At 65.7% G+C, this 57,671-nt stretch carries 38 protein-coding genes (2 of these 38 cut by a window edge); 16 read left to right on the forward strand and 22 right to left on the reverse strand.

The window, feature by feature from the left end; genetic code table 11:
* The 8 genes from AC59GX_RS16315 to AC59GX_RS16350 all read left to right on the forward strand — a co-directional run.
* Positions 1-285: the end of an SDR family NAD(P)-dependent oxidoreductase gene (locus AC59GX_RS16315; protein ID WP_426282326.1), read on the forward strand. 477 nt of this gene lie to the left of the window's left edge; only the last 285 of its 762 coding nucleotides appear in the window; its start codon lies beyond the left edge, outside the window; its stop codon occupies positions 283-285.
* Positions 286-414: 129 nt separating this feature from the next.
* The gene (locus tag AC59GX_RS16320) at positions 415-2,574 is read left to right on the forward strand and encodes a TonB-dependent receptor (RefSeq protein WP_426282325.1); all 2,160 of its coding nucleotides are present in this window, start codon (positions 415-417) and stop codon (positions 2,572-2,574) included.
* Position 2,575: 1 nt separating this feature from the next.
* Complete coding sequence (locus tag AC59GX_RS16325) at positions 2,576-3,979, forward strand: FAD-binding oxidoreductase (protein WP_426282324.1); 1,404 nt, start codon at positions 2,576-2,578, stop codon at positions 3,977-3,979.
* Between the two features lie 125 nt (positions 3,980-4,104).
* Entirely contained in the window at positions 4,105-5,040 is a 936-nt protein-coding gene (locus AC59GX_RS16330) for an alpha/beta hydrolase (protein ID WP_426282323.1), read from the forward strand.
* A gap of 9 nt (positions 5,041-5,049) precedes the next feature.
* Positions 5,050-6,345, forward strand: coding sequence for an MFS transporter (locus AC59GX_RS16335; RefSeq protein WP_426282322.1), 1,296 nt, complete (start codon positions 5,050-5,052; stop codon positions 6,343-6,345).
* Positions 6,346-6,441: 96 nt separating this feature from the next.
* Positions 6,442-7,194, forward strand: a complete 753-nt coding sequence (locus AC59GX_RS16340; protein WP_497302077.1) for a helix-turn-helix transcriptional regulator — start codon at positions 6,442-6,444, stop codon at positions 7,192-7,194.
* Positions 7,191-7,901 carry a FadR/GntR family transcriptional regulator gene (locus AC59GX_RS16345; RefSeq protein WP_426282320.1) on the forward strand — a complete coding sequence of 237 codons (711 nt, stop codon included), beginning with the start codon at positions 7,191-7,193 and terminating at the stop codon, positions 7,899-7,901. The genes AC59GX_RS16340 and AC59GX_RS16345 overlap by 4 nt, the downstream gene beginning before the upstream one ends.
* A gap of 290 nt (positions 7,902-8,191) precedes the next feature.
* The gene (locus AC59GX_RS16350) at positions 8,192-9,049 is read left to right on the forward strand and encodes a serine hydrolase (protein ID WP_497302078.1); all 858 of its coding nucleotides are present in this window, start codon (positions 8,192-8,194) and stop codon (positions 9,047-9,049) included.
* A 103-nt stretch (positions 9,050-9,152) separates the two neighbouring features.
* Here AC59GX_RS16350 and AC59GX_RS16355 read toward each other — a convergent pair whose 3' ends face one another.
* The 13 genes from AC59GX_RS16355 to AC59GX_RS16415 all read right to left on the reverse strand — a co-directional run bounded on the left by AC59GX_RS16355 (position 9,153) and on the right by AC59GX_RS16415 (position 34,025).
* The gene (locus AC59GX_RS16355; protein ID WP_426282317.1) at positions 9,153-10,490 is read right to left on the reverse strand and encodes an MFS transporter; all 1,338 of its coding nucleotides are present in this window, start codon (positions 10,488-10,490) and stop codon (positions 9,153-9,155) included.
* A 181-nt stretch (positions 10,491-10,671) separates the two neighbouring features.
* Complete coding sequence (locus tag AC59GX_RS16360) at positions 10,672-12,468, reverse strand: alpha-amylase family glycosyl hydrolase (RefSeq protein WP_426282450.1); 1,797 nt, start codon at positions 12,466-12,468, stop codon at positions 10,672-10,674.
* 20 nt (positions 12,469-12,488) lie between these two features.
* Entirely contained in the window at positions 12,489-14,999 is a 2,511-nt protein-coding gene (locus AC59GX_RS16365) for a TonB-dependent receptor domain-containing protein (RefSeq protein ID WP_497302079.1), read from the reverse strand.
* Positions 15,000-15,098: 99 nt separating this feature from the next.
* Entirely contained in the window at positions 15,099-16,082 is a 984-nt protein-coding gene (locus AC59GX_RS16370; RefSeq protein WP_426282314.1) for a LacI family DNA-binding transcriptional regulator, read from the reverse strand.
* A gap of 216 nt (positions 16,083-16,298) precedes the next feature.
* Positions 16,299-17,804, reverse strand: a complete 1,506-nt coding sequence (locus tag AC59GX_RS16375) for a tryptophan halogenase family protein (RefSeq protein WP_426282312.1) — start codon at positions 17,802-17,804, stop codon at positions 16,299-16,301.
* A 9-nt stretch (positions 17,805-17,813) separates the two neighbouring features.
* Positions 17,814-18,851, reverse strand: a complete 1,038-nt coding sequence (locus AC59GX_RS16380) for a cupin-like domain-containing protein (RefSeq protein ID WP_497302141.1) — start codon at positions 18,849-18,851, stop codon at positions 17,814-17,816.
* The gene (locus AC59GX_RS16385; protein ID WP_426282311.1) at positions 18,851-19,570 is read right to left on the reverse strand and encodes a SapC family protein; all 720 of its coding nucleotides are present in this window, start codon (positions 19,568-19,570) and stop codon (positions 18,851-18,853) included. Before AC59GX_RS16385 ends, AC59GX_RS16380 begins: the two co-directional genes overlap by 1 nt.
* A 131-nt stretch (positions 19,571-19,701) precedes the next feature.
* Complete coding sequence (locus AC59GX_RS16390; protein ID WP_426282309.1) at positions 19,702-22,893, reverse strand: TonB-dependent receptor; 3,192 nt, start codon at positions 22,891-22,893, stop codon at positions 19,702-19,704.
* Between the two features lie 665 nt (positions 22,894-23,558).
* Positions 23,559-26,351 (reverse strand): TonB-dependent receptor, encoded by a 2,793-nt coding sequence (locus tag AC59GX_RS16395; protein WP_426282308.1) that lies wholly within the window; start codon positions 26,349-26,351, stop codon positions 23,559-23,561.
* A gap of 735 nt (positions 26,352-27,086) precedes the next feature.
* Positions 27,087-30,416 carry an autotransporter family protein gene (locus AC59GX_RS16400; RefSeq protein ID WP_497302080.1) on the reverse strand — a complete coding sequence of 1,110 codons (3,330 nt, stop codon included), beginning with the start codon at positions 30,414-30,416 and terminating at the stop codon, positions 27,087-27,089.
* Between the two features lie 397 nt (positions 30,417-30,813).
* Positions 30,814-32,097 carry a DEAD/DEAH box helicase gene (locus tag AC59GX_RS16405; RefSeq protein WP_107953091.1) on the reverse strand — a complete coding sequence of 428 codons (1,284 nt, stop codon included), beginning with the start codon at positions 32,095-32,097 and terminating at the stop codon, positions 30,814-30,816.
* A 153-nt stretch (positions 32,098-32,250) separates the two neighbouring features.
* Positions 32,251-33,201, reverse strand: a complete 951-nt coding sequence (locus AC59GX_RS16410) for an alpha/beta hydrolase (protein ID WP_497302081.1) — start codon at positions 33,199-33,201, stop codon at positions 32,251-32,253.
* Positions 33,202-33,398: 197 nt separating this feature from the next.
* Positions 33,399-34,025 (reverse strand): TetR/AcrR family transcriptional regulator, encoded by a 627-nt coding sequence (locus AC59GX_RS16415; RefSeq protein WP_426282304.1) that lies wholly within the window; start codon positions 34,023-34,025, stop codon positions 33,399-33,401.
* Positions 34,026-34,130: 105 nt separating this feature from the next.
* Between AC59GX_RS16415 and AC59GX_RS16420 the strand changes: the two genes are divergently transcribed.
* Genes AC59GX_RS16420 through AC59GX_RS16430 form a run of 3 tightly spaced genes read left to right on the forward strand, consistent with a single transcriptional unit; the run spans position 34,131 to position 36,380 of the window.
* On the forward strand, positions 34,131-34,985 hold the full coding sequence (locus tag AC59GX_RS16420) for an MFS transporter (protein ID WP_426282303.1): 855 nt from the start codon (positions 34,131-34,133) through the stop codon (positions 34,983-34,985).
* Entirely contained in the window at positions 34,958-35,332 is a 375-nt protein-coding gene (locus AC59GX_RS16425; RefSeq protein WP_426282301.1) for an MFS transporter, read from the forward strand. The genes AC59GX_RS16420 and AC59GX_RS16425 overlap by 28 nt, the downstream gene beginning before the upstream one ends.
* A 34-nt stretch (positions 35,333-35,366) precedes the next feature.
* A complete protein-coding gene (locus tag AC59GX_RS16430; protein WP_426282299.1) occupies positions 35,367-36,380 on the forward strand; it encodes a zinc-dependent alcohol dehydrogenase family protein in 1,014 nt (337 codons plus the stop codon).
* A gap of 19 nt (positions 36,381-36,399) precedes the next feature.
* Here AC59GX_RS16430 and AC59GX_RS16435 read toward each other — a convergent pair whose 3' ends face one another.
* The 3 genes from AC59GX_RS16435 to AC59GX_RS16445 form a co-directional block, all read right to left on the reverse strand.
* Entirely contained in the window at positions 36,400-37,359 is a 960-nt protein-coding gene (locus AC59GX_RS16435) for a glycoside hydrolase family 43 protein (RefSeq protein ID WP_497302082.1), read from the reverse strand.
* 120 nt (positions 37,360-37,479) lie between these two features.
* Positions 37,480-38,673: a DUF2252 family protein gene (locus AC59GX_RS16440; protein ID WP_497302083.1), complete on the reverse strand. Its 1,194-nt coding sequence runs from the start codon at positions 38,671-38,673 to the stop codon at positions 37,480-37,482.
* Positions 38,674-38,776: 103 nt separating this feature from the next.
* Positions 38,777-39,757, reverse strand: coding sequence for an aldo/keto reductase (locus tag AC59GX_RS16445; protein ID WP_426282294.1), 981 nt, complete (start codon positions 39,755-39,757; stop codon positions 38,777-38,779).
* Between the two features lie 185 nt (positions 39,758-39,942).
* Here AC59GX_RS16445 and AC59GX_RS16450 point away from each other — a divergent pair, with 185 nt between their 5' ends.
* Together AC59GX_RS16450 and AC59GX_RS16455 are read left to right on the forward strand one after the other, a co-directional pair.
* Positions 39,943-41,058, forward strand: coding sequence for a Gfo/Idh/MocA family protein (locus AC59GX_RS16450; protein WP_497302084.1), 1,116 nt, complete (start codon positions 39,943-39,945; stop codon positions 41,056-41,058).
* Between the two features lie 97 nt (positions 41,059-41,155).
* Positions 41,156-41,911: a DUF72 domain-containing protein gene (locus AC59GX_RS16455; RefSeq protein ID WP_426282291.1), complete on the forward strand. Its 756-nt coding sequence runs from the start codon at positions 41,156-41,158 to the stop codon at positions 41,909-41,911.
* Here the strand turns inward: AC59GX_RS16455 and AC59GX_RS16460 are convergent.
* The 3 genes from AC59GX_RS16460 to AC59GX_RS16470 form a co-directional block, all read right to left on the reverse strand.
* Positions 41,908-42,165, reverse strand: a complete 258-nt coding sequence (locus AC59GX_RS16460; protein WP_426282290.1) for a hypothetical protein — start codon at positions 42,163-42,165, stop codon at positions 41,908-41,910. The genes AC59GX_RS16455 and AC59GX_RS16460 overlap by 4 nt on opposite strands.
* A gap of 92 nt (positions 42,166-42,257) precedes the next feature.
* Complete coding sequence (locus AC59GX_RS16465; RefSeq protein ID WP_497302085.1) at positions 42,258-45,068, reverse strand: DUF3857 domain-containing protein; 2,811 nt, start codon at positions 45,066-45,068, stop codon at positions 42,258-42,260.
* Positions 45,069-45,223: 155 nt separating this feature from the next.
* Positions 45,224-46,189: a LysR family transcriptional regulator gene (locus tag AC59GX_RS16470; protein ID WP_426282287.1), complete on the reverse strand. Its 966-nt coding sequence runs from the start codon at positions 46,187-46,189 to the stop codon at positions 45,224-45,226.
* Positions 46,190-46,320: 131 nt separating this feature from the next.
* On the opposite strand from AC59GX_RS16470, the gene AC59GX_RS16475 reads away from it, so the two are divergent.
* Positions 46,321-47,277 (forward strand): alpha/beta fold hydrolase, encoded by a 957-nt coding sequence (locus AC59GX_RS16475; RefSeq protein ID WP_497302086.1) that lies wholly within the window; start codon positions 46,321-46,323, stop codon positions 47,275-47,277.
* 26 nt (positions 47,278-47,303) lie between these two features.
* On the opposite strand, the gene AC59GX_RS16480 is transcribed toward AC59GX_RS16475, so the two are convergent.
* Positions 47,304-49,079, reverse strand: a complete 1,776-nt coding sequence (locus AC59GX_RS16480; protein WP_497302087.1) for a sensor domain-containing phosphodiesterase — start codon at positions 49,077-49,079, stop codon at positions 47,304-47,306.
* Positions 49,080-49,242: 163 nt separating this feature from the next.
* Here AC59GX_RS16480 and AC59GX_RS16485 point away from each other — a divergent pair, with 163 nt between their 5' ends.
* Positions 49,243-55,005 (forward strand): alpha-2-macroglobulin family protein, encoded by a 5,763-nt coding sequence (locus tag AC59GX_RS16485; protein ID WP_497302088.1) that lies wholly within the window; start codon positions 49,243-49,245, stop codon positions 55,003-55,005.
* Entirely contained in the window at positions 55,002-57,107 is a 2,106-nt protein-coding gene (gene pbpC, locus AC59GX_RS16490; protein ID WP_426282283.1) for a penicillin-binding protein 1C, read from the forward strand. Before AC59GX_RS16485 ends, pbpC begins: the two co-directional genes overlap by 4 nt.
* On the opposite strand, the gene AC59GX_RS16495 is transcribed toward pbpC, so the two are convergent.
* Together AC59GX_RS16495 and AC59GX_RS16500 are read right to left on the reverse strand one after the other, a co-directional pair.
* Positions 57,094-57,417, reverse strand: coding sequence for a GCN5-related N-acetyltransferase (locus tag AC59GX_RS16495; RefSeq protein WP_426282281.1), 324 nt, complete (start codon positions 57,415-57,417; stop codon positions 57,094-57,096). The two genes, pbpC and AC59GX_RS16495, sit on opposite strands and share 14 nt — an antisense overlap.
* Before the next feature lie 57 nt (positions 57,418-57,474).
* Positions 57,475-57,671: the final stretch of a glycoside hydrolase family 84 protein gene (locus AC59GX_RS16500; RefSeq protein ID WP_426282280.1), read on the reverse strand. Its footprint extends 1,786 nt past the window's final position; only the last 197 of its 1,983 coding nucleotides appear in the window; its start codon lies off the right edge, out of view; the stop codon is at positions 57,475-57,477.

Raw genomic sequence — 57,671 nt, forward strand, 5'->3', positions numbered from 1 at the left:
GCATCGAAAGCCGCGGTGCACCAGCTTACCAAGAGCCTCGCTGCCGAATGGGCGCCACGCGGCGTCCGCGTCAACGCGGTCGCGCCGACCTATATCAACACCGTTCTCAACAGCTTCGCGGATCGCGAGGGCAAGATGTACAAGCGCTGGATCGACGGCACGCCGCAGGGCCGTCTCGGCGAACCCGAAGAAGTCGCATCGATCGTCGCGTTCCTAGCGTCGGATGCGGCGAGCCTGATGACCGGCAGCATCGTCCTCGCGGACGGCGGCTATAGCTGTTGGTAGCGCACCGATCGGCGAAGCCCGCGAGCCGGACGGCATAGCCCGAGACCTTTCATACAGGTAAGCTATCGGATAGCTCTGACTGTAGAAGTAGCCGGCAATGGATCGGCGCTCTAAAGGGATGAGGATCCAATGCGCTTTAAGACATTGCTCGCCGCAGGATGCGCCGCCGCCGCCTTCACGACCGTACCGGCCTTTGCACAGGACGCCGCCGATACGGCCAAGACCGCAACGTCCGTCAGCTCCGATGACATCGTCGTCACCGCCCGCCAGCGCCAGGAGTCGCTGAAGGACGTGCCCATCGCGGTGACCGCGATCACCGGCGATCGGCTGAAGGAGCTGCAGGTCAACACCGTCAAGGACGTCGCGTCCTACACGCCGGGCCTCAACATCAATTCGGACAGCGTGGGCCGCGCGTTTGTCTCGATCCGTGGCATCGGTACGACACTGATCGACACCGTGCAGCCAGGCGTCGGCATCTTCATCGACGGCGTCTATCAGCCGAACACGTCGTACCTCAACTCGCCGATCGTCGACGTCGCGCGGATCGAAGTGCTGCGCGGGCCGCAGGGGACGCTGTTCGGCAACAACACGCTGGGTGGCGCGATCAACGTCATTACACGCCAGCCGGGCAACGAGTGGGAAGGGCGGTTCGATGCCGCGGTCGCCGGCACGGACAATTACGCTTCGGTCTCGGGCTCGGTCAGCGGCCCTATCGTGCGCGACCTGCTGCAGTTCCGGATTGGTGCGTCCTATCATGAGCAGGACGGCTTCATGCGCAACACGCTGACGATCGGCGACATGAACCCGCTGAAGCAGCAGAGCGTCGGCGGCACGCTGCGCTTCACGCCGGCCGACTGGGCGGTGTTCACCGTCAACGGCAATTACGATCAGACCGCAGGCGGCAGCACATCGTATATCCATGTCGCCGGGCCGACCGATTACCGCCTCGACGGCGCGACCAACGTCCTGAACCGCGCGGTGATCGACTATTACGGCGCGAACGTGAAGGGCGAGTTCGATGCCGCCTCGCTGAAAACCAAGATCACCGCGATCGGCGCCTACAACCAGAAGAATGTCGCCGGAATCAACGACGGCGATTTCGGCCCCGTCGACCTGCTCCGCACCCGCGGCGGTTCGACCTTGAAGACCAAGACCGCCGAGCTGCGCTTCGATACGCAGTGGAGCGATGCGTTCTCGACGTTGATCGGGCTGTACGGTAACCGCTACACGCAGACGAGCGACCAGCTGACGACGATCGATTTCCGTGCGCTGCTGGGGCCGACTTTCCCGGCGCCGGCCTCGACCACGCCGTCGTCGACCTATGTCCGCAACGACACCCGCGCGATCTTCGCCACCGCGTTCCTGAAAGTCGGCACGCTCGATCTCGCCGTAGGCGGCCGGTACGATCACCAGAAGCTGGTTGCGAGCCAGGTCAACGGCATCACGCCGTATACGGCGCCCGAGTACAAGAAGGACCAGTTCCAGCCGCGTGTCACGCTGACGCAGCACTGGACACCGGCGGTGATGAGCTACGCCTCGGTCGCCAAGGGTATCCGCGGCGGTGGCCAGAACGGTCCGGGTACGCGGCCGGAGGATGCGACCTACAAGGGCGACAATGTCTGGACCTACGAACTCGGCACCAAGTTCGACGCGTTCGACCGCCGCCTGACGATCAACGCCGACGTGTTCTACAACGACTACAAGGATTTCATCGGCCAGAACTCGCTCGCGCCCAACACCAGCGGGGGCTTCGTCGCGATCAACCTCAACACCGGCACCGTCGAAAGCTACGGCGCCGAAGTGGAGGCGCATCTGCGCGTGACGAACCAGTGGCGGATCGACGCCGGCGCATCCTATCTCCATGCCCGGATCACCGACGACAGCCAGTATTTCGCGACCACCGGCGTCCACGTATCGAGCGACCGGATCATCTTCACGCCCGATTACAACTTCAACTTCAATACGACCTACACCGTGCCGGTCGGCGACAACGCAGTGCTGCTCGATGCCGGGATCTTCGGGAAGGGCAGCCGCATCGGCTCCTCGCTCGATCCCAATGTGGCGCCGAAACTATCGGCCTATGCGATCACCAACGCCTCGCTCGGCTTCCGTTTCTCGAGTGGCCTTACGGTCACCGCGTTCGGCACCAACCTGTTCAACACCAAGTTCATCGAGAGCTATATCGACAAGTCGGCGCTGGTTCGCGCCGGGCTCGCGCCGCTGGCGTCGAACCTCGCAATCCAGGGCGATCGCCGCCGCTACGGCGTACGCGCGAGCTTCCGGTTCTAGGATGACCATGCATTTCGACCCCATAGAGCGCGCGCCGCTCGACCCGGCGTTCGTCGCGGCGCTCAAGCAGCGGTTCGGCGATGCGCTCCAGATGAGCGACGCGATGCGGCTCCACCACGGCAGCAGCGAGGCGCATTTCGCACCGATGCTGCCCGACGCGGTCGTCTTCGCGCGATCAACCGAGGAGGTGGTCGATCTCGTCAAGCTGTGCACCGCCGCCAAGGTTCCGATCGTGGCGTTCGGTGCTGGCACCTCGATCGAGGGCAATACGCTGGCGGTGCAGGGTGGCGTTTCGGTCGACCTGTCCGAGATGACGCAGATCGTGTCGATCAACGCCGAGGATTTCGACTGCACGGTGCAGGCGGGGGTCCGCCGCGAGCAGCTGAACGAGCATATCCGCGACCTGGGATTGTTCTTCCCGATCGATCCCGGCGCCAATGCGACGATCGGCGGGATGGCCGCGACGCGGGCGAGCGGGACCAACGCGGTGCGCTACGGCACGATGCGTGAGGCAGTCTTGAGCCTGCGCGTGGTGACGCCGGACGGGCGCGAGATCCGCACCAGCCGCCGCGCGCGCAAGTCGGCGGCGGGGTATGACCTGACGCGGCTGTTCGTCGGCTCCGAGGGGACGCTCGGCATCATCACCGAGGTGACGCTTCGGCTGCACGGCATTCCCGAGGCGATCTCGTCCGCGGTGTGCAGCTTCGACACGCTGAACGGCGCCGTCGACACGGTGGTGCAGGCGATCCAGATCGGCGTGCCGCTCGCCCGCGTCGAAATTCTCGACGACATGCAGATGAAGGCGGTCAACGCCTGGTCGAAGCTCGACTATCCCGAACTGACGACGCTGTTCTTCGAATTCCACGGCTCGCCGCGCTATGTCGACGAACAGGCGGAGACGGTCCGCGAACTGGCGGCGGCAAACGGCGGCGGCGACTTCCGCTGGTCCAACCTGCCCGAGGAACGCTCGAAGCTTTGGAAGGCGCGGCACGAGGCGTATTACGCGGCGGTCAACCTGCGCCCCGGCGCTGTCGGTTGGGCGACCGACGTGTGCGTGCCGATCAGCCGCCTGGCGGAGTGCATCGGCGAGACCAAGGCCGACCTCCAGGCCTCGTCGGTCCCGGCGACCATTCTCGGCCATGTCGGCGACGGCAATTTCCACGTCGTCTTCTCTATCGATCCGGAGTCCGAGGCGGAACTGGCCGAGGTGTCGGCGATCAACGCACGGATGGTCGAGCGCGCGCTGGCGATGGACGGCACCTGCACCGGGGAGCACGGCATCGGCATCGGCAAGCAGGACTGGCTGGTCGCCGAACTCGGCGATGCGGTCGATCTGATGCGGACGCTGAAGCATGCGTTGGACCCGCACAACCTGTTCAATCCGGGCAAGATCTTTGCGTTCTGAACTACTCCCCTCCCTTGAAGGGAGGGGCTGGGGGTGGGTCGGCTTATTGGCAGGCGCTAGAGTGCGCCCCGCGCCGACCCACCCCCGACCCCTCCCTTCCAGGGAGGGGGGAAGAAGGATTTGATATGGACAGCCTGCACCTCGTCGACCCTACGCTCCGCCCACTGCTGGATATGTTGCCGCGGATATCGCTCACGGACGACATCCTGCCGGCGATGCGCGACCGGCCCTCGATGTTTCCCCCGGCCGACAAGTCGCTGGCGACGCTGGAGATCCATACGGTTCCAGGGCCTGCCGGAGCCCCGGATATCGACCTGCACGTCTTCCGCCCGGTGGGCGCCACCGGCGTCCTGCCCTGCATCTATCACATCCACGGCGGCGGCTATGTGATGGGCAAGGTCAGCGATTACGATCCGCTGGTCCGTCCGCTGATCGCCGACCTGCAATGCATCATGGTGTCGGTCGAGTATCGCCTCGCGCCCGAGACGAACTTTCCGGGTCCGATCGAGGATTGCTATGCCGGGCTTGCCTGGACGATCGCCCATGCCGAGGAACTCGGCATCGATCCGGCGCGGCTCGGCGTGATGGGGCAGAGTGCCGGCGGCGGGTATGCCGCGGCGCTGGCGCTGATGGTGCGCGACCGTAGGCAGTATGCGCTCGCGTTCCAGCACCTGATCTACCCGATGCTCGACGATCGTACCTGCACAGCACCGCCGCATCCGTACGCTGGCGAGTTTATCTGGACTGCGCAGAGCAATCGCTTCGGCTGGAGTTCGTTGCTCGGCCACGCGCCCGGTGGCGACGACGTGTCGCCCTACGCCGCGCCTGCGCGTGCAACCGATCTCCGCAACCTGCCGCGTACCTATATCGCGACCGGTGCGCTCGATCTCTTCGTCGATGAGGACATCGATTACGCGACGCGGCTGATCCGCGCGGGCGTGCCGGTCGAGCTTCACGTCTACCCCGGCGGCTATCACGCCTTCGATGTCTTCGCCGACGGTCCGGTCTCGCAACAGGCGCGCCGCGACAGCCACGAGGCACTGCGCCGTGCGCTTGCATAAGGAGCTCCCATGACCGATTTCGCCCGACCGGCCTCTCCGCAGTTCGCAAGGACGCTGCTGCCGTTGCTCGCGCTCGCGCTGGCGATGGCGGTCGGCTTCACGATGATGGGCTCGTTCGGGACGGTGCAGGAGGGCGCGAAGGCCGAACTCCACCTCAGCGACTATACGCTGAGCCTGATCCAGGGACTGTCGGCGGCACTGCCGCTCGCGGTGTTCTCGATCCCGATCGGCATCCTGGTCGATCGCTACAACCGCGTGCGGATGATGATCGCGCTCGCGCTCGTGTGGACGCTGGGCACGGTACTCACCGGGTTCGCGCAGAGCGTGCCGCTGCTGTTCGTTGCGCGCATGCTGACCGGGATCGGCACGACCGGCGCGCTGACCGCGGCGCTGTCGCTGTGCGCCGACTTCTGCGTCCCGACGCAGCGGGGCAGGGCGATGCTGGTCGTCAATCTCGGCAAATCGCTCGGTATTGCGCTCGCCCTGGGCTTGTCAGGCGCGCTGTTCGGCCTTTTCGCGCATGGCGGCGCGCCGACGTGGTTCGCAGGCATGATGCCGTGGCGCAGCGTCCATCTCGGCCTTGCGGTCATCAGCGTGTTTGCCATCCTGCCGCTGTTGCTGTTGCGCGAGCCGGCACGACAGGAGGTTGCGGCGGGCACGCATGCCCCGTTCAAGGTCGTGGCCGGTGAGCTATGGGCACGACGCGTGTTCTTGGTCCCGTTGTTCATCGGACAGATCAGCGTTGTGATGGCCGATGCCGCCGCCGGGATCTGGGTCTCGCCGGTCCTGTCACGCAATTTCCACCTGCAGCCTGACCAGTTCGCCGGCTGGATGGGCACGCTGCTCTTTGGCTCGGGCGTCGTCGGTGCGATCGTCGGTGGCCTGTCCGCCGACCGGGGGCAGAAGAGCGGGCGGCGTGGCGGCCTGCTGATCGGTGCGATCGTTGCCGCGGCGGTTGGCGTGCCCGCGGCGTTGTTCCCGATCATGCCCTCGGTTCCGCTGTTCGGGGTCGCCGTCGGCTTGCTCGTGACGTGTGGCGCGGTGACGGGCGTGGTGACTTCGGTGGCATTGACCGTGCTCATTCCCAACGAACTTAGGGGTTTGTGCATCGGCGCGTTCATCGCGATCGCCGGGCTGATCGGCTACGGTCTCGCACCAACGCTGGTCGCGGCGGCAAGCGGCATGCTGGGCGGCGAGGCGCATCTCGCACAGGGTCTCGCGATCGTCGGCGTAGTGACCAGCGCGATCTCCGTCATCGCCTTCACGATGGCAATGCGTCGTGCGCCGGTATCCGCAATTGCCTAACCTGTAAGATAGCTCTTGCGTGAGCTATCCGATAGCTGCATGATCGACCCAATCCCGGCAATCGGGAACAGGAGATCGGTATTGGGCGAGGGTAGCATGCAGAAGGAACGGGTCACGGTGTCGCCCGAGATGGCGGCCTTCATCGGCGAGGGCCTGGTCGACCCGGCGGCTGTTTCCGCCGACGCGGTGGTCCTCTGCTTCGCGCTCGGCGAGGACGCGCCAGCGCAGGTTACCGTCACCACCGGCACGGTTCCCTCGGAGGAGCGCGCGATCCTCGTCCTTGCGGTCGAACGTGGCGCCTGCCTGCGGGTCTTCGATTATGCGCCCGACGCGAACATCGCGTGCCATCTGCCGAGCGAGTTGCGGATGATGGTCGCCGCGATCCTCGATTGCACGCTGCCCGAACCCTGGCGCAGCACGCATCGTTCGGCGAAATGCATCGAGCTCCTGTCCAGTACGTTCCAGCGGATCGTCGAGGACGACCTCGTACCTCTCGCGGGTGCCGGGCAATTGTCCGCCCGCGACAGCCAGCGGATTGTCGCGGCGAAGCGGATGATCGACGAGCGCTGGGGTGAGAAGATGACGCTCGACTCGATCGCGCGGGCCTGTGGCCTTAACCGGGCAAAGCTCACGCGCGGCTTCCGCGACATGTTCGCCTGCACGGTCGCCGACGCGCTGCTCGACCGACGACTTGGGGCGGCCCGTCAGCTGCTGATCGCGACCGACCTGCCGGTATCGTCGATCGGGTACCAGTGCGGCTATCTCAACAACGCCAGTTTCACGCGCGCCTTCTCGCGGCAGTTCGGCACGACCCCGTCCTCGCTGCGCGCACCGCGGCTCGCGGCATGAGCGCGGCGAGCCTGCGACTGGTCGAGGGCGGTTCGCTCGTCGACCAGGCGGTCCACGCGGTCCGCACGCATATCCGCACGAACGACATGAAGGTCGGCGACACGCTGCCGTCCGAAGGCCATTTCGCGACCGAGCTGGGCGTCAGCCGGCCGGTGTTGCGCGAGGCGTTCGGCGCGCTGGCGGCGCTGCGGCTGATCGACGTGGGCAATGGCAGGCGCGCGCGGGTCGCTGCGATCGACGGATCGGTGATGGCGACCTCGCTCGATCACGCGGTGGCGACGGCGCAGATCTCGATGGTGCAGATCTGGGACGTGCGCCGCACGCTGGAACTGCGCACCGCCGAACTCGCCGCGATCGAGCGCACCGACGACGAGGCGCGGACGATCATTGGTTTAGCCGAGGCGATGGAAGCGGCGGGCACCGATGTCGATGCGCTGACCCGCCACGACATCGCGTTTCACCAGGCGATCGCACAGGCGGGGCGCAACATGCTGTTCCTGCAGATCGTCCGCTCGTTCGCTCCGATGATGGTCCACGCGGTGCCTGCCGCCTGGGCGACGCGAACCACCGCGCGGCAGCGTACCGCCGTGCTGGCGCACCATCACGACCTGGCGAGAGCGATCGCCGGCCGCGATCCCAAAGCGGCGATCGCGGCCATGAGCACGCATTTCGTCGCTTCCATCGGCGATCTGTTCGCGCGTCTTTGAGGTGCGAACAGCCCGCATCATTTTCTCCGGGGTCGGTAACTTTTGAATCTTTCGACTTCGGCGCATGCGCGCGGGCGTTGGCATCATTTACCGCATGGGACGTGGTCGCAGCGGCCGCTGCCATGTCAAAAGCGACGGGCGGAAGAGCAAGATATCGGACATGGCTGGCTTCGCTACCCGTCGCATGCCATTCGCCGTTGTTCGTTCCTCAGCGGCATGCAACATGATGCGTTCATGTTTTTCGGTCTAGCATCTCCACTTCGACGACGGACGACATTCAAGGACGACTGATGCGCGCACCTCGGCTTTCCTGCCTGTTTCTATCGAGCATCGCCGCTAGCCTCCTCGTTGCGACACCGGCGACTGCAGACTCGATTGGGCCTACCGGGCTCGAACGCGTGTTGAGTTTGCTGGTCGCGGAACGCTCCGGTGACTACGGCATCGCTGCCCTGGACCTTCGCGATGGCTCGACCGCGTCCGTCAGGGGGGACACGCCGTTTCCGATGGCGAGCACGGTCAAGATCGCGATCGCCGCCGCCTACCTTGCCGACGTCGACCAAGGTCGCCGCACCCTCGGCGATATGATCGTCGGTCGTCCCGCCGCGAAGGTCATGGAATTGATGATCGTCCATAGCGACAACCAGGCGACCGACCAGTTGCTTGCCGCTCTCGGGGGCCCCGTCGCTATCCAGCAGTGGCTGTCGTCGCACAGGATTACCGGCATCCGAATGGACAGGACCATCGCCCAGTTGCTGAGGGAGCGTGGCCACCTTGCCGACAGCAAGGATGTTGCCACGCCGATCGCGATGGTTACGCTGTTGAACAAGCTCGACAACGGCACCGTCCTGGCGGCCCAAAGCCGTCAATTTCTGCTCGAATTGATGAGCCGCTGCCAGACGGGCACGCGCCGTATCCGCGCCCTGCTTCCCGCGGGTACCAGGGTGGAGGACAAGACCGGTACGCTCGACGGTATCACCTATGACGTCGGGTTCATCACCATGCCGGACGGCCGCCGCGTCGCGATCGTGGTGTTCGCGCGAGGGGGACGCGACCGCCAGCCGGTTATCGCCGAAGTCTCACGCGCGATTTACGACTATTTTGCCGATAGCGCCCGCAACGCGCTCGCTCTCTTCATGCAGATGCGGTAATCCAGGTTCAGTTTCCGGCCTGCTGCGAACTGTGGGCGGCACGGTTTTCGCCAAACCGCAAAGCATGTCGCTGGCCGGATACCTGCCCTCCTCTGTCTCCGGCCTAGGCGGAGGTTTCAGAGGGCGACACCGATGCGCGCATGGTTACGCGCGTCGTAGCGATCGCGCCCAGCACCATCAGCGCGCCGCCTAGATACAGGATGTTGCGCGGTTCGCCGCCCATCAGCGAGTGGTAGAATAGCGGCACGGTCAGGCTCTCGATGATCATCGGGATGACGATGAACATGTTGAAGATGCCCATGTAGACGCCGTTGCGCTCGGGGGGAATCATGTCGATCAGCATGATGTACGGATTGCCCATCATGCTCGCCCAGCCGATGCCGATGCCGAGCATCGCCACGAACAGCGCAGGTTCGGTTCGCAGGCCGGGGATCGCCAGCATCGCCACGCCCGACGCGAGCAGGCACGCGGCATGCGCGTTCTTTGCTCCCCAGCGACGCGCGACCGGCACCAGCGCGATCGCCGCGACGAACGCCACGGCGTTGTAGAAGGCGCCGAGCTGGCCGACGGTGAGCACGGTGTCGCGAAACGCTTCGCTCTTGGCGTCCGACGTGCCGTGCAGCGACCGTGCGACCGCGAAGGTGATGAACTGCCAATAGGCGAACATCGCATACCATTGGCACAGCATCGCAATCGCCAGCTGTCGCATCGGCCGTGGCATCTCGACCAGCGCGGTCTTGAGATCGCGCAGCGTGCCGCCGAGCGTCAGCGGCTCCTTCGCCAGCCGTGCTTTCTCTTCTTCGGGTAGCGGCAGTTCGGGCACGCGGACAACCGACCAGACGATCGTCGCCAGCGACAGCACTGCGCCGATCAGGAACGCGATCCGCGTGATGTCGGGGATGCCGTTGCCGTCGATGGCATCCTTGTTGAAGCCGATCCATACCAGCAGCGACGGCGCCAGATAGGAGAGCGTCTGCGCGAGGCCGGTGAACGCGGATTGCGTCAGGAAGCCGGCGGCGCGCTGGTCGTCGGGGAGGCGGTCACCGACATAGGCGCGGTACGGCTCCATCGTCACGTTGTTGGCGGCGTCGAGCACCCACAACAGGCTGGCGGCGACCCACAGCGTCGGGCTGTACGGCATCGCCAGCAGGCACAGGCTGCACAGTATCGCGCCGACCAGGAAATAGGGGGTGCGGCGGCCGATCCGGGTCGAGGTCCGGTCGCTCATCGCGCCGATCAGCGGCTGGATCAGCAGCCCGGTCATCGGTCCGGCGAGCCACAGCAGCGGCAGGCTCGCCTCGTCCGCGCCGAGATAGCCGTAGATCGGCGCCATGTTGGCCTGTTGCAGACCGAACGAGAATTGCAGCCCGAGGAAGCCGAGGTTCATCTCGATCAGCCGCATCAGCGAGAGGCGGGGCTTGGTCATGAGGCCAAGGTTCATTGTCATGCCTCCTGTGCGAGATGATCCGGCGTGGACCAATCGATCCTCCCCCGCCAGGGGGGGGTGTCGCCGTAGGTGACGGAGGGGGAGGACACGGAACCTGCGTTTCGCATGCCTCCCCCTCCGTCTGACAAGAGCCAGCCACCTCCCCCTTGCGGGGGAGGATTGTGAGTTCGCCGGGTCACGCCGCCGGGCCTGCCCAGATGACGCCCCAGGGTTCGACGTCGAGCGGCGCACCGCATGGCTGTTCGGACAAACGATCCTGGCATCCGGCGAGCCCGTCGACCGAGACCGCGGCGTCGGAGAAGTTCAGGAACACCCGGTCGCTGCCACAACCGATGCCGAGAAGGGCGGCTTCACCCGTCGCAATCGCCAACGGTGAACCAGCCCCGCCACTCGCGACCCTTGCCGCGCGCAACGCTGCCAGATCGCCGCTGATCCGCCGCGCGGCCGGCTCGTCAAGCGCCGTCCAGTCCATCTCGGGCCGGTGCAACCAGCGGCCTTCGTGCGCGCGCTCGGGATCGCTGAGATAGCTCGCGTCGTTGAGCAGCCCCGCTTCGTCGCCCATGTAGGTCGTCGCCAGCCCGCCGCTCGCGATCGACAGCGCGTTGAGCAGTGCGATCCGCCGAAACGCCATTTCGCGCGCATCGTCGTCCGCCGCCGCTTCGAGCCCCGCCAGCGACGCCATCGTCCCGTTCGATCCGTGCAGCACCGAGCCATCCGACTGGAACGGGGCACCGCGCGCCCAGCTGCCGTCGCCGCCTTCGAGGAAGCGCGCCGCTACCTTGAGCCGTGCCACAGGGTCCGGGTCGATCCCGGCGAGATCGCCGATAACCGCGCCCCAGCCGATATCGTCGTGACACCGCGCGTAGCTCAGCCAGTTCGCGCCGCGTGGCAGGCCACCGCTTGCCTCGACGATCGCATGCGGCAGGGTGGCGGACTGTTCGGCCAAAGCGACCCAGCCGGCTACCATCAGCGAGTTGTTATAGACGAGATGGCATTCGGGCTCGAACCCGCCATCCCAGTCGCGTCCTTCGTCGGCGCCGAAATACGGCGGCACAAGCGCGGTCGGGACGATCGCCTCGGCCTTCAGAAGTGTCGCCGGCGCGACGATGTCTAGCGCCGCGCGCAGCGCACGGACGATGAAATGCGCCTCGGGACGGTTGCGGCAATTAGTGCCGATCTGCTTCCAGAGGAACGCGATCGAATCGAGCCGGAACGCCTCGAAGCCGTGGTTCGCCAGCCGCAGCATCGTGTCGACGATCGCGAGCATGACTTCAGGGTTGGACCAGTTAAGGTCCCATTGGAACGGATAGAAAGTCGTCCAGACCTGCCCACCCATTGCCGGCACGTACGTGAAGTTGCCGGGCGCAGTCGTCGGGAACACTTGGGGAAGGTCGGCCTCGTACGCCTGCGCCTCGTCATCGCTCAAGACATGATAAAAGGCACGGTAATGCGGATCGCCCGCGAGTGCCGCCTTCGCCCAGGCATGATCGTCCGCGGTGTGGTTGAGCGCGAGGTCGACGCACAGGCTGATCCGCCCCTCGCGCAACCGCGCGGCGAGGCGCGCGACATCGGCCATCGTCCCCAGCCGCGGCTCGATCGCGAGATAGTCCGCGACCGCGAACCCGCCATCGCTGTCGCCCTCGCGTGCCTTCAGCAACGCGAGCAAATGTAGATACCGAACCCCGAGCGATTCGAGATGGTCGACGCGGTCGATCAGCCCGCCGACGGTGCCGGCGAACCGATCGACATAGGTCGAATAGCCCAGCATGTCGGGCGCGACGAACCAGTCGGGATCGCTCAATCGCGCCTCGTCGAGCGCGACCATCGCCGCTGGCCGTTCGGCCGCCCGATCACGGAGGATCGTCTCCATCCGCAGCCAGAGCGACGCCAGTCGATCGGTGCCGTACAGCCGTTCGAGCTGGCGTTTGAGAAGGGGGGCGAGCGCGTCGAGACGGCGCTCGGTGGAGGTCATAGTCACGCTCACCCGCCCTATCAGAAGCCGACGCGGACCGCGGCGGAGATCGTTCGGCCGGTGATCGAGCGTGCCCGGACGATGCCGTTGGTCGGGATTGCGCCTTCCTCGGCTTCGGTGATGCCCTTCACGTCGAACAGATTGTTGCCGTTGACCGACAGCGTGACGTTCTCGGTCGGGTGCACCGACACGAACGCGTTGACCTGCGTGTAGCCGGGCATCTTGAGGACGTTATTGTCCTGCGCGAAGCTGTCGGTGGTGCCGATCACGTTCGCGCCGACGGTCAGACGGCCGACATCGACCTGCGGGGTCGCCTGGAAGATGAACTTAGCCTGGCGACGCGGGCGGTTGCCCTCGACTGCGGGGTTGAGAACGTCCTTGGTGATCTCGGCATCGGTGTAGGTGCCGCCCGCCGACAGCGAGAACGGCCCGCGTGCGATCCGGCCCTCGAGCTCGACGCCCTTCGCTTCATATTCGCGGTTAAAGAAACGCTGTGTCGTCGCCTCGAAGTTCTGCTCTTCGGTGCGTGCCCAGAAGCCGGTGGCGTAGAGCGAGAGACCGTTCTGGCGGAACTTGAACCCGCCTTCGAGCTGACGGACGAAATCGACTGCCGCGCCCTCGTCGGTCAGGCCGCCCGTGGTCGTGTTGATCGAGGGGCCGAACAGCAGGCGATCGGCGTTGGCGCGACCGCCGCGGCTGTAGCGTGCGAATACTGCGGTGCTGTCGGTCAGGCGATAGTTCGCGCCGCCCGAGTAGGACAGATAGTCGTAGTTGTAGTTGAGCGGCGAGCGGCGTGTCGGGATGATCGCGACCTGACGCTCGGGCGCCGAGATCACGCCGTTGCCGTTGATGTCGAACGTCGTGATGCCGCTGCCGAAGCCCGCACCCAGATCGGCGCCGGCGACGCTGCCACGGGCCCGACCGAAATCGTAGCGCAGAGAGCCGTCGATGTTGAAGCGGCCGATCTCCAGACCGAGCTGAGCAAATGGTGCATAGGTCGTGTAGTCGAGATCGTACGACCGGCGGCAGCAATTGCCGAAGCCGAATGCCGAATACCCCGGCGTACCGTTCTGCGTGACCGGAACGCCCGCCGCGGTGCGGACGTCGACCAGCTGCGAGCGACCGTCATCGGCGACGGTCTGGACGAACGAGTTCCACAGCCAGTCGCTCTTGATGTCCTGGCGCGAGGCGTAGAAGCCGCCGGTGATCGCCAGCGTTCCCGAACCGAGCGGCACCGAGCCGTTGAGGCGGATGTCGTTGGTGATGTTGTTGAGGCTCTTCAGGTCGACGTCGAACAGCACGACGTTGGCGAGCAGGCCATTGCCGTTGAGCGACGCCGGGTTGGTGATCCGCTGGCCGTTCTGCGGTCCGCTCGCGTAGAACAGCTGCGCGCCGGCGCCACCGATGCCGTTGGCGATCGTCTGCGCGGAGCCGACGGCCGACGGGAACGGCGAGGTGAAGCCACCCGAGATGTCCGAATAGCGGAACCGCTCGACGATGTTCCAGCCGTCCGCGACGGGGATCTGCGTCTCGAGACCCGCCGAATACACGACGGGATGCTGGCCGTCGCGGATCGAACGCGTGACGAGCTGATTGTTGCCGTCGAGCGTCTGCACGGTGCGGATGTCGGCGCTGTGCAGCGTGCCGTTGTTGATCGAGAAATTGGTGATGTTGTTGTAGGTCGGATCGCTGTTCGTGCCGGTTACCTGTACCGGGTTGGGCAGATAGCCGATCGCGCGGTCGTCGAGATACTTGCCGTACAGGCGGACATAGCCGCCATTGCCGAACGACTTGGTGATGTTCCCCTTCAACTGGCCGCCCTTGACGCCGTCAAAGCCGACTTCGCGCTGGCCGTCACCGATCCGGTAGAAACCGCCGAAATGATAGGTCAGCGTGTCGGACAGCTTGCCGCCCTGGTCGAAATCGACGCGGAACTCGCGGTAGTCGAGCCCGCTGCTGAGCTGGAACGCGCCGCCTTCCTGCTCGCCGGTCTTCGAGATGAAGTTGATGACGCCGCCGGGCGAGTTCGACGCGAAGGTCGAGGCCGAACCGCCACGGACCGATTCGACCGTCCTCACGTTAAAATCGGCGCGGAGGAAGATGTCGGCATTACCGAACGTGATGTCGCCGAATTCCAGGATCGGCAGGCCGTCTTCCTGCAGCTGGAGGAACTTCGAGCCGCCCGATGCGACCGGCAGGCCGCGGACCGAGATGTTCGCGTTGCCGTCGCCGCCGGATGCCTCGACCCGGATGCCGGGGAGGTTGCGGAGGAGTTCGCCCGAGGTGCGCGGTGCCAGCTGGACAAGAGCATCCGACGTGATCGAGCTGGTGGTGATCGACGTGTTGAGCTTGTTCGTGCCGCGCGCGACCGCCGTCACGACGATGTCGTCCTGCGGGATGTCGGCAGCGGGAGCAGTGGCGGTGTCGGCCGGCGTGGCAGCCGGATCAGCCTGCGGTGCGGTCTGTGCGGCCCCAGCGGTGGCGAACGATGCGGCGGCGATGCCGGCCAGCAATGCGTGACGTACTTTCATGCGACTCTCCCTGCGCGACGGCTTTCTGAGAAGCCCAAGGCCGCCTCCTACTCGCGTCGCAATCGATTGCAAGAAATGTTTCACAATCGATTGCAGAAATTAGGCGGACTGTCTCTTTATCAGCGCAGGGGGGACGATCGCGGACTCAGCTGGCTCGCCGGCGACGCGCTTCAGCAAGCGATCGACCATCAATTCCGCTCCGATCGCAAGATCTTGGCGGATGGTCGTCAACGACGGGGACGTGTGCGCTGCCAGCGAGACGTCGTCATAGCCGATGACCGCGGTCGTGGTGGGAACGTCGATCCCCGCCTCGGCCAGTGCGCGCAGCACGCTCATCGCCGCGACGTCCGACGCAGCAAAGATCGCGTTCGGAATTGTGCCGCCCGCAAGATGCTCCGCCACCGCAGCGTGAACCGTTTCGGGGCTCATAGCGGTTGCCAGCACCGAGTAGGCGATACCGGCCTCGTCGGCCGCCGCAGCGAACCCGGCAAGGCGATCGGCAAACTCGGGCGGGGCAGGGTCGCCGACGAACAGCAGCCGCTGCCGGCCTTGCGCGATCAGATGGTCCGCTGCCAGTCGCCCGCCCGCGACATTGTCCGATCCGATCGTCAAATGATGCTGGCCGGGACGGTTCGCACCCCAAACGATCAGCGGGCGGTAGCGCTGCGAAACCCGCTCGATCGCCGCGAACTGGTCCGACTGGCCGACCAGTAGCAAGCCATCGATCCGCCCGCTGTCGACCAACCGTTCGAGCCAGTCCTCGGCATCCGGGATCACGCGCGACAACAGGATGTCATAGCCGCGCTCGACCAGCAGGTCCGCGAGGAATCCGAGCAGCGACAGGAAGAACGGGTCGGTCAGATGCTGCGTCTTCGCGTGGCCGAGCGGCAGGACCAGTCCTATCGCGCCGGTGCTCTTCATCCGCAGGTTGCGTGCAAGCTGGTTCGGTCGCACGTCGTGCTCGCGCGCCAACTCGCGTATCCGCTCGCGCGTCTGCTCGTTCACGGAGGAATGCCCTGCAAGCGCGCGCGACACGGTTGCAGTCGAAACGCCCGCGAGTGCGGCCAGGTCGGCGAGTTTCATTGTAGTGGAGTTCCTCGTCGGTACGCGCGTAGGCCACGTCGTACAGTCAGCACCGCGGGCCTGCAATTGTCGGGCGAATTACCGACGGACTTGCACGATCCGGTAATCGAGAGAATGCCAACAATGATATGGCAAGAGGATCGCCATGCGATCGCGAACACTGCCGTAGCGTCATCGTCCGCTTGCCGAATGCATCATCGTGGCGTTCGACGCGACCTAACGCATCCCCTGCGAGGGGGTGACCGGGGCTGCAAGGTAGCGATCCAGGAACTGCTGGTGCGTCGGCATCCCTGCGACTGCGTCTGCGATCGTGCTGCGGATATTGGTCAAGACGCCGGCTAGCTGCGGGCCGCCCATGATGCTGCCAAGGCGGTGGTGGTCGCGCGGGGTCAGGCGCTGGCCGAGCATCACCTGCACCCAGCTGGCGACACGGAACAGGTCATCGCCGCCCTGATACGCCTGCGCGCCCTCTGTGAAGAGCGCGATGCGCTCCACGAGCGTGTCGGGGATCGGCATGTCCCGGCGCGCTGCCCAGAAGGGTTCGGGACGTTCGTTGAGGTGATAGTGGAGGATGATGAAATCGCGGACGCGCTCGAGCTCAGCCTGCGCCTGATCATTGTACCGCCTAACCAGCGCGGGTGCCATTCCGCCGAACGGGAAGGTCTGCATCAGCCGCGTAATGCCCGTCATGATCAGATGGATGCTGGTCGATTCGAGCGGTTCGACGAACCCGCTGGCGAGGCTGAGCGCGACGCAGTTCCCCATCCATACCCGTCGCCGGCGACCGGTACGGAACCGGATCAGCCGCGGCTCGGTAAGCGGCGCGCCGTCGATCGTGGCGAGCAACCGGGCATGAGCCTCGTCGTCCGACAGATGATCGCTGGCATAGACCAGCCCGTTACCGACGCGGTGCTGCAGCGGGATACGCCAGCGCCAGCCCGCGTCATGCGCGATCGCGCGCGTGTACGGATGCGCCGGGCCCGTCGCGGCGGTCTGCACGGCTAGCGCGCTGTTGGTGGGCAGCCAGTGCGACCAGTCCTCGTAACCGGCGGCGTAGGTGCCCTCAATCAGCAGCCCGCGAAAGCCGGTGCAGTCGATGAACAGGTCGCCCTCGACGCGCTCGCCGGACTCGAGGACGAGCGCGCGGATGAAGCCGGTCTCGCCGTCGCGTTCGACGCTGGCGATCCGCCCCTCGATCCGCTTCAACCCGTTCGCCTCGCTGCGCGCGCGCAGGAAGCGGGCATAAAGGCCTGCGTCGAGGTGATAGGCGTAGTTGATCTGGCCCTCGGAGGGGAGCGCGAACCGCTCCGCCTTGGCCGCCTGGAGTTCCAGGCAATAGTCGCCGATCTCGCTCGCATCCCCGGCGGCTTTGGCGGCAAGCCAGAAATGGTGGAAGTCGCCCATCCAGGTCGATTTGCCGATATCGCCGAACGAATGGATGTAGCGATCGCCGTCGCGTGCCCAGTTCTCGAACGAAATGCCGAGCTTGAAGGTCGCTTGCGTCGCGCGCATGAACTCGCGTTCGTCGAGGCCCAGGATCGTGTGGAACGCGCGCATCGTCGGGATCGTCGCCTCGCCGACGCCGATGGTGCCGATCTCCTCGGATTCTACGAGGGTGATGTCGAGCAGCTGCCCCAATTGTCGCGACAAGGCGGCGGCGGTGAGCCAGCCCGCGGTGCCACCGCCGGCGATGACGACTTTCCTGATGCGCTGCTCGGCCATGTTCGGCTCCTATCGGTTGATGCGCTGGAGGATCTTGGCGCGCAACCGGCGTGCGGACATAGCGTCCAGCGGCGCAAGTTCGCCATGTGCGTGCTCGGGCAGGTGCTCCCTGGCGTGATCCGCAGAGCCGAAGACATAATGGTCGAACATCGCGCGCCATGCCTGCTTCTCGTGATCCGGCCGATCGCGCAGCGACAACAGGCCGTGGAGCAGGGTGTTCATGGGCGTATCCATGAACCGCGGCACCGCGTTCCACCAATAGTTGATCATCACGTTGAAAGGATCCAGCGCCTCGACATTATGCCACCACAACGCCGAGTAGAGCAGCACGTCACCCGGCTCGAGTTCGGCAATTTCGGCATGTGTCAGCGCCTCGGCAAAGCGTGGGTATCGGTCGAGATCCGGTGCGCGAAGGTCGACCATGCTGACCACCTGTCCGGCCGGCGTCGGCTCCAACGGCCCAGGGTAGAGGTTGGCGACCTGATCAGGCGGAAACAGCGTGAAGCGCCGGCGACCGACCATGCAGCATGCCAGATTGTTCGACATGTCGTAATGCGTCGCGGCGGTGGTACGATTGCCGATCCAGATGCTGACCAGCGGTGGGTTCTCGACGAGCTGCGGGTCGCCGAACGGCAGCGCGGCCTGCGCGCGAAGACCAGGTAGGTACAGATCGATGTCGGTCGAGCCGATATAGATGGCGGGGGCTTCCGGATCGCCGAGCCCGTCAAGAAGCTGGTCGAGATACCCGGACAGCGAGCCGCTCTCTCGTTTGAAGTTCAGCGCGGCGCAATCGTCGGAATACCCGAAGCGGCCGCCGATCGCCGGATCGCCGACGTACGCCGTGACGGGACGGCCACCGTCGAACTGCTTCAGCCACGTCATTGCCGGCTTTGCACCTTCCAGCCCGACAGCCACCAGCGGCAAGTGGCTGGCGATCCCACGCAGGATCACCGGAACGCCATCGGCGATCAGGTCGGCGATCGGCACGCTGATCGCGCTCGTGCCATCGATGACACGCGTACGGCGCGTGATACCTGCCACCGGGATCAACCGGTCTGGCTCAGCAGAGATTGCTTGCGCGCAATCAACTGCTGGATGTTGCCGAGCGACGCCGCGGCCAGGATGGCGAGACGCAGCACGCCCGATCCGTGAAGTCGCTCGAGCGGTTCGCCTTTCAGAGCGGCTAGATGCTCGAGGTCGACGACCAGCACGTCGGCTATGGTATAGCGGCGCTCTTCGCTGACATCGACGGTGAGCGTTACCGGCGTGAGCAGGCCAGCCTCGTCTAGCGCGGTATAGGCAGCCGGCGCGGTCTGCAGTCCCTCGTACAGCAGGCGGAGCACGCCGGTGATATGTTCCAGGTACGGTGTGTTGCCGCCATGTTCCAGGAACAACGGCAGGCCGGTGCTGTCGCCGACGCGCCCGTCGTCGAGATCGACGTGCAGCATAGGCTCGCCGACATCGTCTCCGGGGCGCCGGACCATCCCGATCGAGAAGGGGCCGCGCTGCTGACTGGCGGGCACATAGCGGCTTGTCCAATAGTCGCCGGACAGGAACAGGTTCTCGTCGCGGTCCAGCCCCAACAGGGCACAGGCCTGCAATCCCTCGTCGCGGCGGCGGAATATGATGGCGAATTCGCGCTGCACCGCCTCGAACTCCGCGGGAAATACCAGCGTCTGATTGGCAGCGTCGCCGAACGCGGCGCCAGTCCGCGGGCTTACGCGTAAATCGGCATGGTCGACATTGTTGATCTGTACGGGATTCATCCGCTCCGGTCCTGTTGTTGCCTCACGCTTATCAGCGCGACCGCGACCGACAAAGGAAAAGGCCGCTGCACGGCACGGCGGCGGCCTTCTTAGTGGGGTCGGGAGTGGACCAAGATCCACTCCCGCCTTCATCAGAAACGATAGCGCGCGCCGAGATAATAGCGTGGCTTGAGTTCCTGCACATACACCAGGTTCGTCTCGGTGCGGGCATATTGGCGGAACGGTTCGCTGGTCAGGTTGACCGCTTCGAGCGAGACCGAGAACGCCTTCGTGACATCGTAGCTTATGCTGCCGTCCAAGGTACCGAACGCGGCCGTGAACAACGGATTGCGATTGCCGCCCTGGTTCGTAGCCGCGAGATACTTGTCACGCCAGTTGTACGAGACGCGGGCCGAGATACCGCCCTTGTCATAGATTGCCGTCAAGTTGGCGCTGTCGCCCAAACCGCTCAGCGCGAAGATGTTGACGTTCGGATCGGCATAGGGATCCACGTTCACGTCGCCACTCACCTTCGTGTACGAAACCGCGAAACCGAAGCCGGTCTGACCGAAGAAGTTCGTCCAGGCGACTTCGAAGCCGTGGATATTGCCTTCCTTGTTGTTGACCGGGCCGCTGATCGCGAAGTTCACGAGCGGATCATTGGCGTCCCCGACGAGATCGACCGCAAGGGCGAGGGGATTGTAGACCGCATCGCTGATTTCGCCCGTGGCGGGATTGAGCGCGCCGCGGAAGGCCGCCGTCGCCGCTGCCTGATTGCCGCCATTCTGCTGCAGCAGCGCCGCGTAGGCGAACAGATTTCGATCGGTCTGGGTAATCCCATTGTTCCTGAGGTAGGCCTGCGCAATACCCGACCGCGATCCTGGCGCGCCTGAACCCGGGTCGCGCAGCCCGAACAGGTTACCGTTGGTTATCTGGTTGCCGACGAAGTTGCGCACGTTCTTGTTAAAGAAGCCGACCGAGACGAAACTCGTGGGCTTGTAATACCACTCCAGCGACACGTCGAAATTGTCCGAGATCAGCGGCAACAGCGCTGGATCCTGCCGCGTGGCGGGAGCCGGGGCCGCACCGAGTGCTGTCGGACGGTTCGGAGCGTTTGCCGTCACCGATGCGAACAAATTGCCATAGTCCGCCCGGGCCAGCGTACGGCTGAACGAGGTGCGCGCCATGACGTTGTCGAGCACTTCGATATTGAAGTCGAGCGACGGCAGCAGGTTGTCGTACTTCGACTTCACGATCACCGCGGCGCCCGGAGGTCCGCCGATCACGGTGAAGTCATTGTCCGATTGCCAGGCCAAAGCCGTCGGGATCGACTGAAGACCGACCGACTTGACCCGGGTCCGTTCGTAGCGAACGCCGATCAGCGCGTTTGCACGGCGTCCGCCAATGTCACCGCCCCAGGCCATCTGGCCATAGACCGCCAAGTTCTTCTCGCCGACGGTATCGTCCGACGAACCCTGCAAAGCGTCGGGGCGTCCCAGCTTCGCATAATAGGGTGAGAAGATGTCCAGCAGGTCGACCGCATCGCCACGAAACGCGACCAGCGCCGACCCGGTCGAGTTCGGGTTATACTTGTCGAACTTGCAGGTCATGCAATAGGTCTTGATGAGATCGCCGGCGAGCTCCTGGACGCGGCCGGTGTCCGTAATGCTCCAGTCACCGAGGATCTGCTGGTTATTGGAACTGGCCGAGCGGGTCGTTGCATCCACATAGTTGCTGCCGACCACGAAACGGCTATCGTTGCCGAGATCCCAGCCCAGCTCGCCACTGAACTGGTTGACCCTCGACTCCTGCTTGGAGAAGATCCGACGCGCGACCTGCGTGCCCAAGTCGCCGATGTCGAGGATATTGTTGCAATTGCCGCCGCGGCCGCCGTTGGTCGCGTTGCAATCGTTCAGAGTTTCCGACTGCTGCGGGAAGCCGCTGCTGAAGTCGACTTTGTGCGTAGCGCGAACCGGAGCGCCGATCGAGATCGTCGTCGCCGACGTGCCGTTCGCATTGTCCGGATTCGTGGTCGACTTCGAATGGTTTGCGTCAAGCTTCAGCGACAGCACGTCGGTGAAGTTCCACTTGACGTTACCGCCAACCGAGTAAAGCTCGGTCTTCGTGGCGAACCGTTGCTGCTCGTAGCCCTTATCCGCCTGCTTAGCCTCCGCCAAGATGATCGCAGTCTGCATCTTCTTGTTATCGTCGAAGGTTACGTCACTGAACGGCCGCTGGAACCAGTTGGTCTGCTCGCTACGCTCGTCGCTCAACTTGTTGCGCGCATACAAGCCGTCGATCGTGATCTCCAGCCGATCCGTAGGTTTGAACTGGATGTTGGCCTGACCGTTGATGCGCTCGCGGCGGTTCTCGGAGAACTGATAGCGGCTGTCATTCGGAATTTGCACGTACTGCGTAGTAGGACGGTTCGTGATATTCGTCGCCGGCGTGATGTACGCACCCGCCGTATTCAAGAAATCGGCCAGCGGAACGATGTTCCAATAGTTCGGGTTCGACTGGATCGATGTCGACTCGCGCAACTGATAGCTGCCGAAGACGTTGACGCCAAAGGTTTCGCTGGGGTTTTTCCAGTTGATCAGGCCAGACAGTTCGGGCGTGACCTTCTTGAGATTGGCCTCCGCATTCTCGACCGAACTGTCGTACAGTGCCTTGGCGCCAATCGAGCCCGACAGGCCGTCTTCGCGCGCATCGAGCGGCCGGCGGGTGACGACGTTGATCGCAGCGCCGATGCCGCCCGTCGGAATGTTCGCCCGGCCGGTCTTGTAGACTTCCAGCGTGGCGACGCCTTCGGACGCCAGGTTCTGGAAGTCGAACGAGCGGCCGGTGCCGACCGCGAAGGCGTTGCCCGTGCTGGTGTCGATGCTGGTCGAGGCAAGCTGACGGCCGTTCAGCGTCACGAGGTTGAAGCCGCCGCTGAACCCGCGGACCGCGACTTGGGAGCCTTCGCCATTGGCGCGAGTAATCGACACGCCGGTGATCCGCTGCAGCGATTCCGCAAGGTTGGTATCGGGAAACTTGCCGATATCCTCGGCCGAGATGGCATCGACGACGCCCGCGGAATTACGCTTGATGTCGATCGCGCGATTGAGACTGGCGCGGATGCCGGTGACGACGATCTCGTTGGCCGGACCGGCCGTCCCTTCGTCGAGCGTGCCAGTCGCGGGCGCCGCGTCGGGTGCGGTCTGCTGCACGGTCGTCGTCTGAGTGCTCTGGCTGGTCGCGGCAGTGTTCGTCTGCGCGATCGCAGTGCTGGAAGCTGCCAGCCCGGTCACGACCGCGATGGTCGATACCGAATGCGCGAGCGTGCGCGAAAATTTCTTCATAAATCCTCCCCCATTCCCGGCCGCCCTGATCAGGCCGGATTGCACACGGTCGTTGCCGTGTATGATAGGGCTACCATCAGGGGCGCGGGTGTCAACTGCGGGAGGGAAGTAGACCCGTACGGTCCGTCAGAAGTTGATCGGCCGACGTTGCGAACAGCCCTCATGGAATACCATTATTTACAGGGGTTTACCTGATCGGGTTGCTGCGCTTGGATATTCCGTACTGATTTCATCAGTAATGAACCTAATGGAATCTGTCTCAGCTGTGATAAATTGAGCACTATTACGATAGTGTTCGGGCAGTGTGCGGAAGGCCAGCGCTGGGAGGTCGAACTATCCCGGAATGCCAGTCTTTAAGGTCAGCCATTATTACCCAATTGATCCAATATCGGCATGGAGTACCTATCGACATGTAGGTCTACTTCAACGCGAGGCGGGTGGACTTGAAGTAGATTCGTGCAGTTGGATAACGGGCGTATGATCCCGATCGTAAGCGATACCGGTCCTTGCGACACAGGCGACTTAAAGGGACCCCCAACGCGCGATTGAATCGATGAGGGAAGGTGAGGGGGCGCTAGCGGTTCGCCTGTAAAGGCGTGCGGCAGGCTAGTCGCAGTCACCGCTCAGTTCGACGAGGCGCGCCATCGTGGCGCGCCTCCCTTGGTTTACATCCGGAACGATACCGACGCGACGTACGTGCGGCCGTTCTTGTAGAACGCCGTCGGGCGATCTCGCGAGCCGCTATACTGCGTGTAGGTCGAGTCGAGCAGGTTCTGTGCGTTGACCGTCAGCGTGACCGCCTTGGTCAGGTTGAAGCCTGCCGAGAAGTCGAGCTGGCTGTACGGCGCGACCATGTCGATCGAGTTCAGGCGGCCGATCGCGCGGAAATACGACGACCTGTAGTTATAGCTCAGGCGCGCCTGGAACGGTCCATTCTCGTAATACGGGATGACGTTGACGGTGTGCTTCGACAGATAGGGCAGGTTCAGCCCCTCGTCGGTCGAGCTCTCGGCGTAGGAGTAGTTCGCCTGCAGGCCGAAGCCATGCCAGATCTCACCCTGTGCCGAGACCAGCGCACCGTTGACGTTCGCCTTGCCGCCGTTGAGCGGCTGCGACACGAGATAGGACGCGTTGCTCTGCGTCAGCTCGTTGAAGAACGTCTGGCGGCTGAGGCCGTTGAGGATGTAGTCCTTCACTTCGCGGCGGAACAGTTCGAGCGACAACAGCGTACCCTCGCGCGGGTAGTATTCCGCGGACAGTTCGTAGTTGGTCGACTGGTATGGCTTCAGGTTCGGGTTGCCGCCGCTCGCATCGAGCGTGATGTCGTTGCGACCGACCGAACCACCGAGCTGCTCATAGCGCGGGCGCGCGATCACCTTGGCAACGCTGCCGCGGAAGATCAGGTGCGTGCCTGCTTCATACGCGACATTCAGGCTTGGCAGGAACTTCAGATAGTCGTTCTCGACCCGCTGCGGCACGATCGTCGGCAGGCTGCCGTCGGTGCCGGAGACCTGGTCGGCGTAGTTCGACACGTTCTTGGTATAGACCAGGCGCCCACCGATGTTGCCGCGGAAGCCGCTCTGGTCGAAGTTCAGCTGGACGTAGTTCGCCGCGACCGTCTCGTCGACGATGTACGATGCGGTCGGCTTGGCGACGGGGATGTTGATCGAGTTCGCGAGGATGTCGATCACGGTCTGCTGCGACAGGTTGATGTACTTGGTCGCGTTGCCGGTACCGCCGGTACCATCGAACGTGCCGTTCGGCGTCGTCGTTGTGTCGACGCCCAGGCTCGCCAACGTGTAGTTCGACGTCGAGTAGTTGTTGAAGCCGCTCGCGTTCAGGCGGTTGCGGTGATCGGTGAACTTGCCGCCGATGCGGATTTCCTTGAACGGCCCCGCCTCGAACGGAATGACTGCGTCATAGCCGGCGTAGTAATCGCGATCGATCGTCCTGGAGAAATCGATCCCGCCCGCGCGCGCCGCATTCAGCTGCGTGCCGTTGACGATCACCGGCGCGCCGTCGATCGTCTGCAGCTGCGGACTGTTGCTGCGGCGGTAATTGGCCGGGTTGGTCAGGTCGCCAACGTAATCGACGTTCGCGCTGTCCGAGGTGAAGCCGTAGCTGTACGGAAGGTCGGTCCGCACATCGAGCAGATATTCGGGATTGCGCCCGCCGATCGCCTTGCTCCAGCCGCCGGTCGCCGCCACGGTCGCGCCGCCGGGACCTTCCCACTCGGCGACGAAGTTGAGGTTGTCGGTGGTCAGCTTGGTCTTGCGGATCAACAGATCGAGCTGCGCGCTCTGGCTGCCGGCCGAGGCCGCGCCGAAGCTCGCATTGGTGACGACGCCGTTCGCGACCGTCGCCGACTGGAGAACGTCGCCGCTCCATGCGCCGGGGATGACGTACATCGACTGGCTGCTGTTGTTGTAGTTGCCGTCGATATGCAGGCCGTTGAGCGTCAGCGTGATGTCGTCGGTCGGCTTGGCCTGGACCGTACCGACATAGCTGATGCGTTTACGCTCCTGCGTGAAATACGCGTAGTTGATGCCAAACGGCGATACCGCGTTGGCGAGATCCTGCCGCGTGCCGCCGGTCACGGTCGCACCCGGGTTCTTCAGCACCGGCTGACCGCTCGCATCGCGGATCAGCGCGTTGTTCGCATCCTTCTGGAAAAAGCGGTCGCCGGCATTCTCGAACCCGAAGAATTCGACGCCCGAGCGCGTCAGGCTCTGCTTGTCGTAGGTGACGGCGCCGAGCACGCCGAAGGTGCCGCCTTCGTTGTGCCAGCTGTACAGACCCGACGCGCGGACGTTACCCTTGTCGGCGCGGTCGTTGTACGAATAGCCGCCCGATGCGAAGATCGAGTTGGCGGGCGTGTCGAGCGGACGGCGCGTGCGCACGATGACCGTGCCGCCGATGCTGCCTTCCTCAATGCGCGGCTCGGGCGACTTGTAGACTTCGAGGCGCTCGACGAGTTCGGGCGCGAGCAGCGAATAGTTGAAGGTACGGCTGGTCGGGTCGTTGTCGTTGCCGCCCCAATCGGCCGAGGCGACCGCATGGCCGTCGAGCAGCATGCGGTTGAGCGCCGGATCGGTGCCGTGGATCGCGACCTTCTCGCCTTCGCCGAAGCGACGATCGATGCTGACGCCGGGAACGTGCGAGAGGGATTCGGCGACGTTGCGGTCGGGGAACTTGCCGATCGCCTCGGCACTGATGACGTCGACGATCGCGTTGGCGTTGCGCTTTACTGCGATCGCGCTGCGCAGGCTGCCGCGGATACCAGTGACGACGATGTCCGTATCGGCGCCGTCCGCTACGGGGTCCCCCTGGGTCGCGGCTGCGACGGGGGCGGACGATGGCGCGGGCGCCGACTGCGCGAGAACGGATTGCGCGAAAACTGGTACCAGACCGAATATCGCCGCACCGGATGCGAGCAAAACCTGCTTACGAAAAACCATCGTCAAAAGCCCCTTCCCATCGACGCCGCAGCGTCACCCTTCGACACGGTCCTGCCCGTATCGCTCGACTCACCTCACTGGCCGGACCTCTAAAGGGTACTGTCATCACAGCGTGGTATTGGTAATGTATAACCAATCTAACTCCTGACGCTATCGGAAAATTACAGTTTGGTGTCGGCTTATGACCCTACAAAACTTGCGATAACCATGAGATGGCGATGCGCCGCGTCGACTGATTAGACTTGAGGCTGGCAGAGGTGACCCGGCAATCTCGAAATGCCGCTACAGAACGACCTTACCAATCTATAGCATACAGCAGGCGGCGTCCGTCGTCCGCATTGTCCCATCCGGCTGCCAAACTCAAAAAACTGCCGGGTTAGTCATCCGGCGAGTGTGGGCAGCTTATGGGATCACGACTGTTCGGCCAGATCGATTGGTCCGAAATGCGACCATCCGTGATCTGAGTATGACGATGCGCTGCGGATCGCGCGCGATCTGATGCCGAAAATCCGAGTTCGGTCCGGGTTTGGGTTGGAAGGCAGGCGAGATCCAGCGTCGCTGACCGGCAATCTATGCCAAACGATCGCGCCCGCCGATCGTCTCCGACTCGTTCGCAGGCCCGCCGATCATGTCGAGGGCTAGCAGCAGCAAACTGGCGAGGCGTTCCATTGAAACACCTCGCCAGTTGGCGATCATCCGCGTGCGTGCGCTCGGTCGACCGGTCGTTCTAACGTCTCAGAAGCTGATCCTCACGCCGACGTTGCCGGCATAGGATCGCTGTTGCGAGGACAACACGCCGGTTCCCGTGGCGTAGAGGACCAGCGCGGAGGCGAGCGGCAGTTGGAGTCCGGCCTTGCCGACGAACGCGCTTTGCGAAGGTCGAGCGCCTGCGATCGTGAACGAGGGATCGGCCAGCGCGACAAAATCGACTCCGATGTCGCGGTCGCGGCGAAACTCGTGGAGGTAGCTCGCTTCGATCATCGGCCGCAGCGCGAGGCCGTTCCCGAACGGGACGCTGCCGTCCATCCGCAACCCGACATTCACCGGGAGCGACGTTGTGGTCTGTTTGCCCGCCTGCAACGCCAGCACGCTGCCACGCTCTGCGAACGCATCGGTGTAGAGACGCGCATATTCCACCGCGACGAACGGCGTCAGGTCGAACGACTGGACTGCGATGCGCTGACCGATTTCGCCGCGCAGGCGCAACTCCGCGGCGTCGTACCGTGCGATTTCGGTTTCGCTGGCGACGCTGCCGATCCCGCCCGCGGTCCGCGTCGTACGGATCGCATAATGGCCATAGCCCAGCGACCCGCGGACATACGTGCCCGTCGGCAGCGCGTACGAGGTGTAGGCCGAGACGTGATAGCTCGACGCCTTGCCCTTGGTCGCGCGCGCCGCGGTGTTGAAGCGGGTGTCGAGCCCGCCCGCGACGAAACCGGCACGCCACCCGGTCGAAACTTCACCGTCAAGTCCGATCACGCCACCCCAGCTGTTGCTGCGGCGATCGACCGTACCGTCGGCGTCCCGGCCATCAGTCCATTCCCGACCACCCAGCGGCCCGCCCCAGAGGTGCATCTGGGTGTCGGTCAGGACCGCACGCTGCTGATCGGTCACGGCATCGCCGAATACCCGCCCGGCAAACAATGCCGCGCTGTTCGCATCGGCAAGGCCTTCACCCGACAGGGTGTCGAGCGCTGCAGTACCCGCCGCCGCCGAGTCCTGGCCCGTGGCGTAGACCGTGTTGAGCAACGTTGCCGCACCGGCACCGCTCGCCAACGGCGCCGCGCTTATCAGCGCCGCCGCGACGCGTTGCTGGTTCGCGGTGACCCCGAGTGGACGATAGTCGATATCGGTCCGGTTGAGGTTGAGGCTTGCCGCCGTCGTCGAATAGTCGAGCACAGCGCGCAGGTTGGTGGGAACACCCGTGACGTTGGCAAAGCTGCCCGAAACCCCACCGCCTGCCGTGACCAGGGCGATGCGCGTGACCGGTAGCGTGCCGACCGAGCCCTGAACCCGCACCGTGCCGTCGAGCTTCGCCGCACCGGATACGACCGTCCGGCTTGCAAGCGCAGGCGATACCGTCTGCACCAGCGTCGCACCGCTGGCGAGCGTGAGCGGACCGTTGATCGTCAGCGTGCCCGGCGTGGTTCCCATGCCGGGTACCAGCGTGCCGCCGCTGTTGACCGTGACGGCGCCCGTGCTGCCTGTGCCACCAAAGACTGCGCCGGTGTTGACGGTCGTCGCCGAGACGATCGAGCCGGTGACGGCAAGCGTTCCGCCATTGACGATCGTCGGGCCGGCATAGCTGTTCTTCCCGGTCAGGGTCAGGCTGCCGGTGCCATTTTTGGTCAGCCCGCCGGTTCCGCCGATATCGTTGCCCCAGCTGTCGGTGGCCGCATAGCCACCCTGCGCGGCGTCCATCGTCACTGCGACCTGGCCGTTGAACGCGCCATAGCCGTCGTTCGCGGCATAGAGGTTCAGCTGGCCCCATCCGTCCAGCGTGTTGCCGGTGAGCACGGGATAGCCCGAGGGGAGGGCGGTGGTCGCGAGGATATCGGTCCGCTGTGCATCGGTCAGATACCCGAACCGCGTCAGCAGCAGCACTTGCGCCTGCACCGGCACATCCGCGGCGGTCATCGCCTTGACCGGACCGACCGGCGCGAAACCGTAGGTCATCTCGGCAAGGTACGTCGCCTTGTTCTGCGCGACGTTGGCATACGGATCGGCGGCGGTTGCGCCAGACGCGTTGGCGGCGGCGATGCATGCCGTCACGGTCGCGGTGCCGCAGGCGGACGCCAGATAGGACTGGGTCTGGGTATAGGCCTGGTAGACCGCATACGCGCTGGCGTTGGCGGGGTTGGTCCAGTCGAGGCGATTGCCCTTCGCATCATACAAGGCCGCGTAGATGTTGGTCGCGGACAGCGCCGTCGCTTCGATCCGGGCACCCATGATGTCGAGCGGCGAATGCATGCCCGCCAGGATGCGGTTGGTGCCCAGGTCCGCCGCGCGCGCGAGCAATTCCTGCCCTTGCTGCGGGATCAGGAACGCCGTGCCCAGCGCCTGCAGCATGCCCGAATTGGTATGCCCGCTCGGATAGGCGCCGTCTGCATAGGGGTTGGACGAATTGATGATCTGAAGCATCGGGGTCGGTACGTTGACGTCGGTCGTCACGCGGTATGGCCGCGGCGAGGCACCGATGCCGGGAACATATTCGCCGACCTTGAACGTCGCCGCGGTGAACTTGCCCGCGGAATCGAACGTCCCGAAATTGGGTGCGGTGATCGGCTTGCCGCCATTTGCCGCAACCATGTCCGCCGTTACGACGAACCCGCGGACCCACTGCGTCGTGGAGGCGTAAGGCGCTGGCGTCGTAAAGCTCGACAAATACGACGGCACGATGATCGCCGCGGTGTCCGCCAGCGTCAGCGCGCCGCGATTGGTGTTGACGTTGTAGTTGGCGAACCGCGGATCGAGCGGATCGATCGGTGGGTTCTCGCCCTGATACCGCGCGAACGTCCGCTTCGCGGGCTCGGTCGACGAACTCGCGCGGACCGTGTTGTTGATGAACGCGACCGCGGCGGCCAGCGGCGTGGCGGTACCGTTGCCGAACTTCTCGGCGCCGGGGCTGAAGCTGTTGCCGAGATTGATATTGGCGACATAGTCCGCGAGCGTCGCGGTCGCATAGCTGGTCGGGGTAAGCGTGTTCGGCGCCGACCCGCTGGTCGAGGCACCGGCGCCCGCCATGTAAAGGTTGGTCAGCGCGCCCAGGCCATTCAGGATGCTGTACGCCTGATTGGTGCGATCGTCGTGGATCGCCGCGAGGGTCTGGCTCGGCGTGCGCGCGTTGGTCATCGTGACGACGGTCTTGTAGTTCTGCACCATCACTTCGGGATGGTCGCGGATCAGCTTCACATAGCTGTCGAGCAGCTTCGGAACGATGCTGCCGATCGCCGGATTGCTCTCGTTGACGTAGTTGACCGGTGGCGATGTCGGGATCGTCTGCGCCGCGATCGACAGCGGCGTCAGCATCGTCGCCGATGCTGCACAGACCATGAATTTACTCAAAGACACACCATTCCCCTTACGCGTTTCGAAGCGGGGCATGGCATCGTGCGGCGACGGTTTTATGCGACTTATGTTGCAGGTGCGTCATAATGACGGGGGTCGCGGAATGATCGCTTGGGCGGTCAGGTTGCTGGACGATAAGTCCGACATCACGCTAACTGTGACAAAGTGAGTACCGCCAAAGCGGGTGCTTGTGGCGCTCAATTTATCTTCCGCAGTGCGGCGAAAAACTGTCCGATGGCCATTGGACGCCCTCATCAGACCTTCGAGTCATGGCGGGATTGGCCACGCTCAGATGCCGCGTCGGACGTGCCGCAAACGCGTGATCGCCGTCTCACAGAGACCGTCCCGCCGTTCGACGAGGGGCAGCGCACCCTCGTCAAACAGCGGAGCGCTATCAGGCGGCCTTTGCGGCCATCCGTGCGGCGAGCTTTTCTTCCTCGGTCCAGACCTTCCGCTCGCGCGGTGCCTTCGCCGGCTTGACCTGCTTGACCGGACCGCCACCCAGCACGGGGGCGCGCTTAGTCGAATGGCGCGCCACTTCGCAGTGCCATTCGTGATCGTCCTGGACGGTCAGGGTGCGACCGATCTCGCGCTCGACGTCGTGCAGCCAGGCACGCTGCTCGGCGTCGCACAGCGTGATCGCAAACCCACTGCGACCGGCGCGACCGGTGCGGCCGATCCGGTGGACATAGCTTTCCGGGAGGCTGGGCAGGTCGTGGTTGAACACGTGCGTCACGGTGTCGACGTCGATCCCGCGCGCGGCGATATCGGTCGCGACAAGCACCTGGACGGTACCGGCGCGGAAGGCGTCGAGCGCACGCTCGCGCTGCCCCTGCGACTTGTTGCCGTGGAGCGCCTCGGCAGTGATGCCGGCCTCGCCGATGAACGCGCAGACATCGTTGGCGATGTTCTTCTGCAACGTGAAGACGACCGCCTGACCCATGTCGGGGGTCTTGAGCAGTGCCAGCAGCGCCGCTTTCTTGTCGGTCGCATCTAGGAACATCACCGACTGGTCGATCCGGTCGACGGTGGTCGACGGCGGGGCGATCTCGACCTTCGCCGGATCGCGCAACAGGCTCTCGGCCAGCGCCGCGATCGACTTCGGCATGGTCGCAGAGAACAGCAACGTGTGGCGATCCGTCGGCAGCGTCGCGACGAGCCGCTCGATCGGCTTGGCAAAGCCCATGTCGAGCATCTGGTCGGCTTCGTCGAGCACCAGCGCCTCGAGCTGCGACAGGTCGCAGAGCCCCTGATCGACCAGATCCAGCAAGCGCCCCGGTGCGGCGACGATGATGTCGACCCCTGCTTCGAGCGCCTTGACCTGATGGAACTGGCTGACGCCGCCGAAGATCGTCATCACGCTCGGCTTTAGATGGCGACCGAAGCTCTCGAACCCTGCGGCGATCTGCGACACGAGTTCACGCGTCGGCGCGAGTACCAGGATGCGCGCGCCGCCCTTGGGCGCAGGGCGGGGGTCGGCAGCGAGGCGATGCAGCAGCGGCAGCGCGAAGGCGGCGGTCTTGCCCGTGCCGGTCTGCGCCATGCCGAGCATGTCGCGTCCCTGCAGCAGCATCGGGATCGACTGCGCCTGGATCGGGGTGGGGTGGGCATAGCCTTCCTCAGCTAGCGCCTGCAGCAAAAACGGCGCGAGGGAGAGATCGGCAAAGGTCATGGTCATGGTCACGCGGCGCCTCCAGCGCTGAGCTAAACTGCGCCTTGTAGGCAAGCATCTTGTGAGCGCGGGCTGGTAGGTGCGATGCTGCACTGCGTCAATGTCGAAAGCGAGACGCGGGTGGTTGCGGTGACGCACGGCCTGAGCCAGACCCGAGGCTTACCGGCCGGGTTGCTGATCCCGCCAGATCCAGCGCAACACGTCAGGCAGGATCGATCCGCCGTCGGCGTCCGAATGCGTGCCCTCGGTCCAGGCATGGTTGATGGCGTACCGCGGCCCCGCGTGCTTTTCCGCGTCCGCATGCGCATTGGCCCATTCGAGCGCTTTCAGCATCTGCTGGTTCGCAAGGAACCAGTTGCCGTGTTCGTTATCCAGGTCGTTGCGTCCGTCCTGAAGAAAGACGCGCAAGGGGCGGATCGCGCTTTTCCGGATCAGGCCGGGATAGGTATCCCCGCCATAAGCCTGCGGCGTACCGTCCGGGCGGAGCTTCAGGCCGATCGACGTATAGCTGCCGATGAAGCTTATCACGTTGCCGAACGCGTCCGGATGGCGCCACGCGACGGTCCATGCTGCGATCGCACCACTCGACGTGCCGCCGATCGCGCGTCGCTTCGGATCCGCCGAAAACCGCCATCGCCGCGCCACGGCGGGCAGCAACTCGTCCAGCGTCATCCGGGCATAGGCGTCGGAAACCGCGTCATATTCCTCCGGCCGATGGTCCGGGTTCTGCATGCCGAGCGTATCGGGATACCGGGCGGAGACATTGCCTGGCGTGACGAACACGCCCAGCGTCTGCGGAATGGCCTTCTGCTCGATCAGCGTGTCGAGAACCGCGGGAAGCTTCAGCGACCCTTCCGGGTTGACCGCGCGCTGACCATCCTGGAACAGCAGCAGATTGGGTGGCCTCGACGCGTCGTAGCCTGCTGGCACATACACCCAATAGCGCCTGACCGTGCCCAGATAGACCCGGGAGTGAAGTTCGAACGGGCCCTCGACCCTGCCGTGCGCCAGCGAAGTTTGAGCCACGGCGTCGGCCACCCTGACGGCAGCTACCGACGTCGTACCCGATGCCAGCGCCAGCAAAATCGTCGCCATGATGATCGTCCGCATCGCCGTTCCCCAATCGTCGGAGCGGTTCTACCACACGGGGATCGGCAAGATAGACGGGGTAATCGATCGCGCCCTCGGACCTCCGCCACACTCGACGCTAGCTTAGAGTCGTCAGCCGCGAATGGGTTAGGTCAAGGCGGTCCATACGACGGGCGCGCGCTTGTCGGAACGCCTGGTGCGAGCGCCGCATCAACTCATCATTTGCCGTCGCCGCTGCGAGCGCATCGGTGCAGGTCCCACGCCGCCATCGCGTGCCTGATTGCGGCGCGGATCGTTTCCGCAGGGATACCGTCGCGCGCCTGGATCGAGATACCGAGCACCAATCCATCGTACAGCGCGACCAGTCCTGCGACGTCGGCACCGGGGTCGAGATCGCCTGCGTTCACGCCAGCGGTGATACACCGACGCAACGCTCGCCGTGTGGCGTCGCGCTCGGTTCGGGTCAGGGCACGCGTCGATGCACTGGCTTCCGACGAGATCGTCGCCGACAGTGTGATCATGCAGCCCAGCGGGTGCGCGACGTCGGTCTGTACCGCAACCGACCCGATCAATGCTTGTTCGAGCCGCGCGCGCGGCGGGACCCGTTCGTCATCGAGCGCGTCGATGATGCTGCCATGCCGATCCAGGTACCGTGCCAGCGCTTCCCGGTAGAGCGCTTCCTTCGAGCCGAACGCCGCGTAGAAACTTGCCGACGAGATGTCGCCCATTGCGTGGCGCAGCGTCAGCAGGGACGCACCCTCATACCCGTGCTCCCAGAACAGGTGCATCGCGCTGTCCAGCGCCGCATCCCGGTCGAAACCACGCGGTCGTCCGCTCCGTGCCATAAGTCTTCGCTCCCGACGTTATGGACTAATCGATCCATTATTCGTTGACAAGCCGCGTTCGGTCGTCGACTGCACTGGACCAGTCGATCCAGAAGTGAGTATTTCGTGCGTCCAAATCCTATTCCGACCGACGTCGGCGCGAGCGAGACGCTGCCGATCTCAGCCTTGCTGGCGCTGGCGATGACCGGCTTCACCGCGATCCTGACCGAGACGCTGCCCGCCGGTCTGTTGCCGCACATGGCAGCGGGGCTGGACGTATCGGAGTCGCTCGCGGGGCAGACGGTCACGGTCTATGCGGTCGGGTCGCTGCTCGCGGCGATCCCGCTGACGCTGTACACGCAAGGCTGGCGTCGCAAGCCGACGCTGCTGGTCGCGATCGTCGGGTTCCTGCTCTTCAACTGCGTGACCGCGGTGTCGACTTCCTACGCGCTGACGCTGGTCGCGCGGTTCATGGGCGGCGTCGCGGCGGGGCTCGGCTGGGGGATCATCGCCGGCTATGCGCGGCGGATGGTCGTCGCGCCGTTGCGCGGCAAGGCGCTGGCGATCGCGATGGTCGGTACGCCGCTTGCGTTGTCGATCGGCGTTCCGCTGGGGGCGATGCTGGGCACCACGCTTGGCTGGCGCATGGCGTTCGGGCTGATGTCGATCACGACGCTGGTCCTGATCGGCTGGGTGCTGTGGCAGGTGCCGGATTTCCCCGGACAGCCGGCGGAGGAGCGACTGTCGATCGCGCGGGTCTTCCGCACGCGCGGCGTACGCACCGTGCTCGTCACGCTGTTCGCGTGGATCACCGCGCACAACATCCTCTATACCTACATCGCGCCGGTCGCCGCATTGTCGGGCGTGCAGGGCAGGCTCGACCTGCTGCTACTAGGGTTTGGCGTTGCCGCGCTGATCGGCATTTGGGTAACGGGCGTGCTAACGACCGGGCCTTGCGACAGCTGGTGTTGGTCAGTTTGACGGCGCTCGCGGCGGTATCGCTCGCCCTCGGGCTGTTTGCGGCCCGCCCCGTCGTGACGATCGCGGCGACGATCCTCTGGGGCCTGTCGTTCGGCGGCGCCGCGACGCAGCTCCAGACCGCGCTGGCCGATGCTGCGGGGGACGGCGTCGATCTGGCGAACGCAATGCTGACGACGACGTGGAACGGCGCGATCGCCGCGGGCGGGATCGTTGGCGGCGTGATGCTCGACCATCTCGGCGCCGGGTCGCTCGCCTGGGCCGTGTTGGCGCCGACGTTGCTGGCGCTCTGGCTCGCATCGCGCGCCCACCGCCACGCCTTCAAGCCCGGCCCAAGGGCATTCGATTGATGCGCCGGTCGCGCGCCTAACTCAGGGGATTTCGATGAAAGCCTATCAAATCGGCGCGCAGGACGGCATCGACGCGCTCGTCGCAACGACCCGGCCGGACCCAGTTGCCGGCCCCGGCGAGGCGCTGGTCGCACCGCGTCTCGTCGGGCTCATCAGCCGCGACGTACAACTCTTGCGCGGTACCTATGGTCCTCGCCAACCCGAGACCCGCATCCCGATGTCCGAAGGCGTCGGCGAGGTCATCGCGATCGGGGAGGGCGTGACCGAGATCGCGGTCGGCGACCGCGTCGTCTGCGGCCATTTCGCGAGCTGGCGCGACGGCGCGTTCCGGGCGGACGTCTTTGCGCACGATATCGGCATCACGCATGACGGCTGGCTGGCCGAGCGCATCGTCCTGCCCGCGGCGGCGCTCATCCGGGTGCCCGATGCGCTGGCCGATGCCGATGTCGCCGGGCTTGCGTCCGCGGCGCTGACGGCCTGGAACGCGCTGGTCGAGATCTGTCACGTCGAGGCTGGCGACACCGTTCTGTGCCTCGGCACCGGCAGCGTCTCGCTTGCCGCGCTGAAGATCGCCAAGGCACGCGGTGCCCGGGTCGCGATCACCTCGTCCCACGATGCGAAACTTGAGACGGCGCGGACGCTCGGGGCGGACATCAGTGTCAACTACCGGACCTCCCCCGATTGGGCAGCCGAGGTGATTGCCAAGACGGACGGCAAGGGTGCCGACATCGTGATCGAAACCGGCGGCGTCGATACACTGGGCCAGTCGATCGCTGCGGCCGCGGCAAACGCACGGATCATCGTCGTCGGCGTGTCGCCGGGCGAAGGGCCGGCGATCCCCGATTATCTGTCGCTCATCATCAAGAACGTGACGATCCGCGGCATCGCCAACGGCAGTCGCGCGATGTTCGTCGACCTGCTCGACGCGATGGTGGCGAACGGAATAACGACGGTGGTCGACCGGACCTTCGCCTTCGACGACGCGCCGGAAGCCGTCCGCTACTTCGCCGCCGCCAAGCATCTCGGCAAGGTGATGATCGCGTTCTGATCGCGCGCACCCGCCGACATCACGCGATCCTGTCGGCAAAGGCGCGAGGCACGCGAACGACTGTGCCATGGCGCGCGTTTTCGGGAAACCGGATGCGCGCGCTCTCGTCGGTCCAGTGGACGAAATCCGTGGTCGAGGCGCCACCGAAGCGATGCTGCTCGTATACGTCGTAATAGACCATGTAGCGGTCGCCGAGCCGTATCGCCGTCGATCCCTCCGTCATCGGTTTGGTGAACGGCGCGCTGACTGGCCCGAACGGACCGGTCGGCGAGGCCGCGGACCGGCTGACCAGCCACCGCCGCGTTTCGGTGTCATGCGTCTCGTCCTTGTAGATTAGTCGCAACCCGCCGTCGGCCAGCTTCAGCCAGGTGAAGTCGATCGAGTCGGTCCCGGGATCGAACAACAACTTGGTCGGCGTGAACGTACGGAAATCCTTGGTGCGCGTATAATAAGGACGCAGCTTGATCCCCGCGAACTTTTCGCCCGCAGTCGCCCCGAAACGGCCGTCGATGCTGCTCGACCACATGATGACGAAGTCGCCCCGCGCGCGATCGTAGATCGCCTCGGGCGCCCAGCTGTTACGGACGCCGACAAAGCCTTTCATCACCGGAATGGTCTGTTGCGGCGACCAGTGCATCAGGTCGCGCGACGTGGCGTGGCCTATGACGGGGCCGAACCAGTCGCTCGTCCAAACGAGATGCCAGAGCCCGTCCGGTCCCTGCAACAGGTTGGGATCGCGCATCAGCCTGTTCTCGCCGACCATCGGCGTCAGGAAGCCACGACCATTGCCCAGCGCGCGAAAGACATACCCGTCGTCGCTGCGGGCTAGCTTGAGCCCCTCGCGACCCTCATCCTTGTCGGTGAAATAGCTGAGCAAGAACACGTCGTCTGGCGCGGGACGCGCGGAGACGGGCAGGGCGGCACACCCGATTGCAGCACCGATACCGGCAAGGGCCGTACGCCGGTCGATGAAGTCCATGGTCGAATGCTCCGATACGGCGCATGCGCCCGAGTTCAACGATCAGTGTGACAGCTGGATCGGTCATGTAAAGCACGCAGCACTCGGAGTACTCCGCGGCGGGCATAGCCCTACCGCCGATCACGCCCGCATCGCGTACCGTCGACAATGTTCCAGATACCCTGCCTCATGGCTTCCCGCCAATGACACGACGCTCTCCCACAGCCAGTTCGGCGCATCGATCGCGCCGCGACGGTCCGCATCGAGCACGCTCGCCCATTCGTGGCGCGTGTCCGTATCCATCTGGCGTGCGTGCGCCTTGCCGACAACGAAGGCGAGATACCGCGCCGCCTTTACGGCCTGTCCCGCGCTGAACTGCTCGACCTCGAGCTTCAGGTCCTGCGGCGACAGTTCGCGAACGAACAGCGACCGATCGAGCGCACGCGCCGCGACCATCCGGCTACCGAGGTGAGGAGACAGCGCGCGCGCAGCCTCGACGACGCGCGCAGCCTGGTCGGTCGGCATCTTCGCACCCTTTGCGGCAGGCGCGATCGGTGTCGTCGCTTCCTTCAAGTCGATCAGCGCATAGTCCGATCGCCCCTTCGCGTTCTTCAGCCCGACCAGTGCCGCAAACCGCAGCAGCCCGAGCGAACTGCCCCCCTTCATCCAGTAGGCGGCGTCGACCAGCCGGACGGTCCGATCCCGGTCCCTCGCGTCGAGCGAGAGAACCAGCGCTGCGACGTCCGGCTCGGTGACCAGTTCGGCGAGCGCATCGCGTTCGGATTGCTCCAGCGGCCAGAACTTGTCGCCGAGCGGGATCATCGGTTCCTGCGTCGCGAACCGCTCCTTGGCGAGGTGCCGCCAGCGGCGTCCGAGCGCGCGACGCTTGACGCTGCGGACCGCCTCGGGCTCGGGTCCGGCATCGTTGCTCGCGGGATCGGCCATCGCGCTGGCATAGCCGGTGACCATCTCCTCGATCATGTGCGCGGTCGTCACGCCGGGCAGGTCGGAGCCTCGCGCCGCGGTCGCGAGCGACAGGCCGAGGCGGATCAGGTCGTGCGCCGGGTTGCCGATCACCGCCTGGTCGAGGTCGCGGATCTGGATCGCGATCCGTCCGCCACCATCGTTGATCGGGCCGAGGTTACCGAGATGGCAGTCGCCGCAGATCCAGATCGCCGGCCCCTGCGGAACGCGTCGCGACGCGGCTGACTCGTCGAGCCATTCGTAGAACTTGGTCGTGTTGCCCCTGACATAGGCATGGGTCGAGCGCGCCATCTTCAGCTGGCGCTTGGCGGCCAGGATAGCCGGTCGCTCGGCCAGTGTCGGTTTCGTCATATCGGTCCTTTGTGCCGCGACGGACGGTCCGTCGGGCAGAATATGCGCGTTACGCTCGGTGGACTTGATGCGGCCAGCTCAACGGTAGCCGGCCGCAGATCGCTTACGAAAAGCCGACGACCGCATGCGGGACATAGGGTTCTTCCAGCCGCGCGATCTCGCGGTCGGTAAGGCCCAGTTCGAGCGCCGCGATCGCATCGTCGAGATGCGCGGTCTTCGACGCACCGATGATCGGCGCGGATACCTCCGGTTTCGCCAGCACCCAGGCGAGTGCCACCTGTGCCCTCGGCACGTCGCGCTCCTTGGCGATCGTCGCGACCGTCTCCACCACCTTGCGGTCAGCGTCGACGGTATGCGCGTACAGCGTCTTGCCGAACTCGTCGGTCTGCGAACGCCCGGTGGTCTCGTCCCAGTCGCGCGTCAAGCGTCCGCGGGCGAGCGGGCTCCAGGGGATCACGCCGACCCCTTCGGCGTCGCACAGCGGCAACATCTCGCGCTCTTCCTCCCGGTACAGCAGGTTCAGATAATCCTGCATCGTCGCGAACCGCGTCCAGCCATTCGCCTCGCTGACGTGCAGCATTGTCGCGAACTGCCACGCGAACATTGACGACGCACCGATATACCGCGCCTTGCCTGCCTTCACGACGTCGTGCAGCGCCTCCAGCGTTTCCTCGATCGGCACGTCGTAATCGAACCGGTGGATCTGGTAGAGATCGACATAGTCGGTGCCGAGGCGCGAGAGACTGGCATCGATCTCGGCCATGATCGCCTTGCGACTGAGCCCGGCGCCGTTAGGGCCCGGACGCATCCGCCCGTGCACCTTGGTGGCGATCACCACTTCGTCGCGACGCGTGAAGTCCTTCAGCGCACGACCGACGATCTCCTCCGACGTGCCATCCGAATAGACGTTGGCGGTGTCGAAGAAGTTGATCCCCGCCTCGACCGCGGCGCGCAGGATCGGCCGGCTGGTTTCCTCGTCGAGCGTCCAGGCGTGATTGCCGCGATCAGGGATGCCGTAGGTCATGCAGCCCAGGCAAAGCCGCGAAACGTCCAGGCCGGTGCTGCCGAGTTTGGTGTAGTCCATGGTTCGTCTACCTCAGAGGTTCACGTGCCGAACGAACGGCACCGCGATGCGGTCCGGTATGAGCGGCGCGATTGCGGAAACGCAGCGTCGCGGATTTTGACGTACGCGGCAAACACGCGAAGAATGCAACGATCATGGTCGTCCGTCGTTCGCCCTGCATCCCCAAACTACACCGAAGGACCGATATGTTCGGACACAAGAAGAAGGTGCGCTATGCCGTCGTCGGCGGTGGCCAGATTTCGCAGCAGGCGTTCATGCCGGGCATCGGTCGCACCGACAATTCGGAACTCGCGGCATTGGTCACGGGCGATCCGGTCAAGGCGGACAAGCTCGCCAAGCTCTACGGTATCAAGGCATGGACTTACGAGCAGTATGACGTGCTGCTCAAGTCGGGCGAGATCGACGCCGTCTATGTCGCGACGCCGAACTTCCTTCATCTGCAATACGCGGTTCCCGCGCTCGAAGCGGGCATTCACGTCCTGCTCGAAAAGCCGATGGCGTCCAGCGTCGCCGAAGCCGAACAGATCATCGGCGCGCAGAAGAAGGGCGGCGGCAAGCTGATGATCGCCTATCGCCTCCACAACGAACCGGGCACGGTCGAGATGATCACCCGCGCCCGCGACGGCGAGTTCGGCGAGTTGCGCAGCTTCGTTTCGGTGTTCGCGCAGAATGTCGCTGAGGCCAATTCGCGCGGTCACAACGGTTACTGGGGCGGTCCGGTGCCGGACATGGGGACGTACCCGCTCAACGCAGTCCGCAACCTGTTCGGGCAGGAGCCCATCGCCGTGCATGCGATCGGTACGAAGACCCCCGGGCGCGGCTTCAACTTTCATGACACCGTAGCCGTGACCCTGCGTTTCCCCGACGAACGCGTCGCACAGTTCAGCGTCAGCTACGCCACCGCATCGGCCGAGTTCTTCGAGCTCGTCGGCACGAAGGCGAGCATCCACGCGTCGCCCGCCTTCATGTTCGGGCCGAAGATCGGCATCACCTATGTCGAGAAGACCAGCGCCGGCAGCAAGACGCACAGCTTCGATCCGGTCGAACAGTTCGGCAACGAGACGCAGTATTTCTCGAACTGCATCCTCGAGGATCTCCAGCCCGAAGCCGACGGCGAGGAAGGCCTGTTCGACATGCGTGTCCTGGCCGCGATCGAGCGATCGCTCGACACCGGCGAGACCGTGACGCTCGAACCGGCTTCGCGAAGCCGCCATGTCGAACCGGACCAGGCGCTCAAGCTCAAGCCGGCGAAGGAACCCAGCGAGGACGAGATGATCAGCATCATCCCCCAATCGGCATGATCGACGCCGGCATCCGTTTCCTTCGCCGCGATGACCAGCGGGGCAGGGGACCGATGCCGGGCGATTGCCGTGGTGCTTCGGCGAAGGTCGTTTTCCGGTGACAGAGCCGCGCTGCGTGATCGGTACCGCCGGCTGGAGCATACCGGCCGCGGATCGGCCGAACTTCCCCGAAACCGGCACCGCGCTACAGCGTTACGCGGCCGTGATGCACGGTGTCGAAGTGAACTCGTCCTTCCACCGGCCACACCGGCAATCGACTTGGGCTCGATGGGCCGCCAGCGTTCCCGACGATTTCCGGCTCGTGGCAAAGATACCCAGGTCGATCAGCCACGATCTTCGCCTGCACGACGCCGCCGCGCCGCTTGATCGCTTTCTCGACGAGGTGTCCGGCCTGGGTGGCAAGCTTGCGCTCCTCCTCCTGCAACTACCGCCAAGCCTCGCCTTTGATCATGCGACGGTCACTCGCTTTCTTGCGGACGTCGGCGAACGAACCGATACCAAGATCGTGTGCGGACCGCGCCACGCCAGCTGGTTCGAGCCCGATGCCGACAGCCTGTTAGCGACCCAGAAAGTGGCGCGGGTCGCTGCCGATCCCGCGCGCATCCCGGCGGCGGCACGTCCGGGTGGCTGGCGCGGGCTCACGTATTACCGGCTGCACGGATCGCCGGACATGTACCGAACCGCGTACGGACTCGACCGCCTACGCGACTATGCGCGCCTGCTTGCCGAGGACCACGCAGCAGGGCGCCCGGCATGGTGCATGTTCGACAACACGGCCGCCTCTGCGGCGCTGGGAGATGCGCTTCAGTTGACCGAACTGGTCGACGCATCGTCGGACGGCAGGGCGGGCTAAAGCCCGATCTTCGCCAGCGCGGCGGACAATTCCGCATTCGACCCAGTGTCGTCCTTGGAAGAAAGCCGGTTCAGCACGGTCTGGACGCGCGTTTGCGCGACCTGAAGCGTCTTGTGCCGCACCTCACGCGTGGCGTTGGTCCGCCAGGATGCACTCTCCCCCAGCAATGCCGCCCATTTGGCCTCTTCCGCGGCCAAGATTGCCAGCGCCAGCCGCAACCCGTCTCGCCGGCCATGCGCATACTCGTTCGACATCAAGCGGTTTTCTCCCTGCGACACGACACCATTCACCGTCACCGCCAATCAATAGGCCGAGCGCCCGGTTAAGGGCTACCCGATACCAATGGTCAGTCCGCCTTGATGCTGTAGCGCGCATACCGCCTGTCGACGCTCGGTAGAAGCCGCCGTGCAATCGCGAATTCCTTCGTCGCTTCAGGTCCCCGGTCCGATTTCGCCAACACGATTCCGCGCATGAAATGGCTTTCCGCCTGATTGGGCGTCGACGCCAGCACTGCGTCGAGATCGGCCAGCGCCTGCTCGTACTTTCCGAGCCGATACCAGACCATTGCCCGGCTATCGAGCGGACCACTCGTGTCGGTGCTCAACTCGATCGCCCCGGTACAGTCTTTCAACGCGCTGTCGATCATGACCATGCGCGTTCCCTTGGCCCAGCATCGTGCGTTCATCAGCGATGGCGAACCCGGCTTGTCTGCGATCAGGCTGTCGAACAACAGGAGTGCTGCGGTGACGTCGCCATATTCTCCGAGCAGGCCGGCCTTGGCTTCGCGAAACGCGTTGCGCATGCTGCCGCCCAGCGCGATGCGCTGATCGAGCAGCGCCAGCGCGCCGGGCATATCGCCGCCTTCGGCCTTCAGGTCGCTGAGCTGGCCGATCGCCTGTTGCGACGAAGGATCCAGGGCACGCGCTGCTTCCGCGTCCTTGAGCGCCGCTGCCATGTCGCCCAGCTCGTGCGACTCCGTCGAGCGTTGGAGATAGAGATCGATCGTCGGGGTGATCGCGATCGCGTGCGTCAGGTCGGCGACGGCACCGCGACGATCCCCCACGCCGCTTCTGAGCGACGCACGGCTGGTATAGCCGCTGGCTTCGTCGGGATCGTCGGCGATCGACTTCGCAAAGATCGCCTCGATCGCCTTGAGTTGCGTGGCACCGGGCGGGTCGCTGGCGTTGATGTCCCAGCGACGCCGCGTGTCGGCCGAGGCGACGATACGTGGCGCGCGGGCCTTCGCGGTCGTCAGGGCATCGCGCTCCGCCGGAATGCGGGCAACCGCGATCTCGCCGCCGACCGTGTCGATCCGCTCGTCGAGCGTGAACATACCGTTCGCCAGGCTTGCGCTGCGAACGATGTCATACCCGGCGATGTTCGCCTTGAGATCGGGTTCTCCCTCCAGCGCGAAGGCGCGGCCACCGTCGGGAAGGCGCAACCGCAAGCGATAGCGCATGCCGTCGGGCTGGTTGACCAGAACGGGGACGGCTGCCCAGGTGGCCTTGCTGCGGTCGGGATCGAAATTGACCTGATCGATCAGCCTGTCGACCGCGCGCTTGCGGCGACGGTCGTCGGTCGTCCAGATCGTGCTCGTCGCGCCGCGTGCCTTCAACGTGACCGCACCGGTGATCGGATCGGACGTGATCGACGTATCGACGAACTGTCCCTCGCCTAGGAAGCCCTGCAGGAACTGCCCGACGGCCTGGCGCTGCTCCTTCTCGCCCAATTGAGTCTTGGCCATCGTCAGCATCGCCGCCGGTCGCCCGTGGACGATCGCCGTCGCCTCGAACGCGCTGGGCAGGTCGACGCTGGCGGTTTCGTCCGCCTCGACGATCAGGTCGATCACCGGACGCGCATTCGCGTGCGTAGCGATCCTGAGCAGCGCGGCACCGTCGGCGCGAATCGGCAGGACATAGCCGACGTCGGGCGTGTCGTGGATATCCGCAAGCCTCGAACCGGCGCCCGTCCCATCGAGCCACAGGGTCTGCCCGTCGATCGTCGCCTTCACGAAGACATGGTTGAAAGCCGCCGCGCTCGGCAGCCTCTCGGTCACGAAGTCCCCCGATCCGACGGCGGCGAGGACTGGCTCGGCATCGATCCCCATCGCCCGCAGCATCGACAGCAACAGCACGGTCTTCGCCTTGCAGTCGCCGTAGCGAACCTCCCACGTCCGGGCAGGTTTCTGCGGAACATAGTTCCCGCCGTCCATCCCGACGGCAAGATAGCGGATTTTGTCCTGGACGAGTTCCAGCGCGCGTTCGGCCCTGCCGATCGGCGTCGCATCCGCCTTCATGATCGCGTCGACCTCGGTCCGCAACGGGGAGCCGGGCGCGATGGCGTTGGCTTCCGCGCCATAAAGTGGTGCGAAGGTCTTCGAGACGTCCGCCCAGTCGGCGAATGTGGCGAATTCGATCATCGGCGGATGCCGGAACCGACTTGGCGCATCTTGCGGCATCTCGACCGGCTTTGGTGCGGGCAGGGCCAGGTCGAGCACGGTGTATTGCCCGTCGCGGATCGGCACGGCCTTGACGCCGTCGGCCTCCAGCTTCCAGCGCGGTGGCGTCGCGGTCGGCCACGATATGCGTGCGCGGGCAAAGGCAACCCGCGCGGGCAGGGCGATCATCGGAACGACGTTCTGCACGCGGCCACCCAACGCGGCGTCTTTCGATGTCGTCGACGCCCGCAGCCGCAGGATGTCGCCGACCTGAAGACCTTCGACCGCCAGCGTCGCCGTCAGGATACCCGTCAATTCGCGCTGTTCTAGCGCCTGTTCGCGTCGCAGGACCGTGAACTTCTGACCGTTCGCCAGCAAGTCGATACGCTGGCTCCCGCGCCAGATCGCCAGTTCGTGAACGATGATGTCGCCCTTGTCCGGCGCCCAGGGCAAGGCGAGCGACGTCGCCTGCGCCAGCATCTCCGGCGACGTGATGTGCGACGCGACATCTATGTAGGACCACAGCCGCCCGTCCTCGATGCGTTGTTGCGTATCGAAGATCACCAGCGCCGGCGTATCTCCGCCTGTCTTCGCCGCGTCAGGCAGCACGGCCGGAATGATCCAGCTGGGCGCGGGCTGATACAAGGGAAGGTCGCTGGCCTGCGCCGCAGACGTCGCCATGCACCCCAGCGACACCGCCGCAACCACTATACTTCGCACAATTCGGCCCCCCGATAGTCCCCGCGATAACGATATCGGCAAATTCGTCCGCAAGCCCAGAGAAATCGAAGATCGATGATCGACACGCGCAAATCGCCATCACTGTAAGTCGACTCTTGCCGCATCTCGGGAGACGGGATCGATCCGCCAGCTCTCTATTCCGCGGGCAAGTGATCGCTCTTGGGCGGCGTCGGTTCACCGATCGCGTCCAGCATCGCCGTGATCCGCCGAAACTCGTCCCGCAGTGCCGGCACGGCATGGTCGATGAACGCGCGAACGACACCCCGGCTTCCCCGGTCCGGATGAAACACGAGGTGCGCCGGCTGCGGTGGTGGCTCGAATGCTGTCAGGACAGTGACGAGGCGGCCTGTCGCTAGGTCTTCCGCCACCTGATATCCCCGGGTGCGCACCAGCCCGAGGCCGCGAACCGCCGCATCGATACCCGCGCCCGCATTGTTCAGGCTCAGGCGGGTCCGAACCCGGATCGAGCGGACGCGGGCGCTCTCGGCTTCCGATCCGAACGACCAGAGTTCGCCATCGCCTTCGACGTTCAAGCCGATGCAATCGAACCGGCCCAGATCCTGCGGCGTCGCCGGTATGCCGCACCGCGCGATATAGTCGGGCGAGGCGCAGACGAGCGTGCGAACGTCGCCAAGCTTGGTCGCAGTCATCGTCGAGTCGGGCAGCGGTGCGAGCCGAACCGCCATGTCCACGCCTTCGCCGATCAGATCGACGAGGCGGTTGACCAGCAACACGCGCGCACTGGTCGACGGCTCGCGGCGCAGGAACGTTTCGAGCACCGGCATCACCTTCAGCCGTCCGAAGAGTTCCGGGGCGGTCAGGACGAAACTGCCACGCATCGGACCTTCAGACGGGGAGGGCGCGATGTCGCCGAGCCGCAGCAGCACGTCGCGCCATACTGCCACGTGCCGTTCCCCCGCCGACGTCAGGTGCAGCCGACGCGTCGACCGGAGCAATAGCGCTTCGCCGGCAATGCCCTCCAGCAACGCGATGGCGCGCGTCACGCTGGCAGCAGACCGACCATGCCGACGCCCGGCGGCGGCTAGCGATCCCTCATCTACCGAGGCCACGAACAATTTCATCGCATCTAGCCGGTCCATCGTTGCGGATCCTGCAACTGACCCTACCGGCATGCAAGCATTATGATCCGTGTTGAAACGATTATCTGGAGTATTCAACGAAGGACAACGCCATGAGAACGAACCTGACTACGCCGACCCGCCGAGGTGTCATGTCTGCCTTGGCCACGGGTCCTGCAGTCCTGGCGGCGGCGCGCACGACCGTCGCGGACGCTGCGCGTGTCGCCACATCACCGAAGAATGCGGCAGCGGCATCCGTCCGGTATCGCAGGCAGAAAGTCGGCGACGTCGACCTGTTCTACCGAGAGGCAGGGCCGGTCGACGCGCCGGTCATCCTGCTTCTCCACGGGTTCCCGACGGCGAGCCACATGTTCCGCGACCTGATCCCGCAACTGGCCGACCGGTTTCGGGTCATCGCGCCGGACCTGCCCGGGTTCGGCCAGACCAAGGCGCCGCCGCGCGGGACATTCGCCTATACGTTCGATGCCTTGGCGACCGTGGTCGGCGGTTTCGGCGAGGCACTCGGCCTGACGCGGTACGCGCTCTACATCTTCGATTATGGCGCGCCTGTCGGTCTGCGTCTCGCGATGCGCCATCCCGAACGCGTCTCAGCGATCGTTTCGCAGAACGGCAACGCGTACGTCGAGGGCTTCAGCGACCAATGGGGACCGTGGGAGGCGTATTGGCGCGATCCGAGCGCAAGCAACCGCGAAGCCTGCCGGTCTTCTCTCGAGCCCGACACGATCCGGAACTGGCAATACGGCACCGGTGCCGATCCGCTCCGACTATCACCCGACGGCTACGAGCTCGACATCGCCTATATGGCGCGACCGGGTGCGGACGAGATCCAGCTCGACCTGATCCTCGACTACCGGACCAACGTCGCACTCTATCCCGCCTTCCAGGCGTATCTGCGCAAACATCGTCCGGCCTTGCTGGCAGTCTGGGGCCGGCATGACCCGGCGTTCCTGCCAGCCGGCGCCACGGCGTATCGCCGCGACGTCCCGGACGCGGAGGTCCACCTTCTCGACACCGGCCACTTCGCGCTGGAAACGCACCATGCCGAGATCGCGGCGTTGATGCGCGACTTCCTCGCACGGAGGACCTGAGACGATCCCGACGCGTGGCTGCAAAGTCAGCCGCGTTCGGGCTCGGTCGCCGTTTCGCGCGCCGCAAGCCAGGTGGCGAACGGCGTCGCTTCCATCGGGCGGGCGAACCAGAAGCCCTGCGCCTCCTCGCAACCGAGCTGCGTCAGGATAGCGGCTGCCTCTGCGGTCTCGATCCCCTCGGCCACCACGCGGTAGCCGAGCTTGTGGGCCAGCCCGATCATCGTCTCGACGAGGACGAAATCGGGTCCGGCGGCTTCGGTGAGGTTGCGCATGAACGCCTGGTCGATCTTGACGATCCGGGCGGGCAGGCGCTGAAGATAGGCGAGGCTGCTGTGTCCCGTCCCGAAATCGTCGATCGCAAGGCAAATGCCCGCTTTCGCCAGTTCGCGCAGCATCGCCAGCGCTTGGTCGGGCTGATCCATGATGGCGCTTTCGGTCAGCTCGATCTCCAGCCGCTCGGGCCGCAGATCGCGCTTGAACAAGGCAAGTTGGATCCGGTCGATCAGATCCGCCTCGCCGAGATTGGCGGCGGAGATGTTGACCGACAGGACCGGCGCGATCCCAGCACAATTCCAGGCCGCCATCTGATCCATCGCCGCATCGATCACCCACTGCGTCGTCGCGCGCGCCAGCGAGGTCTCTTCGATGATCGGGATGAACTCGGCGGGCGATACCTCGCCCAGTCGAGGATGCCGCCAGCGCAGCAACGCTTCCGCGCCCAGGCACCGTCCCGTGGCGAGCTCGATCCGTGGCTGGTACACCAGTCGCAACTGGTCGCCGGCTTCGAGTGCGGCGCCGAAATCCTGCAACAGGCCGTATTGCCGGCGGTGGGCGATGTCGTTGGCGGGCGAATGCAGCGCGATCGCGCCATCGGCGTTGCGTGCGTCCTGTGCAGCGCTGGCCGCCCCCCTCAGCACGTCGTCGGCCGAAACGCTGCCGATCACGAACGACCGGACGCCGATCGCGACGTTCGTGACGAAGCGTACCGACGACGTGGCATGCATCGTCTCGAAGCTCGACCGGAGCAGCGAAACATAGGCCAGTTCCTCGACACCCGGCGGCGATATGAACGCGAACTGCGCACTGCCAACCTGATACGCAACCCGACCGGGTCCCAGCGCCACGCGCAGCGCCTGCGACGCCTCCCGAATGAAATCGTCGACGCGGGCAACACCCAACGCGCGCACGATCCGGCTGATCTGATCTTCGCGCGCCATGTCGACCACCACCGCGAACCGGTGCTCGCCCGGATGGTCCCGCTCCAGATCCATCAGGTCGTCGCGGAACTGGTTCCGGGTCGGCATGCCGGTGACCGGATCGATCCGTCCGAAGGCGTGCTGCAGCTCGATCTGCGCCATCACCATCGCCGCCAGATCGACCAGCGCGGCAAGCTCGGCCTCGGTCGCCTTGCGCGGTTCGGTCCCCAATACGCAGAGTGAGCCGAGGCCATAGCCATCGCTGGTGACCAAAGGTGCGCCCGCATAGAAGCGCGTTCCGGCACGGCCAAGCACGCTGTCGGCGTAACACGCGTCGGCTTGGAAATCCTCGATGACGAGCGGCTGGGTCGACTCGGCGACCTGCGCGCATGGGGCCTTGTCGCGCGGGATGCTGCGATGCTCGACGCCGACGCGCGACTTGAACCATTGCCGGTCGCGATCCGTCAACGACACCGCAGCCACTGGCAATCCGAAGATCTGGCTGGCCTTCCGGGTTATCCGATCGAATCCCTCGCTGGCTGGGGTATCGAGCAACTTCAGCTGGTACAGGGCGTCCAGCCGAGCCTCTTCGTGATGGTCGCGCACACGATTCCTTTCACGTTCCCCTCTATAATCAAAACCTTAATGGTTTAATCCATGTCAGACTAGATAAATGAAACCTAGGTTTATCTAGCGCTACTCGGGCGGGGCCCTGTTAATTCTGGACTAGCGCCGCCCGGCCCCTATTCTGTTGGCGGGGAGAGCGGGCATGCGATTAGCGAGACTGTGGGCGGCGCTAGCGATCGTCGTCGCGCCGGTTGCCGCGTTCGGGGGCGATACGCCGCACGTCACGCTTGCCACGCCCAACATCTCGGACGGCGCGATCACGCGCTTTACCGTGCGGTTCAGCGACGCGATCGTCCCGCTCGGCGATCCGCGCGCCACCTCGCCGCTGAAGGTCGACTGCGCGGTGTCGGGCGAAGGGCGCTGGGTCGATCAGCAGACCTATGTCTGGGACTTCGCGCAAGGCCTGCCCGGCGGAACGCGCTGTACGCTCGCGACGCGCGAAGGGCTCAAGAGCGCGGCGGGCTACGGCGTCGATGCGGAGAGCTTCACCGTCGATGCCGGCGGTCCCATCGCGCGCGCGGTGCTGCCCGGCGAGGGCGATATCGAGGAGGACCAGGTGTTCCTGGTCGCCGCGAACATGCTCGCGACCCGTGAATCGATCGCCGCCAACGCCTATTGCGCGGTCGACGGGATCGGCGAGAAGATCGCGGTCGACGTGCTCGCGCCCGATCTGCCCGGCAAGCTGCTTGCTGGGATGGGCAACAACTACGCGGTCACCAATTTCCTCGAAAGCGCCGGGCTGCCCAAGACGGTCCCCGCCGATACCGCATCGCGCCAGCGCGCGCTGGCCGGCATTACCGCGCTGAAATGCCGTCGCCCTCTGCCACCGGGCCGCGACATGGCGCTGGTCTGGGGCGCGAACATCGCCAGCGCCGGGGGCAAGCTCGCCGGTGCCGACCAGCGGTTCGACTTCACCGTCCGCAAGCCCTTCACCGCGCGGTTCGAATGCTCGCGCGTCAACACCGCGGCGGGATGCAGTCCGGTCGAGAAGGCATATCTGCGGTTCTCCGCGCCCGTGCCGATGAGCGCGGCGACGCAGGTCCGGCTGACGCTCGCCGACGGCAAGTCGATTGCGCCCGTGTTCAGCGACGAAGAGAAGACCCGCGCGACGATCGAGCAGGTCACGTTCGCCGCGCCCTTGCCGGTCGCGACGCGCGGGACGGTGGCGATCCCCGCCGACCTCAAGGATGAAAGCGGCCGGATACTCGCCAACCGCGAACGCTTCCCGCTGGAGGTGAAGTTCGACGAAGCCCCGCCGCTGGTGAAGTTCGCGGCCGATTTCGGCATCCTCGAGGCGAAACAGGGCGGCGTGCTGCCCGTCACCGTGCGCAACGTCGAGCCTTCGCTGCAAGGCCAGACCGCGGGGATCGGCGGCCAGCGGCTGCGCGTGGGCGGCACCGATGGCGAGATCGCTGCGTGGCTGCGGCGCGTCGAGGAGGCGGGCAAGACCGACTACCAGACGATCGAGCGCAAGGGGGCCGAGCCGCTCCAGATCAACCATACCGGCGAGAAGCCGCTGTTGTTCGGGAGCGGGGGTGGCGGGGCTAGCGGGGGCGCAGGCGATCCGTTCAAGCTCGACCTGCCGGGCAAGGGCAAGGATTTCGAGGTCGTTGGACTGCCGCTCGGCAAGCCCGGTTTCTACGTCGTCGAACTCGCCAGCCCGACGCTGGGGCGTGCGTTGCTCGGTCGCGACGTGCCGCGCTACGTCGCGAGCGCCGCGCTGGTCACCGATCTCGCCGTGCATTTTGAATGGGGGCGCGATGGCTCGCTCGCCTGGGTCACGCGGCTGTCGACCGGCAAGCCGGTGGCGAACGCGGTGGTGCAGGTCAGCGACAGCTGCACGGGCAAGCCGCTCGCGCGCGGGGCGACCGACAAGAGCGGCGGGCTGATGGTCGCGCGCGGGCTTCCCGAACCCGAGACCTATGGCAGTTGCAAGGGCGAGGGTTCGCCGCATCCGCTGATGATCTCGGCGCGCAGCGGCGACGATTTCAGCTTCACGCTGACCGACTGGGGCGAAGGCATCCGGCCGTTCGATTTCGACCTGTCCTATGGCTATTCGGCCGCGACCGACATCATCCACACCGTGTTCGATCGCGCCCTGGTCCGCCAGGGCGAGACGATCCACATGAAGCACATCCTGCGCCGCCCCGACGCGCGCGGTTTCTCGTTGGCGCCGGGCTTCACGGGCACGCTGCGGCTGTCGCATCGCGGCTCGGACACGCAGTTCGAGATGCCCGTGACGATCGGCGCCAACGGTACCGGCGAGACGGTCTGGACCGCCCCCAAGGGCGCACCGATGGGGGATTACGACCTCGTATTCGTCGTCGGCGACACGACAACCGAGTCCGCGCAGTCGTTCAAGGTCGACGAATACCGCCTTCCGACGATGCGCGCGAGCGTGACCGGGCCGAAGACCGCACTGATCAAACCACGCACCGCACAGCTCGATCTGTTCGCAGGCTACCTCTCGGGCGGCGGCGCGCCGGGCTTGCCGGTCGACGTCCGCATCGGCTGGTTCGCGCATAGTGCGACGCCTGTCGGCTACGACAAGTTCAGCTTCGGCGGCGAACCGATCAGCGAGGGCGTCAAGCCGCTCGACGGCGAGGGCGAGGATGCGAAGACGCCGCTGCCGCCGACGCAGATGCTGCCCGCGACGCTCGGCAGCGACGGCACGCGGCGGATGACGGTCGACATGCCGCAGACCCTCCCCGGCACGACCGATATGCAGGTCGAGATGGATTACCGCGATGCCAATGGCGAGACGCTGACCGCGTCGAAATCGATCCCGATCTACGCCTCGGGCGTGCAGCTCGGCGTCGCCACCGATGGCTGGATGATGCGCGCGGACGATCTGCGCCTGCTCTTCGTCGCGCTGGATACCGACGGCAAGCCGATCAAGGGGCAGAAGCTGTCCGTCGCGCTCTACAGCCGCCAGATCCTGACCGCGCGGCGGCGGCTGATCGGCGGGTTCTATGCCTATGACAACCGGATGCGGACGACCAAGCTGTCGGCGTCGTGCAGCGCGACCACAGATGCGCAGGGGCTCGCGCAGTGCAAGGCGGATCCGGGCGTGTCGGGCGAGATCTATGCGGTCGTCACCACCACCGATGCCGAAGGCAACGTCGCCCGCGCGGTGAAGTCGGTGTGGCTCGCGGGGAACGACGACTGGTGGTTCGGCGGCGACAATGGCGACCGGATGGACGTCGTCCCCGAGAAGCTCACCTATGCGTCGGGCGAGACCGCGCGGTTCCAGGTGCGGATGCCGTTCCGCTCGGCGACCGCTTTGGTCAGCGTCGAGCGCGAGGGCGTGTTGTCGAGCTTCGTGACAGAATTGTCGGGCAAGGACCCGGTGATCGAGGTGCCGATGGATGCCGCCTATGCGCCAGACGTCTATGTCTCGGTGCTGGTCGTGCGCGGCCGCGTCGAGAGCGGGTTCTGGAGTTGGATCCACCGGATCGCGCGGACGCTGGGGCTGTCGGACACGCCCGAGGACGCAGCCGAGCCGACCGCGCTGGTCGATCTCGCCAAGCCCGCCTACCGCCTCGGCATCGCCAAGGTGAAGGTCGGCTGGGAAGGCCATACGCTCGCCGTCGCCGTCAAGGCGGACCGCGAGCGTTACGCGCCGCGGGGCACGGCCAACGTCGCGATCCAGGTGCGGAAGCCTGATGGCAGCGCCGCGCGCGAGGCCGATGTCGCGTTCGCCGCGGTCGATCAGGCGCTGCTGCAACTCGCGCCGAACGACAGCTGGAACATCCTCGACGCGATGATGGGCGATCGCCCGCTGTTCGTTCTGACCGCGACCGCGCAGATGCAGGTCGTCGGCAAGCGGCATTATGGACGCAAGGCGCTCGAAGCGGGCGGCGGCGGTGGCGGTGGCGGCGGCGACCTGTCGGGGCTCAACCGCGAGAATTTCCAGCCGGTGCTGCTGTGGAAGGGGCATGTCCCGCTCAATGCGCAAGGGCGTGCGCGCGTGTCCGTGCCGCTGTCGGATGCGCTGTCGTCTTTCAAGCTGGTCGCGATCGCCACCGATGGCGCGCAGGCGTTCGGTACCGGCAGCACCGACATCCGTACCGCGCAGGATCTGTCGCTCTATGCCGGGATGCCGCCGCTGGTCCGCTCGGGCGATTTCTACGGCGCGCGGTTCACGCTGCGCAACGGATCGGACCGCGCGATGACCGTCACCGCGAACGTCGATGTCTTCCCGCGGATCGCGCAGGGCAAGCCGCTGACCGTCACCATCCCCGCGGGTGGCGCGGCACCGGTGGCGTGGAACCTCACCGCGCCTGCGGGGGTCGATACGCTGCGCTGGACGGTGCGGGCGAAGAGCAACGACGGCCGTGCGACCGATCAGGTCACGGTGACGCAGGACGTCATCCCGGCGGTGCCGACCGAGATCTGGGCGGCGACGCTCGCGCAGGTCGGTGAGAATACGCTGATTCCGATCGCGCCGCCGATGGGGGCGCTGCCGGGTCGCGGCAGCGTCGACATCCACCTTGCCGATACGCTGGCGCCGTCGCTCGCCGGGGTCCGCGCGTACATGAGCCGCTATCCGTTCAACTGTTTCGAACAGCGGCTGTCGCGGATCGTCGTGCTTGACGACATGACGGGCTGGGCGACGCTGGCGGGCGAAATCCCGACCTATCAGGCGCCCGACGGCCTGCTGCGCTACTTCCCCGGCGACAGCTTGCAGGGGTCGGAGGCGCTGACCGCTTATGTGCTGTCGATGACGGGCGCGGCGAACCTGTCGCTGCCGCCGGTGCAGCGCGCGCGGATGATCGAGGCGATGAAGGCGGTGCTCGACGGGCGCTTGCGGCATGAGGATTACGGCGACGTCCGCCTGACCAAGGTCGCGGCACTGGCGGCCTTGGCGCGGCAGGGCGAGGCCACCCCGGCGATGCTCGGCCAGATCGGCATGACGCCTGCCGAGATGCCGACCGCGAGCCTCGCCGACTACATCACCGCGCTGACCGCGATCCCCGGTGCGTCGACCGAAGCCAAGGCGCAGGCCGAGGCGGTGCTGCGCACGCGCCTCGTGTTCGAGGGCACCCGGCTCGACTTGTCGGACTCGGCCAACGCGTCCTGGTGGCTGATGTCGTCGGCGGACGAGGCGGCGAACAAGGCGACCGCGGCGGTGCTCGGGCGGCCGGGTTGGCAGGACGATGCGCCGCGGCTGATGGTCGGGACAGCGCTGCGCCAGTCGCGTGGGCATTGGGATACGACCACCGCCAACGCCTGGGGTGCGATCGCCGCGCGGCGGTTCGCGCAGGTCTATCCGGCGCAGGCGGTCACGGGGACGACGATGCTGTCCTATGCGGGGCGTAGCGTTGCGCGCGGCTGGCCGCTGGCGGAACCCGCGCGGACGGTGTCGTTCCCGCTCGCCGCCGCCGGACCGCTTCGCTTGGCGCAAGGCGGCGGGGCGGGGCCGTGGGCGACCGTGTCGATCTCCGCGGCGGTGCCGCTGCGGCAGCCGCTGTTCGCGGGCTATCGCCTGACGCGGAAAGTCGACGTCGTGCAGGCGCGTACCGCCGGGCGGCTGACGACGGGCGATGTGCTCCGCGTGACGTTGTCGGTCGAGGCGACCGCGGAGCGCAACTGGGTCGCGATCAGCGATCCGGTGCCCGCCGGCGCCACGGTGATCGGCGATCTCGGCGGCCAGTCGCAACTGCTCCAGCAGGGCGGCGCGGCAGATGGGGAGGGTGGCGGTCCGAGCTATGTCGAACGCGGCCGCGATACGTGGCGCGCCTATTTCGCCTGGCTGCCCAAGGGGACCACTACCGTGACGTACACGCTGCGGCTCAACGGTGCCGGCCGGTTCCAGATGCCGCCTAGCCGGGTCGAGGCGATGTATTCGCCCGCAATTCGCGCCGCGGTGCCGAACCAGACGATGGTCGTCGCGGATCGATGAAGCAGCGCGCGGCGCTTGTCGGATTGCTGGTGCTGATCCTCGCCGCGGTGGGGTTCGACTGGGCGACGTTCCCGCCGCCGCTGCCGGGCTATGCGCAGGTCCGCGCTGCGTGGAAGCCGTCGGAGGCGTGGCTGTACGATCGCCACGGCGTGCTGATCGACAGCGCGCGCGTCAATTTCGCCGCGCGACGGCTCGCGTGGGTACCGCTCGACCAGATCGCGCCGGTCGTGCCCGCCACCGTCGTCGCGGCGGAGGACGCCCGCTTCCGCAGCCACGGCGGCGTCGACTGGCTGGCGATCCTCGGCTCGGTTGGCGCGCGCGCGAAGGGCGAGCGGGGCAGGGGGGCGAGTACGCTGTCGATGCAGGTCGCGGCGTTCCTGTCGCCGACGCTGGCGATGCCCGGCGCACGCGGTTGGCGCGACAAGCTCCGCCAGATGCGCGCGGCCCGATCGCTGGAGATAACCTGGAGCAAGGACCAGATCCTCGAGGCGTATCTGAACCTGGCGCCGTTCCGCGGCGAGGCGCAGGGGATCGGCGCGGCGGCGCTGTCGCTGTTCGGCAAGACCCCCGCGGCGATGGCACGCGACGACGCGCTGCTGCTGACCGCGCTGCTCCCCGATCCCCAGGCGCCCGCCCCTCGCATCGCCGCGCGGGCGTGTCGCCTGGGTGGCGCAGGCGATTGCAGCCGGTTCGCCAGCGAGGCCGCGTCGATGCTCGGGCCGGTGCGGACGCTGGCACTCGATCCAGGCCTTGCGCCGCATCTCGCCGATCGCCTGCTGACCAAGCCCGGCCTGCGGATTACGACCACGCTCGACGCCGCGCTCCAGCGCACGGTCGCCGCCGCACTGCGTCGCCAGCTGCTCGGGCTCGGCGGATCGCGCGCGCGCGACGGTTCCGCGGTGGTGATCGACAATGCGAGCGGTGACGTCCTCGCCTATGTCGGCGGGATCGGCGGCGCATCGACCGCCCCCGCGGTCGATGCCGCCAACGCCTATCGCCAGGCCGGGTCGACGCTGAAACCGTTCCTTTACGCGCAGGCGATCGAGCGCGGATACCTGACCCCAGCGTCGGTGCTCGACGATTCGCCGGTGCAGCTCGATACCGCGTCGGGGCTCTACGTGCCGCAGAATTACGATCGCGGGTTCAAGGGGCGCGTGTCGGTGCGCAGCGCGCTGGCGGGGTCGCTCAACGTGCCCGCGGTGCGGGCGCTGCTGCTGGTCGGGGTCGAGCCGTTCCGCGATCGGCTCTGGGATACGGGCTATCGTGGGCTCGTTGAGGACGGCGATTATTACGGGTTCAGCCTCGCGCTCGGATCTGCGGAGGTGACGCTGCTCGAACAGGCCGACGCGTACCGGTCGCTGGCGAGTGGCGGCCGCTGGTCGCCGCTGCGGCTCACCGCCGATGCTCCCCACGTTGCCGCTCGTCCGATCACGACTCCCGCCGCAGCCTGGATCGTCGCCGACATGATGGCGGACCCCAACGCCCGCGCCGCTACCTTCGGCCTGGATTCGGCACTGCGCCTACCGTTCTGGACCGCGGTGAAGACGGGCACTTCGAAAGGCATGCGCGACAATTGGTGCGTAGGCTTCTCACGCCGCTATACGGTCGCGGTCTGGGTCGGGAACGTCGAGGGCGATCCTATGCGCGCGGTCTCGGGTACCAGCGGCGCGGCCCCGGTCTGGCGCGACGTGATGCTGGCGCTCGGACGCGACGATGATCAAGGACCGCCGATGCCCGCCGGCGTCGAGCGCCGCCGCATCGCGTTTGCCGACGCGATCGAGCAACCCCGCGCCGAATATTTCCTTCGCGGCACCGGCCAGTCGCTGATCGCCGCCGCGCCCGCCACCGCCCGGCGCGCGCGGATCGTGAACCCCGCCTCGGGCAGCGTCTACGCGATCGATCCCGACATCCCCGCCGACCGCCAGCGCCTTGCGATCGAGACCACCGGCGACGTCCGCGCGCATCACGTCTTCCTCGACAACCGCGACCTCGGCCCCGCCGCCCAGCAACTGCTGTTCTTCGCCCCGCCCGGCCGGCACCGATTGCGGCTCGTCGATGCAGCCGGTCGCGCCACCGACCAGGTCATCGTCACGATCCGCTGAGCGGGACCGATCGTTTTCTCCGCCAGGTCAGCGAACGGCGGTTCAGAACGGCAAGGTCCACCTCTCCGGCAAGCGCCGCCTCGGCCAGTGCGATGGCCCGGTCCAGCAGCGCGCGATCGGCATGCGCGTAGGCGGGGCGGCCTGGTATGCGGTCATACCACACCCCGTCGCACGCAGTGTCGAGGAAGATGCGCTGGAAGCAATGATCCGCCTCGACCGGCCAGCGGCGCGCGCGCGCCACCGCCGGCAAGCTCTTGTGGGTGAGTTTCAGCCACCGGGTTTCGGCGGCAGGACGATCTTCGTACTCCATCCGGTGGCAACGATCGAAACCCGGGAAGGTCGCACCGTCCGCTACCGGATCAGTCGGTCACCGCGGGACAGCGGGGGAAGCGTCGCCAGCGCGGTCGAACGCGATCAGCGTCGGCGCATCGGCAACGAACCTGTCGAGCACGCCGTCGGCGATCTTGATCGGCCCGTCGAACCGCGTTGCGCCAGGAATGCTCTGGATCGCCGCGGCTTCGGCGGCCAGCCGCTTGGCATCCGCGAAATAGCGTCCCGCGGCGC

The sequence above is a fragment of the Sphingomonas sp. 320_CC genome (assembly GCF_059691795.1).

What these genes read in the sequence shown, in the direction of transcription:
- AC59GX_RS16385 (WP_426282311.1), bottom strand. Translation starts at nt 19,570, where the DNA reads ATGAATCCCGTACAGATCAACAATGTCGACCATGCCGATTTACGCGTA.
- AC59GX_RS16325 (WP_426282324.1), top strand. Translation starts at nt 2,576, where the DNA reads ATGACCATGCATTTCGACCCCATAGAGCGCGCGCCGCTCGACCCGGCG.
- AC59GX_RS16340 (WP_497302077.1), top strand. Translation starts at nt 6,442, where the DNA reads ATGCAGAAGGAACGGGTCACGGTGTCGCCCGAGATGGCGGCCTTCATC.
- AC59GX_RS16405 (WP_107953091.1), bottom strand. Translation starts at nt 32,097, where the DNA reads ATGACCATGACCTTTGCCGATCTCTCCCTCGCGCCGTTTTTGCTGCAG.
- AC59GX_RS16395 (WP_426282308.1), bottom strand. Translation starts at nt 26,351, where the DNA reads ATGGTTTTTCGTAAGCAGGTTTTGCTCGCATCCGGTGCGGCGATATTC.
- AC59GX_RS16445 (WP_426282294.1), bottom strand. Translation starts at nt 39,757, where the DNA reads ATGGACTACACCAAACTCGGCAGCACCGGCCTGGACGTTTCGCGGCTT.
- AC59GX_RS16370 (WP_426282314.1), bottom strand. Translation starts at nt 16,082, where the DNA reads ATGAAACTCGCCGACCTGGCCGCACTCGCGGGCGTTTCGACTGCAACC.
- AC59GX_RS16360 (WP_426282450.1), bottom strand. Translation starts at nt 12,468, where the DNA reads ATGACCTCCACCGAGCGCCGTCTCGACGCGCTCGCCCCCCTTCTCAAA.
- AC59GX_RS16350 (WP_497302078.1), top strand. Translation starts at nt 8,192, where the DNA reads ATGCGCGCACCTCGGCTTTCCTGCCTGTTTCTATCGAGCATCGCCGCT.
- AC59GX_RS16450 (WP_497302084.1), top strand. Translation starts at nt 39,943, where the DNA reads ATGTTCGGACACAAGAAGAAGGTGCGCTATGCCGTCGTCGGCGGTGGC.
- AC59GX_RS16470 (WP_426282287.1), bottom strand. Translation starts at nt 46,189, where the DNA reads ATGGACCGGCTAGATGCGATGAAATTGTTCGTGGCCTCGGTAGATGAG.
- AC59GX_RS16390 (WP_426282309.1), bottom strand. Translation starts at nt 22,893, where the DNA reads ATGAAGAAATTTTCGCGCACGCTCGCGCATTCGGTATCGACCATCGCG.
- AC59GX_RS16430 (WP_426282299.1), top strand. Translation starts at nt 35,367, where the DNA reads ATGAAAGCCTATCAAATCGGCGCGCAGGACGGCATCGACGCGCTCGTC.
- AC59GX_RS16495 (WP_426282281.1), bottom strand. Translation starts at nt 57,417, where the DNA reads ATGGAGTACGAAGATCGTCCTGCCGCCGAAACCCGGTGGCTGAAACTC.
- pbpC (WP_426282283.1), top strand. Translation starts at nt 55,002, where the DNA reads ATGAAGCAGCGCGCGGCGCTTGTCGGATTGCTGGTGCTGATCCTCGCC.
- AC59GX_RS16355 (WP_426282317.1), bottom strand. Translation starts at nt 10,490, where the DNA reads ATGAACCTTGGCCTCATGACCAAGCCCCGCCTCTCGCTGATGCGGCTG.
- AC59GX_RS16485 (WP_497302088.1), top strand. Translation starts at nt 49,243, where the DNA reads ATGCGATTAGCGAGACTGTGGGCGGCGCTAGCGATCGTCGTCGCGCCG.
- AC59GX_RS16375 (WP_426282312.1), bottom strand. Translation starts at nt 17,804, where the DNA reads ATGGCCGAGCAGCGCATCAGGAAAGTCGTCATCGCCGGCGGTGGCACC.
- AC59GX_RS16460 (WP_426282290.1), bottom strand. Translation starts at nt 42,165, where the DNA reads ATGTCGAACGAGTATGCGCATGGCCGGCGAGACGGGTTGCGGCTGGCG.
- AC59GX_RS16320 (WP_426282325.1), top strand. Translation starts at nt 415, where the DNA reads ATGCGCTTTAAGACATTGCTCGCCGCAGGATGCGCCGCCGCCGCCTTC.
- AC59GX_RS16410 (WP_497302081.1), bottom strand. Translation starts at nt 33,201, where the DNA reads ATGCGGACGATCATCATGGCGACGATTTTGCTGGCGCTGGCATCGGGT.
- AC59GX_RS16415 (WP_426282304.1), bottom strand. Translation starts at nt 34,025, where the DNA reads ATGGCACGGAGCGGACGACCGCGTGGTTTCGACCGGGATGCGGCGCTG.
- AC59GX_RS16330 (WP_426282323.1), top strand. Translation starts at nt 4,105, where the DNA reads ATGGACAGCCTGCACCTCGTCGACCCTACGCTCCGCCCACTGCTGGAT.
- AC59GX_RS16335 (WP_426282322.1), top strand. Translation starts at nt 5,050, where the DNA reads ATGACCGATTTCGCCCGACCGGCCTCTCCGCAGTTCGCAAGGACGCTG.
- AC59GX_RS16345 (WP_426282320.1), top strand. Translation starts at nt 7,191, where the DNA reads ATGAGCGCGGCGAGCCTGCGACTGGTCGAGGGCGGTTCGCTCGTCGAC.
- AC59GX_RS16435 (WP_497302082.1), bottom strand. Translation starts at nt 37,359, where the DNA reads ATGGACTTCATCGACCGGCGTACGGCCCTTGCCGGTATCGGTGCTGCA.
- AC59GX_RS16440 (WP_497302083.1), bottom strand. Translation starts at nt 38,673, where the DNA reads ATGACGAAACCGACACTGGCCGAGCGACCGGCTATCCTGGCCGCCAAG.
- AC59GX_RS16365 (WP_497302079.1), bottom strand. Translation starts at nt 14,999, where the DNA reads ATGAAAGTACGTCACGCATTGCTGGCCGGCATCGCCGCCGCATCGTTC.
- AC59GX_RS16475 (WP_497302086.1), top strand. Translation starts at nt 46,321, where the DNA reads ATGTCTGCCTTGGCCACGGGTCCTGCAGTCCTGGCGGCGGCGCGCACG.